The sequence below is a fragment of the Rhizobium sp. CF122 genome (assembly GCF_000282035.1).
Classification (GTDB): Bacteria; Pseudomonadota; Alphaproteobacteria; order Rhizobiales; family Rhizobiaceae; genus Rhizobium.
The window spans coordinates 54568-109427 of sequence record NZ_AKKA01000073.1; the positions used below are offsets into that span (position 1 = coordinate 54568).

The following is a 54860-nucleotide window of genomic DNA, read 5'->3' on the forward strand; positions in this document are numbered from 1 at the left end:
CGATGACCCCGACTGCCGCAAGATCCGGGTCGAGCTGACGAAGCGGCTCGGTGAACTCTCCGCGCTGCAGCGACAGCGCGGCCGCGACTTCGACAAGGCCGAGATGAGCGAGGGCGGCAATATCCGCCGCCTCATCTTGCAACTCGTGAACGGCCCCTGAGTTGGGGCGTTGCATACCGGATGGCCCGGCATGCCTGTCATGGATGGCTTAGCCCAAAGCGGCGCGGGCGACCGGGGCAAGATGCGGCCAGACCTCGAGGGAGCCGCGATAGATCATGCTCAGCGCCACGTAGACGATGATGGCCAGACCGAGGTACGCGATCCAGTGGTAGCGGTTGAGCAGGCGCGCGATGAAGTTCGCCGCGATGCCCATCATGGCGATCGACAGGATCAGGCCGATCACAAGGACCGTCGGATGCTCGCGGGCCGCTCCGGCGACGGCGAGGACGTTGTCGAGCGACATAGACACGTCGGCGATCACGATCTGGCTGGCCGCCTGGTAGAAGGTCTTCTTTGGCGCCGCGCCGCCTTCGGCTCCTTCCGCGTCACTGCCGCTGCCGTTGCGCAGGTCGCGCCACATCTTCCAGCAGACCCAGAGCAGGAGAATACCACCGGCAAGCAGCAGGCCGATGATCTCGAGAAGCTGGACGGTGACGCTGGCAAGCGCGATACGCAGTACAGTGGCGGCAAGAATACCGACGAGGATCGCCTTCTTGCGCTGGTCAGTCGGCAGCCCCGCCGCGGCGAGGCCGATGACAACGGCGTTGTCGCCGGCAAGCACGAGGTCGATGAGGATGACCTGCAGAAGCGCCAGCAAGCCGGCAGATGTGAAAATTTCCATGATGTGACAATCCCTGACATACGAAACGCCTGCCGGCGCGCCGCTAACGCATAAATGATCGTGGATCTCCTTATCAAGAGGCTGAGGGACATTGTGGAAAAGTTCTCAGGCCCGTTGATGTTCCGCCCCGTCGATTGAGCACCCTTCATGCATCGTTGTTAGGGCGCTTTCCGGATGCATCGAACTCTTTGTATGGCCCGGGATTGGCCATGACGTTCTGAACGTGCTAGCGAGAGCCGCAAAAGGCCCCAGCACGCATGACGGAGGGGCACAGCAACGCTTTCGGACTCCACGCAGACATGATTCGTATCGAGAATATCAGCAAGCAGAACAGTCACCGGATCCTCTTTATCGAGGCCTCAGCAGCCCTCAACAAAGGCGAGAAGATCGGTCTCGTCGGCCCGAACGGTGCCGGCAAGACGACGCTCTTTCGTATGATCACCGGGCAGGAACAGCCTGACGAAGGCCAGGTCTCCGCCGAAAAGGGCGTGACGATCGGCTATTTCAATCAGGATGTCGGCGAGATGGCTGGCCGCAGCGCCGTGGCCGAGGTCATGGAAGGCGCCGGGCCCGTCAGTGTCGTCGCGGCTGAACTGCGCGCGCTCGAAGCGGAAATGATCGATCCGGACAAGCTCGACGAGATGGACCGGATCATCGAGCGTTATGGCGAAGTCCAGGCGCGCTACGAGGAGTTGGACGGCTATGCGCTCGAGGGCCGTGCGCGCGAAGTGCTGGCTGGTCTCAGCTTCACCCAGGAGATGATGGACGGCGACGTCGGCGCGCTGTCGGGCGGCTGGAAAATGCGCGTGGCGCTCGCCCGCATTCTCCTCATGCGCCCTGACGTCATGCTGCTCGACGAACCGAGCAACCACCTGGACCTCGAGAGCCTGATCTGGCTGGAAGAATTCCTGAAGACCTACGACGGTGCGCTTTTGATGACCTCGCACGATCGCGAGTTCATGAACCGCATCGTCGGCAAGATCATCGAGATCGACGCCGGCTCGTTGAACAGCTACTCCGGTGATTACGGCTTCTACGAGCAGCAGCGGGCGCAGAACGAGAAACAGCAGCAGGCGCAGTTCGAGCGCCAGCAGGCAATGCTGGCCAAGGAAATCAAGTTCATCGAGCGTTTCAAGGCGCGCGCCTCGCATGCATCGCAGGTGCAGAGCCGCGTCAAGAAGCTGGAGAAGATCGACCGTGTCGAGCCGCCGAAGCGCCGCCAGACAGTCGCCTTTGACTTCCTGCCGGCACCACGGTCCGGCGAAGACGTGATCAACCTGAAGAACGTCCACAAGAAGTACGGCAGCCGTACCATCTATGAAGGCCTGGACTTCATGGTCCGCCGCAAGGAGCGTTGGTGCATCATGGGCATCAACGGCGCCGGCAAGTCGACTCTTTTGAAGCTGGTGGCGGGTTCCACCGAACCGGATCAGGGCAGCGTCGCCCTCGGCGCCAGCGTCAAGATGGGCTACTTTGCCCAGCACGCCATGGATCTGCTCGACGGAGATCGAACGGTGCTGGAATGGCTGGAGGATTCTTTCCCCCAAGCTGGGCAGGCACCGCTGAGAGCGCTCGCGGGATGCTTCGGTTTCTCCGGTGACGACGTCGAGAAGAAGTGCAGGGTTTTGTCGGGTGGCGAGAAAGCCCGGCTCGTGATGGCCAAGATGCTCTTCGATCCACCGAACCTGCTGGTGCTGGACGAGCCGACGAACCATCTGGATCTCGACACCAAGGAAATGCTGATCAAGGCGCTGTCGCAATACGAGGGCACCATGCTGTTCGTCTCGCACGACCGGCATTTCCTCGCAGCCCTTTCCAACCGCGTGCTGGAACTGAAGCCCGACGGTATCCACCAATATGGCGGTGGCTACACCGAATACGTTGCCCGCACCGGCCAGGAAGCGCCCGGCCTGCGCAGCTGACGACACCACAACGAATGCCGGTGGCCGGCCCCTGCTAGCCCCTCGCCCCGGGGTGCTCGGGTTCGCCGGGGCGGCCACCTTCAACGTCAGCATTTCGGTGCGGCCAGCAGGCCAGGAAAGGCGCTGAGCCGTGGCCTGAGTTCCGGCTGGCGCCGTGCCGCCTCCGGAAGGCGTCGTTCCGTCCTCGTCGGCCCGCGTGCAAGGTGGGAAATAGCGGTGATAGCGCGCCTCGGGCTGCATCTGCGCCGCCGTCAGTCTGCCGCGGCATGCCCGGGCGCGACGGCAGGCGGGGATGTGGCAATCCTTCCAGAAACCGCATTCGCTAGCCGCAAGCCGGGTCATCACGCAGCCGCCGGCCACGCCTTTTCCTCATCGCCGACAAGCCCTCCGTCCTCCCAGTTCATGGCTTCGACAACGGCAAGCACCTCGGCCACCGGCAGGGCAAGAAGTCTCTTCAGGAACAGGCCGCTTGCCATGCGTTTCCACGCGGGCTTGCCGCCATGTATTCTCGCGCCAACGACGCTAGGGGTGATGCGCTGCTTTAACGTTTTTTGCGGATAGGGCTTTTCTATGCTCGGCAGTTGGCTCCGCGTGAAATGGCTTACATGGGGTGGAGAAAGACGGTTTGCTCCTTACTTCAGGGAGGAGATGGGAAATGAAGAGCAAAAGGACCCGCGCAATGGCAAAGAACACGATCTGCCTGTGGTACGACAAAGACGCTGAGGCTGCTGCCCGCTTCTACGCTGAAACCTTTCCCGACAGCGCCGTGGGTGCCGTCATTCGTGCACCTGGGGACTATCCGGACGGTAAGCAAGGAGACGTGTTGGTTGTTGAATTCACTGTCGCGGGTATTCCTTGTATCGGCTTGAACGGCGGTTCCACGTTCAAACACAACGAAGCCTTCTCATTTCAGATCGCAACTGACGATCAGGAAGAAACCGACCGCTACTGGAACGCTATTGTCAGCAATGGCGGCCAGGAGAGTGAGTGTGGCTGGTGCAAAGACCGATGGGGTGTGTCCTGGCAGATCACGCCGCGGGTGCTGATGGAAGCGCTTGCGGCAGGCGGGGAGCAAGCAAAGCGCGCTTTCGATGCGATGATGACCATGAGGAAGATCGACGTCGCGGCGATTGAGGCGGCCCGGCGCGGCTAATCCACTGTGTAGTTACGTAGACTTCTGGCTGCTTCGAGACCACTATGACGGATGCAGAGACGATCATCATCGGCGCCGGACCGGCAGGATTGGCTTGCGCCGTGGCGCTGCATGCGCGTGGACGCTCGTTTGTCGTGCTTGAGAAGGGCGATACGCTCGCCGCCGCCTGGCACCGCCACTATGATCGCCTTCGGCTGCATACCCACAAGATGCACTCGGCCCTGCCGGGAATGCCGATGCCGCGGCGGTTCCCAAAGTATCCGTCGCGGCTGCAGGTTATCGAGTATCTCGAAACCTATAGCTCTTCGAACGACATCGAGGTCCGGTTTGGCGTGCGCGCGACGACGATCCGCAAGGACAAGGCGTGGACCGTGGAGAGTTCCGAGGGGACATTCCAGGCGAGCAACGTCATTGTCGCGACCGGCCTCGCAAACGCGCCGATAAGGCCGACCTGGGAAGGACAGGAGCTGTTTGCGGGCAAGCTTCTCCATTCCTCGGAGTTCAGGAATGCCGCGGCGCTTGCGGCTGAGCGCGTCCTCGTCGTCGGCTTCGGCAATTCGGCCGGCGAGATCGCCCTTGAATGCGCCGAGGCCGGCCTTGATGTCGGGATGTCCGTTCGCGGCCCGATCAATGTCGTGCCGCTTGAACTGTTCGGACTGACGAGCGCCAGCATCGCCATAGCCCAGCGGTTCCTTCCCTATCGCCTGGTCGATGCGGTGAATGCGCCGATCCTGCGCCTGCGGTTCGGCGACCTCGGGAAATTCGGACTGGAAAGGGCAAAACGGGGACCACTGACCGGCATCGTCGAAAGGGGCCGCACACCTCTGATCAACATCGGAACGATCGAGCGCATCCGGTCGGGGGATATCAAGGTGTTCCCCGCAGTGACGAAATCCGAGGAGCGGCGTGTGCATTTCGCGGACGGCCGATCCGGCATGTTCGACGCGATCGTCCTGGCGACCGGCTACCGGGCGGGGCTCGATGCGCTTCTGCCCGATTTCGAAGGGAGATTTGGCGGCGCCGACGGCCCCGCCCGCGGCGAGCTTCAACCGGCAAATGACGGCCTCTACTTTTGCGGCTTCACCGCCGTACCGACCGGCCTGCTCCGGGAAATCGGGCTCGAGGCGGAGAAGATCGCTGCGTCTATCGCCAAAGAGTGATTTGCGACCGTGCAACAGTTTAGGTCCTGTCGCAATCCGACTGGAACTGGCGAGACCGCCCACGGCCCCTTGAACTTCGTGATGCTTCGAGCAAGTGCCTGATTGGCAGCCCTCTCCGGAAAAAGGAAATTGCGATGGCGTATCGACTACTGTTGATCGGATTACTTCTAGCTATAGCTAGCCCAGCGTCACTCGCTCGTGCCGACGATTGCGTGAACACCCAGGACCAGGCGACGATGAATGAATGCGCGGATCAGTCGCTGAGAGAATTCGATGCCGAACTCAACTCGGTCTACAAGCAGGACGAACAGCGTCTGAAAAATCCAGATACCATCAAACTACTGGTCTCGGCACAGCGAAGCTGGGTCGCCTTCCGAGACGCCGAGTGCACGTTTTCCAGTTCCCGCGTGGCAGGAGGCAGCGTCTATCCGATGGTCTATTCGACGTGCCTGGATGGGCTGACCCAATCGCGCACCAAAGAGCTGAAGGCCTATCTAAAATGCGAGGAAGGCGACATGAGTTGCCCGGTTCCGGCTGCGGACTGACTTAACCGCTTCTATCACCCCTACGGCTGAAGCATTGGCGCATGATCGGGCGGAACGATTGGCGTTTGCCGGCGTCCTAAGCGCGCCTATGGCAAAGGGCAGCGGTACTTGCCTTCGACCAGCGTCATCATCAGGTCGTCGCTCGCGGCATCGCGGACACCCGGGTTCTCCTCAAGGAATGTGTACAGCATGTCGCTTATGGCTGCGGCCGTGGTCCCGACCGGAATACAGAAATTCGCACCGATGGAGTTGGCAAAATATGCGGAGTTCACCATCGCTTTCGATGTGGGAACGGCATCCACGAAGTTACGGCGGGCCAAGTAATCGTCCCTGTTCCACTTGTCCATCCAACCGCTGACGTAGCCCGCGACGAACTGGCGCGAGCCTCTGCAATCAGAGAGAAGAAGATCGCCATTGGAAAAGCCAGACGGCACTTTCGCCGAAACCGTTGCAAGTATGATCGCGGTCAGGATACCAGACATTGCGCCTCCGTCGTCGTTTGGCGAAGGGAGCTTTGGCTGGGATCGTGTCGAAAATTAGCCTGGCGTGTCGTTCTGTGGCGCTGCAATCAAAAATAGCGATCGCACAGGGAGAGGCAGCTCACGCCGCCTCCTTCTCCTTCGCATAAGGGTCGAAGCGACCGTAGAAGGTTTCGCCCTTGGCGGCCATGTCCTTCAGCAGCGCCGTCGGCTTGAAGTGTGCGCCGTAAGTTGCCGCAAGTTTCTCGCAAAGTTCCACGAAGGCCTTCACGCCCATGCCGTCGATGTAGGAGAGCACGCCACCGGTGTAGGGGGCGAAGCCGAAACCGAGGATGGAGCCGACGTCGGCTTCGCGCGGATCGGTGACGATGCCTTCCTCGATGGTGCGCGCTGCTTCCAGCGCGATGGTGACGAGGAAACGCTGCTTCAACACGTCGACATCGACCTCTTCTGCCTTCTTCTGCGGGTAGAAAGTCCTCAGCTCCGGCCAAAGCGACTTCTTGGCCGGTTTCGCCGGATAGTCGTAGAAGCCCTTGCCGTTCTTGCGGCCGCGGCGGTCGAGTTCGTCGACCATCTTGTTGATCAGTGCCATGTGCTTCGGATCGACGGCGGCCTCGCCGAGATCGGCAGCGGTGGCCTTGAGGATCTTCTGCGAGAGATCGATCGCGACTTCGTCGTTCAGCGACAGCGGACCGACCGGCATGCCGGCCATTTTGGCGGCATTCTCGATCATGACGGGCGGGACGCCCTCGATCAGCATGTCGTAGGCTTCGTGAATGTAGCGGAAGACGCAGCGGTTGACGAAGAAGCCGCGCGTGTCGTTGACGACGATAGGCGTCTTCTTGATGGCGGCGACGTAATCGAGCGCAACGGCGAGCGCCTTGTCGCCGGTCTGCTTGCCGAGGATCACTTCCGTCAGCATCATCTTCTCGACCGGCGAGAAGAAATGCACGCCGATGAAATCGAGCGGACGCTTGGAGTTCTTGGCAAGGCCGGTGATCGGCAGCGTCGAAGTGTTGGAGGCAAAGATGGCGCCTTCCGGCAGCACTGCCTCGACGGCCTCGATTACGGCCTTCTTGACCTCGCGATCCTCGAAGACGGCTTCGATGACGAGATCGGCATCCTTCAGATCGGCATAGTCTGCGGAGGGGACGACGCGCGCCAGCAGCGCCGCGCCCTCGTCCTGCGTAAGGCGTCCCTTACCGATTGCATCCTTCACCAGGCCTTCACCGACGCCCTTGCCCTTGGTCGCCGCTTCCATGTCGCGGTCGATAAGGGTGACGGGGATGCCGGCGGCGGCCGTCACATAGGCGATCGAGGCTCCCATGAAACCGGCGCCGACGACACCCACCTTCTTCAGCTCCGTCTTTGCAACGCCGGCGGGGCGGCGGGCCCCTTTGCCGAGCTCCTGCACGGAGATGAAGAGCGAACGGATCATCGAGAAGGCTTCGTTGGTCTGCAGGATCTCGGTGAAATAGCGCTGCTCGATCTTAAGACCGGTGTCGAAGGGCACCTGCAGGCCTTCATAGACGCATTTCAGGATGGCGAGTGCTGCCGGATAGTTGCCTGATGTCTCGCGGCGCAGGATAGCCGGAGCTGCCGGCCAGAGCTGGGCCGCGGCCGGCGTCCAGATGCCGCCGCCTGGCGCCTTGAAGCCCTTTTCGTCCCAAGGGGCGACCGGCTTCAAGCCATCCTTGATCATCTGTTTCGCGGACGGGATCAGCTGATCCGGCTCGACCACCTGATGGACGAGGTTCATCGCCTTGGCGCGCGCTGCCGTCAGCGACTGGCCTGTCGTCATCATCTGCAGGGCCGACTGGGCGTCCGCCAGGCGCGAGACGCGCTGCGTACCGCCAGCGCCCGGGAAGATGCCGACCTTGACCTCGGGCAGGGCGATCTTCACCGACTTGGCATTGGAGGCGACGCGGCCATGGCAGGCGAGCGACATCTCGAAGGCGCCGCCCATGCAGGTGCCATTGATCGCCGAGACCCACGGCTTGCCCGAGGTTTCGATCTTGCGGAAGAGGCCGGTCATGCGGCCGACGAGATCGAAGAGTTTCTGCGCGGCGCCATCGGGGTTGGCGGCCTTCTCGTGCTGGTAGAGCGAGAACATCGACTTGATCATCGAGAGGTCCGCGCCGCCTGAGAAGCTCGATTTGCCGGAGGTGATGACCGCGCCCTTGACAGCGCTGTCGGCGACGACCGCATCAACGATGGCGTCCATCTCGTCCATCACCTCCTCGGTGAAGACGTTCATGGATTTGCCAGGCATATCCCAGGTGACAAGGGCAATGCCGTCTGCGTCTGTTTCGACGGTGAAATTCTTGTAGGTCATCGTCTCTCTCCCTTAGACGCGTTCGATGATGGTCGCGGTGCCCATGCCGGCACCGATGCAGAGCGTGACGAGCGCGGTGTTCAGGTCGCGGCGCTCCAGTTCGTCCAGCACCGTGCCCAGGATCATCGCGCCGGTGGCGCCGAGCGGGTGGCCCATGGCGATCGCGCCACCGTTGACGTTGATCTTGTCGTGCGGGATCTCGAACGCTTGGCAGTAGCGCAGCACGACGGCGGCGAAGGCCTCGTTGAGTTCGAAGAGATCGATGTCGGCAAGCGTCATGCCCGTGCGCTTCAGAAGCTTTTCGGTGACGTCGACCGGGCCGGTCAGCATCAGCGCCGGGTCGGAGCCGATATTGGCGAAGGCTTTGATGCGGCCACGGGGCTTCACGCCCATGCTTTCGCCGCCGGCCTTGGAGCCGAGCAGCACGGCGGCCGCGCCGTCGACGATGCCAGAGGAGTTGCCGGCGTGGTGGACGTAATTGAGGCGCTCGATCTCCGGATGGGCCTGGATCGCGACGGCTTCGAAGCCACCCATCTCGCCGGGCATCTGGAAGGAGGGGTTCAGGCTTGCCAGCGCCTGCATGTCGGTGCCGGGACGCATGTGCTCGTCATGGGCAAGGATCGTCAGGCCGTTCTGGTCCTTGACCGGGATGACGGAATTCTTGAAGTAGCCCTTCTCCCAGGCGTTTGCCGCCCGCTTCTGGCTTTCGACCGCGTAGGCGTCGACGTCGTCGCGCGAGAAGCCGTATTTGGTGGCAATCAGGTCGGCCGAGACGCCCTGCGGCATGAAGTAGGCCGGGAAGTTCACCGACGGGTCCATGAACCAGGCGCCGCCCGACATGCCGAGACCGACGCGCGACATGCTTTCGACGCCGCCTGCAATGACGATGTCATCGGCGCCTTGCGCGATCTTCGCCGCGCCGAAGTTCACGGCGTCGAGGCCGGAAGCGCAGAAGCGGGATATCTGCATGCCAGGCGCCTTGGTCGAATAGCCGGCCTCGAAGGCCGCCCCGCGCGGGATGACCGCGCCGGCTTCCATGACAGGATCGACGCAGCCCATGATAATGTCGTCGACGGTTGCTGTATCGAGTCCATTGCGGTCTCGGATCGCTTCCAGCGTCTTGGCGGCAAGGCGCACCGACGGCACCTCGTGCAGCGAACCGTCCTTTTTGCCGCGGCCGCGTGGCGTGCGCACGTGGTCGTAAATGAAAACCTTGGTCATTGTCTCATCTCCCTATCGGCGTCGGGCGCCGTTGAACTCAAAAAGCCTCGGCGGCCAAGGTCATCATCGTTTCTGCGCCGGTCTCGATGCGGGCCTTGCGCAGCGCCGTTTCCGGCATGATCCGCTCCATGAAGAAACGGGCCGTGACGAGCTTGTTGCGAAGGTAGCTTTCGCGGGCGTCGTCGCCGCTTGCAAGGCCATCCTCGGCAGCCTTTGCCATCTTCGCCCACATATAGCCAAGGACGACGAGACCGAAGAGGTGCATGTAGTCGGTCGAGCCTGCGCCGGCATTGTCGGGCTTGGCCATGGCGTGCTGCATGAACCACATGGTCGCCGACTGCACGTCGTTCAACCCCTTCTTCAGGTTCTTGGTGAAGAACGTCATCTTCTCGTCGTCGCGGTTCTCTTCACAGAAATCGCCGATCTCCTTGAAGAGCGCCATGACGGCGCGGCCGCCGTTCAAGCCGAGCTTACGGCCCACCAGATCGAGCGCTTGGATGCCGTTGGCGCCTTCGTAGATCATGGCGATGCGGGCATCGCGCACATACTGGCTCATGCCGTGCTCTTCGATGTAGCCGTGGCCGCCGAACACCTGCTGGGCCATGACGGCGTGGTCGAAGCCCTTGTCGGTCAGGACGCCCTTGAGGATCGGGGTGACGAGACCCAGAATGTCATCGGCAGTCTGGCGCTCCTTCTCGTCCGCCGAGCGGTGGGCGATGTCGGATTTCAGCGCCGTCCAGAGCAGGAACGCGCGGCCTGCCTCGTTGAAGGCGCGGATCGTCATCAGCGAACGGCGAATGTCGGGATGCACGATGATCGGGTCAGCCTTTTTATCAGGCGCCTTCGGGCCGGAGAGCGAGCGGCCCTGGATGCGCTCGCGGGCATAGTTGACGGCGTTCTGATAGGCGATTTCGGCGATCGCCAGACCCTGTAGACCGACGCCGAGGCGGGCTTCGTTCATCATCACGAACATGGCGTTGAGGCCCTTGTTCTCCGCGCCGATGAGGAAACCGGTCGCCTCGTCATAGTTCATGACACAGGTGGCGTTGCCATGAATGCCCATCTTGTGCTCGATCGCGCCGCAGGAGACCTGATTGCGCTCGCCCGGTGTGCCATCCGATTTGACGAGATGCTTCGGCACGATGAACAGCGAAATGCCCTTGGTGCCATCAGGCGCGCCTTCGATGCGCGCCAGCACCAGATGCACGATGTTGCCGGTCATGTCGTGCTCGCCGGCGGAGATGAAGATCTTCTGGCCCGAGATCTTGTAGCTGCCGTCACCTTGAGGCACGGCCTTGGTGCGCAGGAGGCCGAGATCGGTCCCGCAATGCGGCTCGGTAAGGTTCATGGTGCCGGACCATTCGCCGGAGACCATCTTCGGCAGATAGGTCTGCTTTTGCTCGTCCGAGCCGTGGACGACAATTGCGGCGATCGCGCCCTGGGTCAGCCCCGGATACATCATCAGCGACATGTTGGCGGCCGACGTATATTCACCGACGGCGGCGTGCAACGTATAGGGGAGGCCCTGGCCGCCGAATTCCTCGGGGACCGCAAGTCCCGTCCAGCCGCCCTGGCAGTAGGCGTCGTAGCCTTCCTTGAAGCCTTTGGGCACGGAGACGGAACCGTCTTCGCGGCGGACGCAGCCTTCCTGGTCGCCGGAATAGTTCAGCGGGAAGAGCACTTCTTCGGCAATCTTCGCAGCCTCGCCGAGAATCGCCTCGATCATGTCAGGCGTCGCATCGGCAAACCCCGGGAGATTGTTGTAGCGTTCCAGGCCGAGCACGTCGTTCAGCACGAAGAGCGTGTCGTTAACCGGGGCCTTGTAGACTGGCATTGTTCGAATTCCTCCAATTCGGCACGCCGGTCGAGGCCGGCATTTGAGAGTCTCTTACAAAATATTGACGTTTGCGTAAACGTCAAATTTCGCAGATCCTCGAATTTGTGATGACACGGTGTCGGGAATGGCGGGCGGGGAACGTCCTAGGGCTGTCGAACATTTCGTCAGAGCAGCTACGAGGAGGACAAATCCATGCTCAAGGTCAGTTCGAATCTCTGGTTCGAGAAGGACGTCCAGCAAGCCGTCGAATTCTATGTGGCGACCATTCCCAATTCGTCCATGGGGCGCACCACCATCCTGCCGGCGGAAACGCCGAGCGGCCCTCCGGGCAGCGTCAAGATCATCGACTTCAAGCTCGGGAAGCAGGATTTTGTCGCGATGGAAGCCGGCCCGCTCGACGCCTTCAACCACGCTTTCTCGATCTCGGTCGAATGCGAAACGCAGGCTGAGATCGACCGGATATGGAACGCCTTCCTGAAAAAAGGCGGCGTCGAAGAGCAGTGCGGCTGGCTGAAGGACCGCTGGGGCCTTTCCTGGCAGATAGTTCCGCGGGCGCTGATCGAGATGATCGCTGATCCGGATCGGGAGCGCGCCAAGCGCGTCACCGAGGTCATGCTCGGCATGGTGAAACTCGATATCGCGAAGCTCGAGCAAGCCTATCTGTAAGACGCGGGTCGCGAGCTGAAAGGCAAATGCGCGGTCACCGCTCTGTCATTCTAGCAATCACCCGCCCTCGTCCTTCGAGGCTCCTGCGGAGCACTTCAGGATGAGGGCTGGTCGTTGGTGCGCCTTTTGAGGGATTAAGGCCGGTCGTTAGTGCGGCGTCAATAAAATCGCCGACGACTTCCTTGCTCTGGGCGTACCGTCTCCAATCCTGCGCCACGGCTGCTCCGCCCTCATCCTGAGGTGCTCCGAAGGAGCCTCCACCGGCCTCCTCGCCACGCAACCGGGTTGCGTCCGAACGAAGACGCGCTAGACTTCGCAGGCAGACCGAGGAAAGAGCTTGGAGGAGCGATTTTATGAGACGGATGTGGCCGGAAGAGTTCAATTCCATCCTGGACGGAGCCGAGGAAGTCACGCTGGAGCTGCCGGCGGTGGAGCATGAGGACGGCACGCACAGCGAAGCGGTCAGCCGCAAGGCACTGAAAGTCCGCATTTCAATGGATGACTATGAGCGCATCTGGCCGCTGGCCGAAATGCGCTTCCGGCTCGACGGCAAGAGGGCCGGCAAGGCGATCACGCTGATCACCACCAGTCCGCACTACCATCGCTGGCACCCTGCCGATGGCGGCAGCGTCGACAATATTTCCGACAGCGGCCGCCACTACACGACGAAATACATCGTCGCGCATTTCCTGCTCGACGATGTGAGGGAAACGGCGGCCGCCTAAGCCGCCGTTAAATTCACGCCGCGTCCAGCGCCTGTTGCAGATCGGCGACGAGATCGTCCGGATGCTCGATGCCGATCGACAGGCGGATGGTTGATTCCAGAACACCGATCCGTTGGCGGACCTCGGCCGGCACGCCGGAATGGGTCATCGTTGCCGGATGGCTGGCGAGCGATTCCGTGCCGCCCAGGCTGACCGCCAGCTTGAATATCTGCAGGGCGTTCAGGAACTTGAAGGATGCCGGCTGGCCGCCCTTGATGTCGAAGGAGAAGGTCGATCCCGCACCGCTGCACTGCGCCGCGAAGGTGCGCCCAACTGGCGAACTGACGTCGTGATAGGGCAAATAGTGAATCCCGTCGACCTTCGGATGCTCGCGCAGGAAGTCGGCAACGACGCGGGCATTGTTGTTGGCCCGCTCCATACGAATCTGCAGCGTTTCCAGCGAACGGCCGAGCATCCAGCAGGAGTGCGGATCAAGCTGCGTGCCGATGGCGCCGCGCAACGCCTTGACCTGCTTCATGACGGCCTTCGGGCCGAGCGCCGCGCCGGCGATCAGATCCGAATGGCCGCCGACATATTTGGTCAGCGAATAGAGCGAGATATCGGCGCCGTGTTCGATCGGCCGCTGGAAGACAGGGCCAAGCAGCGTGTTATCACAGGCGACGATCGGCGTGTGGCCCTGTTTTCTGCCGATCGCGTCGGCGACACGGCGGATCATCGCGACCTCGACGAGGCTGTTCGTCGGATTGGCAGGCGTCTCGACGAGGATCACAGACACCCGGCCCTTGGCCATGGCGTCTTCGGCGGCGGCCTGAACCGACGTTTCGCTGACGCCATCGGCGAAGCCGACAGCCGCGACGCCGAGGTTGAGGAACGTCTTTGCCAGCAGCGTCTCGGTTCCGCCGTAGAGTGGCTGGGAATGCAGGATGGCGTCGCCCGGGCGCACGAAGGCAAGCAGCGTCGTCGCGATGGCCGACATGCCGGATGAGAAGAGCGCGCAACTTTCTGTACGCTCATAGACGGCAAGCCGGTCTTCGACGATTTCGCTGTTGGGATGATTGAATCGGGAATAGACGAGCCCCGCACCCTTGCCGGCAGGTGGCTCCTTGCGGCCGGATACGTAATCGAAGAAATCCCGGCCATCCTCGGCGGATTTGAAGACGAATGTCGATGTCAGGAACACCGGCGGCTTCACCGCCCCTTCCGACAGTTCCGGGTCGTAGCCATAGTTCAGCATCTGCGTTTCGGGATGCAGGGCGTGGTTGCCGATATGAGTCTTGGAAGGGTGTGGTGCGGTCATTGTCGTCTCCTCAAGAGATGCGCGTGATGCTCGCAAATTATATCAGAACGCGAGGACTGTTCTTGCTATTTGCAGCGCTCCTGTGCTCTCTGATGCAACTTATTGCGGAGAATGAAGAGTTGTGACGCAGAAAATTGCTGACGACATGGACCGGAAGATCCTTAGGGAATTGATGGGCGATGCCCGCCTTCCAAACAACGAGCTCGCCGAGCGTGTCGGGCTCTCCGCATCCGCCTGCCTTCGTCGCCTACGCCGGCTGGAGGACGCGGCGATCATCCAGGGTTACACGACGCTCGTCGATCCAGCCGTCGACGGCTGGACGATGACGGCACTGGCTTCCGTCAGGCTCAGCCGCCAGCACGAGGACGAGATTGAGATGTTCGAGAGCGCCGTTCGCGGATGGGACGAGGTGCTCGAGTGCCATCTGGTCACCGGATCGCGTGACTATGTGCTGAAGGTGATGAGTTCGGGGCTCGAGGATTATGAGCGTTTCATCAAGGAAAAGATTGCCCGGCTGAAATGCGTCGATACTATCGAGACCAGCTTCGTGATGAATACGATCAAGGCGCGGCGGGTGTAAAATCCGCTGGCGAGCTTGATGCCGTGTTCTGCGGTTTGGATTTCGGCGACATCGATCCGGAGGACGACAGGCATGACTGAGTTTCCTTACAGTTCGGCTCTCATCGTCGGTGCAGGGCCAGGCCTCAGTACCTCGCTTGCGCGCCAACTGACGGCGCGTGGCGTCAAGGTCGCGCTGGCAGCGCGCAACATCGACAAGCTGAACGAACTGGCCGGTGAGACCGGCGCAAGGACCTTTGCCACGGATGCCGCGCAGCCGGCTTCCGTCGCAGCACTCTTTGACGACGCCGCGTCTGCGATTGGCGATCCTGAGGTCGTCGTCTACAACGCCAGCGGCCGCCTGCGCGGTCCTTTGACCGAGCTCGACCCGGTCGCTGTCGAACAGGCAATTGCAATCAGCGCCTATGGTGGCTTTCTGGTCAGCCAGCAGGCTGCAAAGCGCATGATCCCGCATGGGCATGGCGCGATCCTGTTTACCGGGGCGACGGCGAGCATCAAGGGATATGCCCAGTCCGCCGCGTTTGCCATGGGCAAGTTCGCGCTTCGCGGCCTTGCCCAGAGCGCTGCCCGCGAGCTGGGGCCGAAGGGAATTCACGTCGCCCACTTCATCATCGACGGCGCCATCCGTTCAAGGATGCGTCAGGAAGACCCGGCCAAGCCGGATGCGACGCTCGATCCCGATGCCATTGCGCAAAGCTACATCGATGTCCTGCTGCAGCATAGGAGCGCATGGTCGCAGGAAATCGAGTTGCGGCCATGGACGGAATCGTTCTGATATCGGACTAACATGGCTTTGCCGCCTACGATTGCACGCGGAGCGATGTCGGCCGGTTTCAGCACGGAAACCGGCTCAAAATCCTGAAAAGTTAAAAAAATCTCACGCTGGTTAACGGGTTGTTTACCACGTTTCGTGAAAGGTGCGGTCTGAGCATTGGCGACCTGCATTCCTTTTTCCAGTCTCGCGTTCCATGGAATGCCGCTACGCCGTACAGGTTGCGGAAAGTCTAATGGATTATCCCTTCATGAATGGTGCTCTCGTCCGCATTCCGGTGCGGCGCTGACGGAAAAGCCAATGATCGGCCCTGACGAGGGTTCGGACAGACGAAGCGAGCAAGAAGATGAACGGATCGCGATCAAATTCCCCACGGCATTCCGACAGGGCGTCGCTCGATGCGCTGAACCGCACCATCGAAGGTCTGGAGGCGAGGATCGAGGGGCTGATCGGCACTGGTGCTCGCGACCAGCGCCAGCGTCCAGCGGCGCCGGAGCGCGAGAGCTACGCCGATCTTTATGCCGCCCGCGCGCCTTATGCCGCCGAAGCGCGGCCGGATCCCTTCGCTGAAATTCGCCAGCGCCAGCGCATTCTGGAGGCAAGCCGCGAACGCCCGACGGTGCGCGAGCCCGCACCGTACACGCGGGAGCCGTCGGCCTCTCCCCGTGCGCCGCTCCCGGTTGCCGAACGCGCGCCGCGTTCCGCCGCGCCGCAGCCGGCCGCGCCGCAACCGGCCCACCGCGCTGCCGAAGACACCATGACCGAGATCGCGCAGGCGCTCGTCAATCTTCGCCAGGACCTGAAGCGCGACATCTCCGATGGCGTGACGCGCGAAATGAACGCGCTGCGCGAAGAGATCCGCAGCATCAAGGTCGGGGCGGAAGACCGCCGCTTCGCCGATGACATCCGCGCCGACATGAGCCGCCTTGCGAGTAGCATCGATCAGCTTGCCGGTCGCTCCACTGCGCCCGAGGCGCAAGGGTTGCGCGGCGAGTTCGAAGAGCTGCGCTCGCTCATGGACGGGCTCGCACGCGAAGATTCAATCCGCCACATGGAAACCCGCTGGGACGGTTTCGAGCACCAGTTGCATGCACTCGACACGGCCGGTCTGCAGGAAGAGCTGGTGGCGCTTGCCTACCGGCTCGATGATATCAAGCGCCATATCGGCGGCATGGGCGAAAGCCCCGCCGTTCGGGCGCTGGAAGACAAGCTTATCTCCATCGCGACGGCGATGGAGCAGTTCGGCAGCATGATCCAGCCGCACGATCGGGCGATGGCCGAGCAGTTTGCAGCGGTCGATGGCCGGCTCGATGAAATCAGCCGCGCCATCGCGGCAACCGGTCGCGCCGCCGGCAGCGGCGATCCGGCCATGATGCATCGCCTCGAAGGCCGCCTGAACGCCCTGGGCGAACAGATCGATATGATGGGTCATAGCGTCGCGAGCCGCGCGGCGCCGGCTGATGGCCTGGCCGATCGGCTTGAAATCCTGACGCTGCGCGTCGAGGAACTCGCCAATGCCGAGGCAACCTCGCGCCTCGACGAGCGCCTGGAGCACCTGTCCTACCTGCTCGAGCAGAGCCACAAGGCTGCACCGCAGCCGGAGCTGACGGGTGCGCTTGCCGACATCTCGCGCAAGATCGATGCGCTCGAGGTTGGCTCGGTCAACGACGCGCTTGCGCAGCGCCTGGACTATCTTGCGCGCCGTATTGACGAAATGGATTTCCAGCCGCTCCAGCCTGTCGCCGCTCCGGTGGACGACAGCGCGTTCCGCCGCATCGAAAGCAGGCTCAGCGACATCGTCGCGCGCCTGGAGGAAAGCACCGCTGCACCGGCGGCCGATCCATATGCGCTGAAGAATCTTGAGGACCAGATCGCAAACCTGTCGGCGCTGATGAGCGAGCCGCGGCCCGCGGCCGAGCTGCCGGCGGATTTCGACCGCCGCATGGGCGCGATCGAAGACTATATGGCGACTAGCGACGAATATATCATCGAGGCTGCCCGCCAGGCGGCCGAAGCGGTGGTCGAGGCCTATGCGAGAAGCGGCGCCCTGCAAGGCGGCGCGCCGGCTGCGGCCGATATGTCGGCGCTCAATGCGCTTGCCGAAGATCTGCGCCAACTCGAGGATCTCAGCCGCAGCAGCGACGAGCGCACGCACAAGACCTTCCAGGCCCTGCACGAAACCCTGGTCCAGATCGCCGAGCGATTGGACATGATGGAAGACCGCGCTATCGCAAGGCCGGCGCTGAGAATGCCTGCCGCCGATGTCGATTTCGCAGTCGATACCTACGCAATAATGCAGGCTGGCGCCGAAGAAGCGCAGAAACCGGCGGTGTTCGGAACCCGCGCCCCGGCAAGCCGTCAGCCCGAAGTCGCCGAAGAAGCGCCCGCCGTGCCGGTCATGGCTGCAACCGACACCAGTGCGATCGCGATTGAGGCCGCGACCAAGCCGGCATCTTCCACAGGCCCCTCGAAGGGCAGCCTGCTTTCCAGCCTCGGAAAGCGTCTGCTGCCGAGCAAGAAGGCAAAGGCAGAGACCCCTGCCGCTGAACGCACCCTTATTGATCCCGCTCCTTCCATCGATCCCGTCGACGTGATGCCGCCGGAAGCCGCCAACGAGCCACTGGAGCCGGGCTCGGGTGCGCCTGACATCAAGAAGATCCTGGAGCGTGTACGTGCCAGCCAGAACGCTGCGCGGACGAACGTCAAGCCGGCGACTGAAAACGAGCGCGCCGACTATATTGCGGCTGCCCGCCGCGCCGCGCAGGCTGCAGCGCTGGAAACCGAACCGGCCGCCAAGCCCGTCAAGGCCGAGAAGAAGGCAAAGGACAAGGATGCCGTGAAGGGTAGTGCCTTCTCGCGCTTCCGGCGCCCGATCCTGCTTGCCGTCGGCGCCGTGCTGCTGGCGATCATGGCGTTCCCGCTGGCCCGCACGCTGACGAGCGGCCAACCGGCGCCGTCCGCCAAAGTTGCCCTGCTGACGGATTCGTCCAGCAACGCCCTGCCGCCCGACAGCGAAACGGCACCGGACCAGGCCGAAGCGACCGCTCCGGAAGTCCCGGCCGCAGAAGCCCCGGTCGCGCCGCTTGCAAGCGCCGATCCGGTACGCGCGCCGGCAGCACCCGACCATCTGACCGCAACCGCACCGCTGAGCGGCGACGCGGCCACCCCGCTTGCGCCATCCGGCGCTCTGCAGGACGCGTCCGGATTCGTTGCCAAGGACGCGGCCCCGGTCGCCGCAGGGATGGCGGCTGCGCCCGCCGCCCCGGCCGTGGAAACAGCGGGTATTGCCGTTCCCGATGTCGTGCAGCCGAAGTCGCTCGCCGATGCCGCCAAGAACGGCGATGCGCTGGCGCTCTTTGAGATCGGCGCTCGCTATAGCGAAGGCCGCGCCGGCATCGCCGTCGATCCGAAGGAGGCGGCAAATTGGTATCGGCTCGCTGCGGACAAGGGCTTCGCGCCGGCAGAATACCGTCTCGGCAACATTTACGAGAAGGGCACGGGTGTCGATCGCGATGTCGCCAAGGCGAAGCAGTATTACGAGCAGGCGGCAAACCAGGGCAACGCCAGCGCGATGCACAATCTCGCCGTGCTCTATGCCTCCGGCGCGCTGGGCCAGCAGGACTACAAGACGGCTGCGGACTGGTTCGTCAAGGCAGCCAATCTCGGCATCACCGACAGCCAGTTCAATCTGGCGATCCTTTGCGCCCGCGGCAATGGCGTCGCGCAGGATCTGACCGAGTCCTACAGGTGGTTCGCGATTGCCGCCAAGGGCGGCGACAAGGACGCGTCACAGAAACGTGACGAGGTCGCCAACGCAATGAAGCCGGATCAGCTCGAAAAGGCGCGCGCCAAGGCCGACCTTTGGAAGGCTGCACCGCTCGATAGCAAGGCGAATGGCGTGGACGTCCCGGATGAGTGGGTCGGCAATGCCACCAAGACCTCGACCGTCGACATGAAGAAAGCGATCCGCAACATCCAGGCGATCCTCAACAACAACGGTTTCGACGCCGGCCAGCCGGACGGCGAGATGGGCGCGAAGACGGTCGCGGCGATCAAGAACTTCCAGAAATCGATCGGCCAGGAGCCGAGCGGCAAGATCAACGACGTTACGGTGAAGGCGCTGCTGGAGCGCAACAAGGCGCCCGCCACCAAGGTCTGATTACCGCGCCCTCCGATCTCCCGTGCGCTTACGGGAGATCGATCAAAATGCGCGCCATGGTGTGCAGGTCCGTGCAAGCTTCGCCGAGTATTTGTGAGCAGAGCCTGGATTCAGTTCGTGCAGGCTCAGAGGCGGTGCGGTTGTATCTATCGCAGCTCAAGAAGAAATTTCGCATTCGGCGCGTATTCTTCCGAAAATGTTATTTGCAAAATATTGCAACTATGATTCTTCTTGCTGCGTAAGTGCTCTGCGTATCGTGATTCGGTGAATGTCGTTGATGCTGAATGATTTGGCGGAGATTCCGAATGATAGGTCTTGATATTGAGAGTTGGGCGCTGACGCGAGCTCACCATATAGTCCTCAACGAGGGATTGAATCTTGCGAAGGCGGCGCAGGATCTGGATCGAAAGCGGTCACGCACACTGGTCTATGAGCTTCAGAAAGTCATAGCCGCCGCCATCCTTGAAGCGCATGCAGCCAATGTGAATTCCGACGGGCCGCAGGCTGGCCACGGCGCCTAATCTTGCGTTGCTCTATATACGATAGCCGCCGGCTTAGGGGGGGAACCCGGCGACTGCTCGCGTCCTTTCCGGCAGATATCCATAGGTTAATTGCTTCAGGCCGACTAGGCGCCATAGCCGGCCTGTGCCTTCCCGGTTTCCGCGTCGAGAGTTTCGATCAGTCTGGTCATGACGGCTCGGGCCGCATCGAGTTCGGCTGATGTGAACGACTGCCCGAGCCTATCGGCCCACTCCGCCTGCGCTATGTCGATCGCGGCGAGGCGGGTTTCGCCTTCATCGGTCAATTTAACCAGTTTGGCGCGCTGATGCTGCGGGTTGTCGACGTAGCTGATCAGCCCGTCACCTTCGAGCGTATCCGCCAGCCGTTGCACGCCCTGCCGGGCAATCCCGAGCAGCCGGGCGATCTGCGCCACGGAATGCGCGCCACTTCGCGCGCCTGCAAGCACCTGCCAGCGAGCACTCGTCTGCCCGGTCGGCCTCGCCAAGTCGTCGCCGGCGGCGGTCAGCCGGCCTGCGAGCCGCAATGCGGTGATAGCAAATAGCGAGAAGGCATCGCCTTCGGCAGTCCGCTTTGGGCGATTTTGTTTGACAACATGTTGTCGTTTGTGTATCTCGTCAAGCATGACAACATATTGTCATGATCGGACGCCATTGCAAAGGGCCGGAGGAGGAAATTCCATGAAAAAGACCTACACGGGCAGCTGTCACTGCGGCAAAATCCGCTACGAGGTCGATGCCGATCTCCAGGCCGGCACCGGCCGCTGCAATTGCTCGGTCTGCGGCAAGCGGCGCTATTGGGGCGCGGTCGTGAAGCCCGAGGATTTCCGTCTGCTATGCGAGGAGACGGCGGCCGCCGACTATCAGTTCGCAACGATGAGCGGCCACCACCGCTTCTGCCCGACATGTGGCCTGCATGCCTACGGGCACGGGCATATCCCCGAGATTGGCGGGGACTATGTTTCGATCAATATCGCCTGCCTCGACAACATATCTCCGGAGGAGCTTGCTGCGCTGCCCATCCGCTACATGGATGGGCGCCACGACAACTGGTGGAACGAGCCAGCGGTGACGAGCTACCTCTAGTTCAAGCCGGCAGCCTTGCAGCCCTGCTGCGTTCGGCGCGGAGGCCGAGCAGTCCGGCTCCCGTCACCAGAATGATCGCCGTTGCATAAAGGTCAGTAGTCAGCTGGTAGCCAAGCGATTTGGCCAGAAAGCCGGCGAGGATGGCCGGGAGGCTGAAAGCCAGATAGCTCTGGATGTAGAAAGCGGACAGCAGACCGGCGCGTTCGTCGGCCTTGGCGAGCGGCATGATCGTGCCGATCGAACCAAGGAAGTTTGTGCCGAACCCGGCGCCCGCCAGGAGCGTGCCGACGAGCAGCAGCGGTACGTTGCCGAGGTGGACGCCGGCGACGACGGTCAGAATGCCAAGCGTGGTCGCGGTCGTGCCGAAACCGAGGTTGGCCGCACCGGACTTGCCGCGCCTGAGATAGACCGCAACCGCGCCCGAGACCATCAGCGCCGTTACGATCGCTCCGCCCGTCAGCGGCGCTCGGCTGCCGGTTGTGCTGGCGACCAGCGAGGGGACCAGCGAGAGATAGAAGCCGCCGAGCGTCCAATTTGCGATGTTGATCGGCGTGACCAGGGTGAGCGGGCGCTTGACCTGCGGTGGGATCGAAATCGTCGGCTTCAGGGAGTTCCAGAATCCCGGCCGCCGGCCGCCGGTCTCGCGGGTCGCCCAGATGGCGCTGGCCTGTCCGACGAAGGCAGCGAGCAGGATGGCGTAGACGAGGTGAAGCGGGAAAGGTCCGTATTGGATCAAGGCGCTGGTGCCGATGGCGCCAACGGCCATGCCCGAGAGCGGTGCGATGGAGTTGACGAGCTGTCCCTTCGCGCGGTCGACGTCGACGAGCGCTGCGCCGATCGACGCGCCGGCGATGCCCGTCGCCAGGCCCTGCACAATCCGCGCAGCAATCAACCAGCCTGGGCCGCTTGCAACGACGAACAGCGCCATGGCGATGATCTCCATGACGAGGGCCGTGAAGATCACCGGCTTGCGGCCAAGGTGGTCGGAGATCGAGCCGGCGATGAGCAATGCGGCAAGAAGCGCGAAGGCATAGACCGCGAAGATTACCGTGATCAGCACCGGAGAGAGCGCGAGGTTTTCCTGATAGATCCGGTAGAGTGGTGTAGGCGCTGCCGAAGCGCCGAAGAAGGTCGCGAGCGTGATCGCGTGGAAAGGGATCGGATTGCGCGAGGTCGTTGTGGAATTGGCGGCGCGGAACATATATAAGCCTCTTAAAGCTAATTCGTTGCGTTAGCCATGTAGGTCGATCCGACACTAAAAGCAAATAATTTGCGTTAATGGATCGGTCAAAGATTTTGAACCATGCGCCGGGCGGGAAGACAGGACGTTAGAAATGGCAGCAAAGGAAAATCTCCGGCCGGGTGGCCGCAGTGCCAGGGTGCAGGCTTCGGTGCATCAGGCGGTCCGCGAATTGCTTTCGGGCATGGAGCGCGCGGACGTCACGATCCCGCTGATTGCCGCAAAGGCCGGCGTCACCCCATCGACGATCTACCGTCGCTGGGGCGACCTGCAGGAATTACTGGCTGACGTGGCGGTCGAACGCCTGCGCCCCGATATGCAGCCGATCGACACCGGCAGCGGCAGGGGAGACCTCGAGGCCTGGGCGGAACAATATGCCGAAGAAATGTCCTCCGACGTCGGACGCGAGATGATCCGCGACGTGTTGGCCGCGCAAGACAATGCCAACGCCTGCAAGTGCTGCGCCTTCACGCGAGAACAGATGGAACTGCTGAGCGAGCGGGCGCTTGCACGCGGCGAAAGCTTTCCGCCGGTCGACGCCGTGATGGATCAGGTCGTTGCGCCGATTATCTACCGCATTCTGTTCGGCGACGTGCCGAGCGCAGAACGGGTGCGCAGCCTCGTGACCGACATGATGACGAAGGACATGGACGTCACTCCGCCGCCGTACGCTTCTGAGCGGAAATCTGCGTGATATAGGCCCTCAGCGCTGCCGGGCGCACGGGCTTGTGCTGGATGCCGATACCGTGCCGCTCGGCTTCGGCACGAACCTCGGGTGTGCGGTCTGCCGTCACGATGAGGGCCGGAATGAACGCCGTGAACCGTTCCCGGAGCGTGACGATGGCCGAAATCCCGGTGCCGTCGCCAAGGTGATAATCGGCGATAATCACATCGGGCGGTGCTTGGCGCGTATCAAGCGCGCGGACCGCCCGTAGCGAGTCCAGGCATCGAACCTCGCAGCCCCAGCCGCTGATCAGGAGCTGCATGCCTTCCAGAATATGCGGCTCGTTGTCGACGCACAGGACCTTCAGTCCCTTGAGGCTCTGCGCCGAATGCTCCATCGGTTGGGCAGCGCCGACGCGCTCGGCAAGCCGCGAGGCATCACGCGGCATGACGATCCGGAAATCCGTGCCCTTGCCGTGTGTTGACTGCAGTTCCACCGGATGGTTGAGGACGCGCGCGATACGATCGACAATCGAGAGGCCGAGCCCCAAGCCGGAGGCCGTTTTGGCGCCTTCGTCGAGCCGGGCGAATTCCTTGAAGACGGTCCGGAACTTCGACGGCGGAATGCCGATCCCAGAATCCATGACCTGGATGACGACCTGACTTCCGCGCCGGCGCGCGCCGACCAGCACCTTGCCGTCGATCGTGTATTTGATCGCGTTGGAGACGAGGTTCTGCACCAGGCGGCGAAGCAGGTTGGGGTCGGAGCGAACCCGCAGCGAGGTGGGCATCACCACCAGCTTCAGCTTCTTCTCGCGGGCGATCGGCGCGAAGTCGGTCTGGATTCGCTCCAGCAGATCGGAAAGCGGCACGGAGGCGAGGCGCGGCCGCATCGCTCCGGTGTCAAGGCGCGAAATGTCAAGCACGGCGCCAAGGATGGTCTCGACCGATTCCAGCGCGGAATCGATGTTGCGAACGATCGCACTGCTTTCGGATTGGCCCATGCGCTCGACCAGCGCCGAGGAATAGAGCCGGGCGGCATTGAGCGGCTGCAGGATGTCGTGGCCGGCGGCGGCGAAGAAGCGGGTCTTCCCGAGGCTGGCTTCATCCGCCGCGGCCCGCGCCTCGCCGAGTTCGTGGTTGACGCGGGTGAGCTCTGCCGTGCGTTCGGCGACGCGCTGTTCCAGGGTTTCGTTCGCCTGCTTCAGGGCCCGGTCGGCGGCGACCCGCTGGCTGATGTCGGTGAAGGTTGCGACGATGCCCTTATCCGGCATGGCATTGGAGCGGACTTCGATGATGCGCTCGCCGCCGCCAAGCACCAGTGCGAACGGCTTGTCCAGCGTCAGGAAGTGGCGAACGGTCTGGTTGACCTCGCCGGCCGGAACATCGCCGCGCTGGCTGAGGATTGCCACGATGTCGGCAAGCGGGAAACCCACTTGTCCGGCATTCTCCGGCAGGTCGAGCAACTGCCGGAAACGCCGGTTCCAGATCGTCAGGTTGTTCGAGCTGTCGAAGACCGCGATGCCCTGGTCCATCTGCGACAGTGCGGTCTGCAGCATGTCTTGGTTATATTGCAGCGCCTCGCTTGCCTGGTCGAGCAGCCAGGCGGTATCGGCGGAGGCGTCTTCCACCTTCTGAAGGATCAGCGACAGCACGAGTCGGGCCGACGAGGAGCCGATGGCGCTGCCGAGCAGCTGTTCGGTAAAGTGAATGAGCGCCATGTCGGCCGGCTGGTCATCCTCAAGATCGCGGCCCGAATTTTGCTGGTAGGTCTGGAACGACCGCTTCATGCGCTCCTCGCCAAGATAGCGCGAGACCGTTGCCTTCAGATCGCCGACGCTGATGCGGGTCTTCCAGCCGCGCGTCGCAAACTGCGTACGGGACTGCCGCTTGACGAAGATTCCGGCCTGGATGCGTTCGAGCGGTCGCGCATTGCGGGTCACCGAACCGATGACGAAGAAGGCCGTATTGACGAGCAGGCTCATCACCGTGGCGTTGACCAGCGGATCAGCAGCGTTACCCGTGAAGATCGTCGTGCCGGGAAAGATGAAGCCGAGCACCGCGCTTGCAACGCCCGAATAGTCCGGTCCGCCAAGCGAGGGCAGGAACAGCAGGTAGACCCAGATCACGAAGCCCGATGTCAGCCCGAGGATGGCGCCACGCGCGTTGGCCCGCCGCCAGACAAGGCCGCCGAAAAGGGCCGGCGCCATCTGCGCAATTGCGGCGAAGGAAAGGAGGCCGATCGAAGCTAGTCCCGTTGTGCTGTCGGTCGAGCGGTAATAGGCGTAGCCGAGCAGCAGCACCGCGAAGATCGCGCTGCGCCTGACGTTGAGCAGCGTCTTGGCGAAATCGTTGCGCTGTCCTGTACGGTCGGTCAGCTTTCGGTGCAGGAAGATCGGCATGATGATGTCGTTCGACACCATGATTGACAGCGCGACCGACGCGACGATCACCATCGCCGTCGCGGCTGAAAAGCCGCCGATGAACGTGATCAGCGAGACGACCGGCATCTGCCCGGCAAGCGGCAGCGAGAGCATGTAGAGGTCTGCGTTGCCGTTGCCGCCGAACGTCAGCAGGCCACCGATCGCCACTGGCAGCACGAAGAGATTGATGGCGACGAGATAAAGCGGGAACAGCAAGCCGGCGAGTCGAAGCTCACGCGCCGTTCTATTCTCGACAACCGTGACGTGGAATTGCCTTGGTAGCATGATGATGGCGAAGGCCGACAGCAGAATCAGCGTGACCCAGCGGCTGATCGGCGTCTGGTAGTGTAGCGCTGCGAGCACGAGCTGGTTCTCGGCCGCCTTCTCCCAGAGATCGGAGGGCCCATCGAACAGGAACCAGATGACGCAGACGCCGGCTGTGAGGAAGGCGAAAAGCTTGACGACGGACTCCATGGCGATGGCGAGGATCAATCCGTCCTGGTGCTCCGTCGCATCCGTGTGGCGTGTGCCGAACATGATCGCGAAGCAGGCGAGTACGAGCGTTACGAGCAGCGGCAGGTCAAGAAAATAGAGATTGCCGCTGCCGATGCCGTAATCCGACGGGTTGAGCATCGCCGTTACCGTACTCGATACCGATTTAAGCTGCAGCGCGATGTAGGGAATGGCGCCGACGAGCGAAATCAGTGCCACGATGGTCGCGACGGTCGGGTTCTTGCCATAGCGCGCGGAAATGAAGTCGGCGACCGATGTCAGCTTCTCGGCCTTGGCAAGCTCGATGATCCGTCGCAGCAGCGGCATGCCGAGCGTGAAGACGAGGATTGGCCCGATATAAATGCCAAGGAATTCTAGTCCGCGCTGCGATGCCAACCCGACGCCGCCGAAATAGGTCCAGGACGTGCAGTAGATCGCAAGACTGAATGCATAGACGACCGGTCGCCCGCCTGGTGGCGTGCCGAACATCCGGCGCCTGCGATCGCCATGGCTCGCCACTGCAAAGAGCAACAGCAGATAGCCGAAAGCAGATGCGACTATGACCCAGCCTGGCAGCATTGAACCTCCACCAGCGCATCGGCGCCGGTCTCCTGAAGTTCCAAGATTAGGGTAATTTCAAAGCTTTGAACATCGGGTGGGCCCTAGGCCTTAAGTCAAAGACCGCTGAGGGCGGTGATAAATTGTAATTGGCAATTGAATAATTGCATCGAAGATGTAGCTAATGAAAACAATGACCTGTCAGTGCGACTGCATCAGAGGGAGACGGATCGAATGCTCAATGAGTTCAAAGCATTTATCGCCCGCGGCAATGTCATGGACCTTGCTGTCGGCGTTATCATCGGCGGTGCCTTTGGCGGCATCGTCAAGTCGCTGGTGGACGATGTCATCATGCCGATCGTCGGTGCCGTGTTTGGTGGGTTCGACTTCTCGAACTACTTCATCGGCCTGTCTTCCAATGTGAACGCACAGACCCTGGGCGCCGCGCGCCAGCAGGGTGCGGTTCTGGCCTATGGCAGCTTCATCACGGTGCTGATCAACTTTCTCATCCTTGCATGGATCATCTTCCTGATGGTCAAGGGCGTGAATACGCTGCAGAAGCAGGTGGACAAGCAGCTGAAGATCAAGGAGGCCAACGAAGAGGCGGCCGCACCGCCGGCCGATGTGGCGCTGCTGACGGAAATCCGCGACCTGCTGGCCAAGCGTCCCGCGTGAGTTTAAGAATTGGTCCTGCCGTTGCGGCGGGACCAATCATCACGAAAATCGATACCGCATCACCGATTGTCATGGGATTTGCCGCCGCGTTTGCTTTATGTAGGCGAAAACCGGAGTGATGCATGTCGATTGTCAGCAGCCTTAGCCCGCGTGCCGTTCTGGCGCCCGAAAGTGGAATCGTCGAAGTCGTCAATTATGCCCGTGGCCGCGATGGCCTTCTGCCGCTTTGGGTCGGCGAGGGAGATCTCTCGACGCCTGATTTCATCAACAAGGCGGCGATTGACGCGCTGTCAGGCGGTGAGACCTTCTACACCTATCAGCGCGGCATTCCGGAGCTGCGCCAGGCGCTGTCGGACTACTACGCCAGGCATTTCGACATCACCCTGCCTGTAGAGCATTTCTACGTCACCGGTTCCGGCATGCAGGCGATCCAGATTGCCGTGCAGGCTATGACGTCGCCTGGGGACGAACTCGTTTACCTGACGCCCGCCTGGCCGAACATTGCGGCCGCCTTGGAAATTGCCGGCGCCCGTTCGGTCGGCGTCCAACTGACTTTCGAGGGCGGCAGGTGGGCGGTCGATCTCGACCGTATCGCGGCTGCAATCACGCCGAAGACGAAGGGGCTGTTTATCAACACGCCGTCCAATCCGACTGGCTGGACCGCAACCAGGGACGACCTCGTGGCCATCCTGGCGCTGGCGCGCAAGCATGATCTCTGGATCATGGCCGACGAGATTTATGCGCGCTATTACTTTGCCGGCGGCCGCGCACCGTCCTTCCTCGATGTCATGGAGCCGGACGACAAGGTGATGTTCGTCAACTCCTTCTCGAAGAACTGGTCGATGACCGGCTGGCGTGTCGGCTGGATCGTTGCCCCGCCGCAAACCGGCCAGGTTCTCGAAAACCTCATCCAGTATTCGACCTCCGGCGTGGCGCAGTTCATGCAGCGAGGGGCGGTTGCCGCCCTGAACGATGGCGACGCATTCGTGCGGTCCAACATCGACAAGGCCAAGCGCTCCCGCGACATCCTTTGCGACGCGCTGATTGCCACGAACCGTGTCGAGACGCTGAAGCCGGACGGCGCGCTCTATGCATTTCTGAAGGTCGACGGGGTGAAAGACAGCCGCAAGGCAGCCATCGACATCGTCGACAAAACCGGCGTCGGATTGGCACCGGGAACGGCCTTCGGGCCGGGCGGCGAGCTCTTCCTGCGCGCCTGCTTCCTGCGCGATCCGGCGCAGATCCAGATGGCGGCCGACAGACTGTGCGATTACATCCTGAAGCTTTGATAGAATCTGCGGCTGGGTTGCCCGCGCCTACGCGGCAGCTCATGAGCCGCGGGCGGCCTCGTTTTACGAGGCTTTGTCGCGGCCTGCCGCGTTAAGCGCCTGCACGCTGGCAGCGGCGACCAAGCCGGTCAGGACGATGCCGGAAAGTCCGATCAGTAGGGCGAGCATCCGCGCTACGGTATGCTTGGGTGCAAGGTCGCCGTAGCCGATCGTGAGACCCGTGATGAAGGTGAAGTAAAAGGTTTCGCCGATCCGCCAACCCTCGATCTGTCCGATGACAATGCCGGATCCGACCATGATGACAAGGATTCCGGAGAAGATAGGCCAGAGTATGGAAACCTGCTGGAATAGCGTGGCAAAGAACAGTCGTCTCATTCGTTTTGCTTGGGACCTGGAGCTTACCGCCATGGCCATTTGCCTTCCGAGTCGTGCGATATGCTTGCCGTGCCTGCAAGCAAGTACGTCCAGCTGCACAGGGCTGCGTTATGGAAAGCGTGCCCGAGAAGGTTTTCAGTCACCAGGACCCCCGTCGCGGCAACGGACCGCCCCTGCCAAATCTCAAGCTCCTGCGGCGACGATTCCCATAGCCGTATCTGCGAAACGCCGTCCCAAAGCGAGCGGCCCTGGTTTTGCAGCACGCGGAGATCTCGCAGGAGTGTCCTGTCGGTGAGCCGGGTTACCGCGTCGACATCGTTCGCCGCTTCGAAGGCGACGATACCGCGCTCCGAGATTTCGGCCACATAAACGGTCATTTTCGGTCCTTTCGCGAGACTATCGGACGGCATGCGAAGACGGGCAGTGAACGACGACGCGCTCGTAAACCCGCTTGCTGAGGTGATTGCCGCTTTCGGAAGGCAGTGGCATCACGACGGATTCGTGGGAGGCAAGACAAACAACGTGAACGCGAAAATTGCATAAAGCGCCAGAGCCATGACGCCGGCATACCAGGCTCCACGGCCGCCATTGGACAAGAGGGTGGCGGCCAAGGTGGCGACGATCATCATCGTTACTGCGCCCCGCCAAAACTGCAAAGTCATGGGTTCCGGACCGATGAAATAGCTGACGAGCACCAATATCGGCGCGACAAACAAGGCAATTTGGGCCGCGCTGCCCAGCGCAATGCCGACACTGAGGTCCAGGCGATTTGCACGGGCAGCCGAAAACGCGGTGGTCATCTCGGCGGCTGCACCTACCAAGGCTACGACAATGAAACCTACAAATGCCGGCGTCATCCCGAGGTGCTCGGCGGCGGCCTGAACTGAACCGACGAATATCTCGCTGACCAGCGCAACTAGCAGCGTCACGATAACCAATAGCACGATGCTCAGGCCAAGCGGCCAGGGTTTTTCGTCTTCGCCCGCGTGGCTCACGCTTGCGAAAAGCTCGCGGTGTGTCCGCAACGAAAACAACATACCCAGCGCATAGACGGCAATGAGAAGGATTGCCAATCCAAGGCTCAGCTTTTGGGATACGTCGAGTGCGGGAGGCTGGTCCACCTCGCTGATCAGCGATGGGACCAGGATCGCAATCGTCGCAAGGAACAGGAGGCAGGCCTGAAAGCGGGCGTTGACCCTATTGAATTCCTGAACATGATGCTTGAGCCCCCCGAGTAGGAAGGCACCTCCCAGCATGAACAGGGTATTGGTGACGATCGCTCCGGCGAGCGACGCCTTGACCAACAGATATTGACCGGCCTGCAAGGCCGCGAGCGAGATCACCAGTTCGGTCAGGTTCCCGAGAGTAGCATTGAGTAAGCCGCCGACTGCGTCTCCGGTCCTGGCCGCAACCGCTTCGGTTGCGCGGCTCAGGAGTGCGGCCAAAGGTACGATCGCGACGACCGAAGCAAGGAACAACAGGGTGTGGCGATCGGGAAAAATCCGTTCCAGAAGAATGACGACAGGCACGAAAACGATCAGCCCGAGAACCGGTGCATGATGGATTTCGTCGATGATGGCCCGTCCCACCGAAGACGGCGCGATGGAAGGTCTTTCCCCAAGAGTGCCCATGTCTTTTCTCCGGAATCGGAGCGACGACCTGTGACGAAGGCTACCACCTTTTATAATTGTTGTCGCGGCAGTCCTGAACTTGCTGGTGCACGCTAATTCAGCTTTACGACGTCATCCGGCTTCGGGATTGTCAGATCAGTTTTGTCGAGCCAGTTGAGGTGCAGGTCTCTCAACCCGTATCCGCCGGCTCGCAGCGCGGGTCCGCCGCCCCGTCCGAGGCCAAGAACGAGACCAGTATCTTGGGGCGACGCGATTTCCTAGGGAAGAAGGTGCCATTCGCGTGTTGGGGTTCGTCTCCTTGCTCGGGCCTCCGAACCACGGTCGGATCATAGACGTGCCGGCTATACAGCTTGGGCATGTTTGGTGTAGCAATTCCCTTAGGGGTTTAGCTCGGGGGTGGGTCTTGGTCAGGAAGATAATTTCCCTCGTTCTGGGAACGGTTCTCGTAATCTCAGGGGTCTACGGCCTCCTGTACCTGCTGTTCTTCACCGTCAATCCCGTCAGAATCCTGTATTTCCTGATTCCCGGTGGATTGCTCGCCATTGGGATAGTGATCCTGTGGGAAGACCTTGCGGAATTGCTTCGACGGCGCTGAAGCTCCCCGAAATGGCACATCGATAAAATTCTAGCGGATGTAGAAATCGGCCTCTAACCACGCCATCAAACTTACCGGCGCGGATGCCCCCGAGGGCGCATTCGATAGGAGATTCTGAAAGGAAAAACGGCGTCAGATGCACCCGCGTGTATGAAAACGGGGATGCAGGACATGGCAATTTTGGTCACGGGCGGCGCGGGCTACATCGGCAGCCACATGGTCTGGACATTGCTGGATGCAGGCGAGGACGTCGTCGTCCTGGACAATCTTTCGACCGGCTTTCGCTGGGCGGTCTCTCCGCGCGCGCGCTTCTATCTCGGCGATGTGTCCGATACCCAGGTGTTGAAGACAATCTTCATCGAGAACGACATCGAAGCCATCATCCATTTTGCCGGTTCGGCGATCGTGCCCGTATCCGTTGCCGATCCACTTGCCTATTATGACAATAACTCCGGCAAGACGCGGGCGCTGTTGAGCGCCGCGATCACCGCCGGCATTCGCCATTTCGTCTTCTCCTCCACTGCCGCCGTCTACGGGCCGCAGAAGACATCCGAACCGGTGAAGGAAACCGCGCCTCTCAACCCGGAAAATCCCTACGGTCAGTCCAAGCTGATGACGGAATTCATGCTGCGGGACGCCGCGGCAGCCTACGATTTCGATTACGTCGCGCTGCGCTACTTCAATGTCGCCGGCGCCGATCCGCTCCGACGCAGCGGCCAATCCACGTCAGGAGCGACACACCTGATCAAGGTCGCTTGCGAGGCCGCGCTTGGCAAACGCGGCGGCGTTCATGTCTACGGCATCGACTATCCGACCCATGACGGCACCGGCGTGCGCGACTACATCCATGTCAGCGATCTCACGGAGGCTCACCTGAGTGCGCTGCAGCATTTGCGCCGTGGCAGCGGCTCGCTGGTCGCCAATTGCGGCTACGGCACCGGCTATTCGGTGCTCGACGTCCTCAACATGGTCACGCGCCTGCACGGGCACTCCTTCAAGGTACAGATTGCGCCGAGACGCCCGGGCGATGCCGCAAGCGTCGTCGCGGACTCCGGCCTTGCCCAGCGCGTTCTGGACTGGAAGCCGAAGCACGATTCGCTGGAGACGATCGTTCAAAGCGCGCTCGACTGGGAACAGTTTCTGCTCAACCGCAACGCCGACGACCTCCAGAGTCTCCACCGGGCGCTCGCCGCCGCGTCGTTCTGAGACCCAAAGCAATCCTTGACCTCCGCCGGCGGCCATCGACTATGCCGCCGAGTGCGGTAAGGTGACGTCACGCAGCAATGCCGGTTCGCTCCAAGCGAGGTTCCGGATTGCGGCGAAGCGATGTCTGTGGCAGCGAGGAGGTCAGCATGCGGGACGAGGTTCAGCACAGTGAGGTGATTGTCGAACGGCGCGCATCGGCCGGCATCATCCGCCTCAATCGGCCGCGTGCGCTAAACAGCCTTACACTCGACATGGTCCGCGCCTTTGCCGCTGCAATGGACGACTTCGCGGCGGACGCCAATATCGCCACCGTGATCGTATCGGGCGAAGGAGGGCGTGGCTTCTGCGCCGGTGGCGACATCCGCGCGCTGCACGAAAGCGGCAGCACGGGCGCCGATCTGGCCATGACCTTCTGGCGCGAAGAGTTTCGCCTGAACCACCGCATCGCGACCTTTCCGAAGCCCTATGTGGCGCTGATGGACGGCATCACCATGGGCGGCGGCGTCGGTCTGTCATCGCATGGCCGCCACCGCGTCGTGACCGAACGAACCAAGCTTGCCATGCCGGAAACCGGGATCGGCTATTTTCCGGATGTCGGGGCGACGTGGCTGCTGCCGCGCGCGCCGGGTGAGGCCGGCACCTGGATGGGGCTGACGGGACTGACCATCGACGCGGCTGATATCATCTATACCGGTCTGGCCGACCACCACGTCGCCTCCTTCCGGCTGCCTGACATCGTCGATACGCTGGCAGAGCTGCCGCGAAACGTGGGGCCGCGCGATGTCGAGGCGGTGTTGAAGAACCTCTCTAGCGATCCGGGAACGAGCGCCGTCAAAAGCAACAGAGACCTTATCGAGCGCAGCTTTCATTTCGGCACCGTCGAGGAAATCACCCATGCACTGCAAAAGGAGCCCGGCGACTTTGCAGCCGAAACGCTGCGGATCATCCAGACGCGCTCCCCGACCAGCCTGAAGCTTGCGCTTCGTCTCCTGCGCCAGGGCCGGCAAAGCAGGACCCTTGCCGAATGCCTGAACCGCGAACTCGGCGCCTGCCAGCAGATATTGAAAAGCCCGGATTTCTACGAGGGCATACGCGCCGCCATTATCGACAAGGATCGTAATCCACACTGGACGCCGGCGACACCAGAGGCGGTCGATCAGGCCGCCATCGATGCCTTCTTCCGGCCTCCGGAGCCGCCGCTCGCTCTCTAATACAAGCCTTAGCGCCACATGCCGCGCATGCGTGCACCAACATCGACACGTACCTGTCGCGCCTGATGCGACGCGCCGCCATCGGTTCTGGCCTGCGGCCAGCCGACCACCTCGAAGAACTGCAGCAGTGTCGCCGGGATGAAGCGGGTGCGCGACGCATAGACATGCCGGTCGCCCTGGGCGTTCTGGCCGTGCGTGAAGAAGCGCTGCGGCACGACAAGATCGAGATTGTCCTTGGCGCGGGTCATGGCGACGTAGAGCAGTCGCCGCTCCTCCTCGATCTCGGCGCGGGTTCCAACGGCGAGGTCGGATGGGATGCAGCCATCGACGACGTTCAGCATGAACACTCGCGTCCATTCCTGCCCCTTGGCGGAATGGATCGTGGAGAGGATTAGATAGTCGTCATCGAGCAGTGGCACGCCGGCCTGATCGCTGGTCGCATCCGGCGGGTCGAGCGTCAGTTCGGTCAGGAAGCGCTCGCGGGAAGGATAACCGCCGGCGATCTGCTCGAGTTGCAGAAGGTCGGCCTGGCGGGTCGAGGCATCCTCGTGTAGGCGTTCTAGATGCGGCGAATACCACTCGCGCACGAGGCCGATCTCCGCCGGCCAACCGGCCTTGCCTGTCTTCACCTCCTGCAGCATCGCAACGAAGGCCGTCCAATCCTCGCCGGAACGGGGCGGAGCCGGCAGTTCGGCAAGCACCTGAATCGGGCTCGCATTCGCTGCCATCTGGTCGACGACGCGCTGCGCGGTCGAAGGGCCGACGCCCGGAAGCAGTTGCATCAGCCTGAAGCCGGCGACGCGGTCGCGCGGATTCTGTGCGAAGCGCAGGGCGGCCAGCATGTCCTTCACATGCGCGCTGTCGAGGAACTTCAGCCCGCCGAATTTCACGAAAGGAATGTTGCGGCGGGTAAGCTCCACTTCGAGCGCGCCGCTATGATGGGAGGCGCGGAAAAGCACCGACTGCTGCTTGAGCTTCACGCCTTCTTCGCGATTCTCCAGCACCTTGTCCGCAACATATCGCGCTTGGTCGGCTTCGTCGCGCACGGTGACGAGCCTTGGACGTTGGGCCGACTGGCGCTCCGTCCAGAGGTTCTTGGTGAAGCGTTCCGAGGCAAGATCGATGACTGCGTTGGCCGCTGCGAGGATCGTCTGGGTCGAGCGGTAGTTACGATCGAGCGTGATGATATTGGCCGACGGGCTGAACGCCGAGGGGAAGTCGAGGATGTTGCGCACGGTGGCTGCGCGAAAGGAATAGATCGACTGCGCATCGTCGCCGACGACGGTCAGGCCTTGCCCGCCGGGCTTCAATGCGAGCAGGATCGATGCCTGCAGGCGGTTCGTATCCTGGTACTCGTCGACCAGTACATGATCGAAACGGCTGCCGATATCGTCCGCGATGATCGGCTCGCTGACCATCTGCGCCCAGTAGAGGAGCAGATCGTCATAATCGAGAATGTTCTGGTTCTGCTTGGCTTCGACATAGGCGCCGAAGAGCTCCCGCAACTGATTTTCCCAAGCCGAACACCAGGGAAAGGCGTCGCGCAGCACTAGGCTGAGCTCGCTTTCCGAATTGACCACGCGCGAATAGATCGCAAGGCAGGTGCCCTTCGTCGGAAATCGGCTCTCCATCTTCGAGAAACCCAGCTCGTGCCGGATGAGGTTCATAAGATCGGCGCTGTCTTCGCGATCGTGGATGGTGAAGGCGGGGTCGATGCCGATCTGCTCGGCATACTCACGCAGGAGCCGAGCCCCAATCCCGTGAAACGTCCCGCTCCAGGCAAGCGCATCCGCCATGATGCCGGAATTGCTGCCCAGCACCTGGGCGCAGATGCGCTCGACGCGGCGCGCCATCTCGGCGGCTGCACGCCGGGAAAACGTCATCAGCAGGATCCGGCGCGGATCGGCGCCCTTGACGATCAGGTGGGCAACGCGGTGCGCCAGCGTGTTCGTCTTTCCCGATCCGGCACCGGCCATGACGAGCAGCGGCCCGGCAACATGGGTGCCATCAGTGAGCGTGCCGTATTCGACGGCCGCGCGCTGCTGGGGATTGAGCTTTTCAAGATACATTCAGCCGTCCGGTTGCTTCGGCGGAGAATCGCACCGCGGAAATATTCGACGTTCCTTGAATGTTCTCGAAGGGCGCCGCTGTCAAGAACCGTTTCGTGAGGGGAAATCGGGCACGATAACACGTCGGGTCAGCTTCAGGGTGCGATCCGGCTGGAGGATATAGGTTTCCTTAACCCTGCTGCCGGTCGAGTCGTAGAAGGAATTGTAGATGACACTGCCGGGCGGCGATTTCGTCAGCTTCGTGCGCGGTTGTCCGCCATAGGTGATGCTGCCCGGGATCGGCTGTACCTCGGTCGAACTGTCCGTGGTGCAGCCCGATAGCATCGCGACCGATAGAATTGTCGGAAGCAGAACTTTCATCGTTGCAACCCCTACCCTAAACCGTTGGTATATATGGCCCTCTAAGTCGAGACGCCAAGTAGCGTGCGATGGCCTCTGCGAGATTCGTCAAAGTATAGCTTGATGCAGTGCAACTAAAACTCCCCTGTGGCGTTAGTCAGTAACTGGTTTCGCCACACGGAGGCGATCATGGTGCTTCGATTTCAGGCGACGGAAGATCACGGTGACGCCTGCGGGCAAGGCCACAGCGTCGCATCAACCCGCGCCTCGGTCGAAAGCGCCCTCAGCGCCGCCGATGACATTGATAGCAGCGAAATCGTCGTGTCGATCCTCGGACCTTACGTCGTTCTTGAGGGATTCGTCCGGCACAAAGGCCATGTCGAGCGGGCCGTTGAGATAGCTGAAGACGTCGTGGGGAAGGGCTATGTCCGCAGCCGGATGTTGCGACGTTAGCCGGGCTACCCAAATATAATACTTAAAACTCATCAGTTTTGGCGCACACATACAGCATGCAGCTGTGCACATGGAAGCGTTCACCTACCGCCATGTAAAATCATACAATTTAGCTAAATCGAAAATACGACGAGTTAACTGTGCGAAAGTAGTAGCGGCGGCACTGGAACTAAAAACGCTTTTCATTAGTTAATGCTTGTAATCAAAACACGGGAGAAGCGCATGCAAAGACTTCTTCGACTGGGAGTGCCGGCGTTCGCGCTGGCAATAGGGACCTTTATCACGCCAGCTTCGGCTTCGCTCGAGATCACGAGCGACTATTCCGCTCTGCCGCAGGATGAGATGGCGATGAACGAATATACTGGGCCGGTGTCCTGCACCGCGCCGACAACGCATTATGTTCCATCCTTCATTCGGTCTTTTGACGGCACCATTATCGGCGTCGGCTACCTCGAAGTGCAGAGTGACGGTCGCTGTTGATCGTCCCCGTTTCGTTTGGAATTCTATGAAATAGGGTAGCCAAGATCGCGCTCGCCCAGGCAGGGCCGATCAACTTTTCTGGTTGTGCGTTGTGCGTTGCAGCACATTGCGTTAGCTTCCGCGAAGCTGAGCCTCAACCAGAAGGATACCCGATGATCATTGAGAGCAAGCGGATCGGATGCCTCGACGGGCTGCGTGGTCTAGCCGCCCTTTGGGTGCTCGTGGGCCACAGCCTGCAACTGACAGGCTGGCACCTTCCGATCCTTTCGTCGCCGGATTTGGGCGTTGACCTCTTCATTATGCTGTCCGGCTTCCTGATGGTCTTTCACTATCAGCTGCGCGAGACAGCCAATCCCTGGGAGAAACCGTCCACCTGGTTCGGCTTCTGGATGAAGCGCTTCTTCCGCATCGCGCCGCTCTATTATGTGATGCTGTGCATCGCGCTGCTGTTGGGCCCGCAGCTCTATGAGAGCCGCATGGTCATTGACACCTTCCTCGCGCATGGTCCGCAGTTGCCTGAGCGCTATCTGGATGGCAGCCTGCGCAATCTCCTTATCCATGCAAGCTTTCTATTTGGGCTGCATCCGGCCTACGCGTTCCGCACGCCGTTGCCGGATTGGAGCCTTGGCCTGGAGATGCAGTTTTATGCGGCCTTTCCGATTGTGATGCTGCTTTTGCGGAAAACCAGATGGCTGCCGGGCGCCGCCGTCATTGCGCTTGCTGCCTTTTTCATCGCCAAGGCTATCCAGGCCGCGCATGTCGATTTTCCGATGCCGTCTTTCCTACCGCTGAAAATGCACGTCTTCCTGTGCGGTATGTTGATCGCCAACGGCTTGTTCGTGTCGCAGCGGCAAACCATCATGAATGGCTTGCTTGCTGTCATTCTGGTGATGCTTCCGATTGGCGGGGACATGACCTCGACGAAGGTCGCTATCCGCGTGCTTCTCGTGATCGGCTTCTTCGCGCTGGTGCACTACCATCTGTTGCCTGGTCTTATTGGAAGGCTCGGCGACCGCGTTTCGTCAGTCATGGGAAACCGCTTCTGCCATTGGCTGGGCGAGCTTTCGTTCGGTGTCTACCTGATCCATCTGCTGCTGCTGCAGCCGATTGCCGCATTCATGATTAGGCATTTCGGGGCTGAGATTTCGGCGCCGGTGCGCTTTGCGATCGTCGTGGCCGCCCTCCTGCCGCTGGCCTATGCACTGGCTTACCTCGGTTTCACTCGCATCGAAGGGCCGGGCCAGAAGCTCGGGCGCAAAGTGTTGGACAAGATCGGGAAAAGACGTCTGAAGCCGGCGTGAGACGGCTTATTGCAATCGAGGCTCGTCTGCTTTCGCAGAGGGTGACGAGCCTCTGACCATCATCATGATGGCTGCCGATGTTCTATTGAGAGACGTGCCTGAATGGCAATCAGCTTCCTCGCGGTGGTAACAGCAAGTGCGGCCAAGGGTTAACCAAAAATAAACTATCGCCCTATTCTGAGACAGGTTGTCGACAATCTGCCGGGGATCGGAGGAGGAACGCCCGATCAATGGACCTTCAGTTTTGCTTCCTCTGCCGCCGCGACGAACTCCGCGCGAGCCTCCTCGACCGTCTTGCGGCCATCAAGAGCGGCTCTGCATGTGCTTCTTGCCTTCAGGTAACGCAATCCGCGAGCACTTGGCCAAAGGTCTGCCAGGCATTTCAGCGCGTCTAGAGGACCAAGGATCGTGCGCGCGCCCGTATTTTCAAATCCCACATGAATAGGATCATTCCATTTCTCTGCGGCCATCGGCGTGCTCCTCCATTGCTTAGGCCAAAAACGTATAGATCAGCCTCCGTGTTCCTCCCGAAGGCCTCATACTGAAGGCATTTTAGCGATATTTTCAGACCCCGCAAATGGGAAAACTCGTGCGCCGTGTGCCGGTCGACCGCTGTGTTCATGGGCCTCCCGTGTCTTCCGATCTTTCGCCCGCAAGGCGTTATCTCCCCTTGAGCGGTGACAGATCAGATGCCTGCACTTTTAACTGGCCGAATGCGGCGCTTTGTGCAACCATGGAGGCTCAACGTCAGTTAGCCCTATCAGCGTTGGAGATCGGAGATGCAGGACCTCAAGCATGTGCTGAATGCGGAATGCCAGAAGTATGTGTCTCTGGTCGTATCCATGCGAAGTGGTCAGCATCGATGGCTCGAAGTCGACGACGCCACGGGCAAGAAAGTGGACGTTACCGATGCGAAGCTTGCGACATTTGAGGAGACTGTCCGAACGCTGAGGCAGATGATCCAGGATCTCGATGCGTCGGACTATCTGTCATGCCGTCCGACGAAGGACTGGCACTTCGACGCCTGATGCAGGCATTACGTCTTCAAGCCAACGACTTCGCGGGGTCCGCGAACCCTAGCGGAAGTTATAAAGCGATTCCGGATCTTAGCCGCCTGTTGATGTGAGTCCGCGCAGCGCGCGCGACGCAAGCTTCACGATGTGCGGTGTTCGCCCTACCGGTTCTGAAGAGCGGTTTCAGCGACTTTCCGGAGTTCGACATCCGCGTTGCTTTCGAGGGCATACGTGACCTCTTGATTGCTGAGCTTGGTATCAGAGCGGATCTTCAACCATGTGATCGCCGTCGTATCGACGTAGTCGGGGATCGGCTCCAATAGGTCTGGCTGTGTCAGAATACGCTTCAAAAGAATAGGACCCTTTGATGCGAGTTTCGGGGTGGCTTGCCAAATAGCGAGCGCTTTGCGGTCAGTCCTTATGATGTACTCAAAAAGGTACATAACCCAAGAGTAATGACGGAGCTTGCCGCGCTTTGAATAGTATTTCACCATCAACTGGAACCACTTGCTCACAAGGTAATTTTGCGGCTCCGCAGCAAGAAAAGAAATGCCCATTGTCCGGCCGGGGTAACTGTCAGGAAATGCGAAAAATCCACTCTCCATCAACGGTGGCAGCCATTCGTCCAACGGTTTGACGCAAAAAGTCGTCGCGTCCACCCAAACCCCGCCATAGTCCCTCAGCAGTGCGACCCTGATTAAGTCCGCCCGCCACTGAATTTTGCGGTTGCTTTTGGGAGGTGGCACGTTGACGAATTCGGCCGCGTTTGCGTCGCTCAGGATTCTCACATCCCAAGATGGATTTTTCCTAATCCAGGTATCCACGGCATAGCGGACAATTGGCGGCGCTTGCTCTAGCGGCTTGTCCCAATACATCCACACTATGCGAGGTAGTTTTTAGGCATCGTTTCGATTGCATAGCGGGCATTCGCGGAATGGAACTTCTTCTTTCCAACAAAACTGCGCCGTATCGAATGGGCTACTTTCTTCCAGATCAGAAATGCGTCAAATAAAAGCATGGATAATCCCGGGGTCTCCTACAAAGGCAGGCTGCCCAGCAAAGCCGGAAAAGGTCGCGCTCTATGATTTCTTTAAGGAAAACTGGTGCTGCCGAGTGGGATTGAACCACCGACCTCACCCTTACCAAGGGTGTGCTCTACCACTGAGCTACGGCAGCGAGGACCAGACGCGCAACCGATGCGGCTGCATTGCGTGAACGGGGGGCCTATTGCCACAGCTTCATGATAAGCGCAAGCCGCAATTTCCATCTTTGTAGAGATTGAGGCCCGGCCACTTTTGAATTGTCGCAAATTCGGGTAAGCCTGCGGCATGACCGAGAACACCAAAAAAGGCCAGCACAGCCGCAAAGCGGAGATCGAGCGCCAGGCCAACCTGCGCCGCGAGCGCGCCGCCGAAAAGCTTCGTGAAAATTTGTCCCGCCGCAAACAGCAGACCCGTGCGCGCCGATCGGGGCAAGCGGATGAGACGAATGGGCTGCCTGCCGCAAAAATGGACGAATCGTAATGTTCCGTTCACGGCGAATTGAAGCCCCCGCTAATTTCGTCTAAACACCCGCATCTTTTTACAGACAGCCTTTCAGAAAGGCGGGCATCGCCCGTAAGCGCACATGGATCGTATTAGAATTGTCGGCGGTAATGAGCTTAACGGCATCATTCCGATTTCCGGCGCCAAGAATGCCGCCCTGCCGCTGATGATCGCCTCGCTGCTTACCAGCGATACACTGACGCTCGAGAACGTGCCGCATCTGGCTGATGTCGAGCTTCTGATGCGCATCCTCGGCAATCACGGCGTCGACGTTGCCGTCAACGGCCGCCGCGAGCGCCAGGAAGACGCCTACTCGCGCACCATTCACTTTACCTGCCGCACCATCGTCGATACCACCGCTCCCTACGAGCTGGTATCCAAGATGCGCGCTTCCTTCTGGGTCATCGGCCCGCTTCTGGCGCGCGAAGGCCAGTGCCGCGTCTCGTTGCCGGGTGGCTGCGCCATCGGCACGCGCCCCGTCGATCTGTTCCTCGATGGCCTTGCGGCGCTGGGCGCGAACCTCGAGATCGACAGCGGCTACATCAACGCGACCGCACCGAAGGGTGGCCTGATCGGCGCACGCTACACCTTCCCGAAGGTTTCGGTCGGCGCGACGCACGTGATGATGATGGCAGCGACGCTTGCCCGCGGCACAACGGTGATTGGCAACGCTGCCCGCGAGCCTGAGGTCGTCGATCTCGCCAACTGCCTGAACGCCATGGGCGCCAAGATCACGGGCGCCGGCACGAGTACGATCACGATCGAAGGCGTCACTTCGCTCTCCGGCGCGCGCCACCGCGTCCTGCCGGATCGCATCGAGACCGGCACCTACGCCATGGCGGTTGCGATGACCGGCGGCGATGTCACGCTCGAGAACACTGATGCCGCGCTCCTCGACACGGCACTGGAAACGCTCCGCCGCGCCGGCGCTGAGATTTCGCCGACCAACAACGGCATGCGCATCCGCCGCAATGGTGCCGGCATCAAGCCGGTCGATATCGTCACCGACCCGTTCCCGGGCTTCCCGACCGACCTGCAGGCGCAGTTCATGGCGCTGATGACGCGCTCGACCGGCATCTCGCATGTCACCGAGACAATCTTCGAAAACCGCTTCATGCACGTGCAGGAACTGGCGCGTCTCGGCGCGAAGATCTCGCTGTCGGGTCAGACGGCGAAGATCGAGGGCGTGCCGCGGCTGAAGGGTGCGCCCGTCATGGCGACCGATCTGCGCGCTTCCGTTTCGCTCGTGATTGCCGGCCTTGCCGCTGAAGGCGAGACGATGGTTTCCCGCGTCTACCACCTCGATCGCGGCTTCGAGCGCCTGGAAGAAAAGCTCACCCGCTGCGGCGCCATCGTCGAGCGCGTCAGCGAGTAGCTAAAAGGGCGTCACTCACCCTTTGTCCCGGTTGCGCATTGCGTTGCCGCGCCTTATGTCCGTTGTCAGACGCATCGCCATTCCGGCGATGCATTGGCGATGGGGTTTTGCCTGAATGACTGATCTGAGGCTCGTTGCACTTGATAGCGAGGATCTTGCCGTCGTCTCCGCGCATTTGCAGGATAGCGTCTTCAAGGTCGCCGATATCGCCTGGTCGCCGCGCGAGGGTCAGTTCTCGGCTGCGGTCAACCGCTTCGTGTGGGAGGAAGCCGGCAAGAAGCGCAAGGGTTTCGAACGCCGCCGCGCGGCTGTCGTCTTCAAGCGCGTGCTTGCGGTGCGTTCGACTGGCATTGACCGCGAGGACCGCGACGAAGTCCTGTCGCTGCTTGCCATCCGCTTCGAGCAGAAAGGCGAGGGGCCGGAAGGCACGGTCGAGCTGGCGCTGTCAGGCGCGGCAACGATTGCGCTGGATGTCGAATGCATCGAGGTTCAGCTTGCGGATATCGGCGGGGCGTGGGAAACCGCATCCAAGCCGCGTCATCCCGGCGCTTGAGATCTGGTTCGTCTGTTATCAAAGAGGAATATCGCATTGGCAATCTGGCTGGATCAGGCATCGGAAGGCTTCGAGCAACGGTTTGCCGCCTTCCTGACGACCAAGCGCGAAGTCTCCGAGGACGTGAACACGGCAGTCCGCGCCATCATCGATGATGTCAGGGCCCGCGGCGACGTGGCGCTTGCCGAATATTCGAAGAAGTTCGACGGGGTCGATTTTGCCGTAACGCCGATGCGCGTGACCGAAGCCGAGATCGACGCGGCTGTCGAAGCGGTTCCGGCCGAGGTTCTCGGCGCGCTGAAGGTTGCGGCCCTGCGTATCGAATCGCATCACCGCCGCCAGCTGCCGAAGGACGATATCTACGAGGACGACATGGGCGTCGGCCTCGGTTCCCGATGGACCGCGATCGAGGCGGTCGGCCTTTATGTCCCGGGCGGCACCGCGAGCTATCCGAGTTCGGTGCTGATGAATGCCGTGCCGGCGAAGGTCGCCGGCGTCGATCGCATCGTCATTGCCGTTCCTGCAACAGGAGGTGCCGTCAACCCGGCCGTGCTTGCAGCCGCCAAGCTCGCGGGCGTCACCGAAATCTACCGGGTCGGAGGCGCGCAGGCCATCGCGGCACTTGCCTATGGCACCGAGACCATCGCGCCCGTTGCCAAGATTACCGGCCCCGGCAATGCCTATGTTGCCGCCGCCAAGCGGCAGGTCTTCGGCACTGTCGGTATCGACATGATCGCCGGTCCCTCGGAAGTGCTTGTTATCGCCGACAAGGACAACAATCCGGACTGGATCGCCGCCGATCTGCTTGCGCAGGCCGAGCATGATGCGAGCGCGCAGGCGATCCTCGCGACGGATGATGCCGAGTTCGCGAAGTTGGTGGAAGCAGCCGTCGAGCGGCAGCTGAAGACGCTCAATCGCGCCGAGACCGCTGCCGCAAGCTGGCGGGACTTTGGCGCGATCATTCTCGTGAAGTCCCTGGAGGACGCTATTCCGTTGGCAAACCGGATCGCGCCCGAACACCTAGAACTTGCCGTTGCCGATCCGGATGCGCTGTTGCCTCGTATCCGCAATGCCGGCGCGATCTTCCTCGGCGCACATACGCCTGAAGTCATCGGCGACTATGTCGGCGGCTCGAACCACGTTCTGCCGACGGCCCGTTCGGCCCGGTTTTCCTCCGGTCTTTCCGTGCTCGATTTCGTCAAGCGCACTTCGATCCTGCGGCTTGGTCGCGAGCAACTGCGCACGCTCGGTCCTGCTGCCATCGCGCTCGCCGTGTCCGAAGGGCTGGACGCGCATGCGCGATCGGTTGCGATCCGCCTCAATCTGGAAAAGTGAGAGATGGCAGCGGGCGACTTCCGGCTTTGCGACGTCGTCCTTGACGACACCATCGGCCGAGCGACGCCCGACGTCGAGCACGAGCGCGCGGTCGCCATTTTCGATCTTGTCGAGGAAAACAGCTTCACGCCCATCGGTCATTCCGGCGGTCCGTACCGGCTGAATATCTCGCTGGTCGATTCAAAGCTGGTTTTCGCGATCACGACGGAGGACGGAGGTGCCGTCGCGACCCACATCCTGTCGCTGACCCCGTTTCGCCGCATCGTGAAGGATTATTTCCTGATCTGCGAAAGCTACTACGAGGCAATCCGCTCGGCTTCTCCAAGCCGCATCGAGGCGATCGACATGGGCCGGCGCGGCATTCACAACGAGGGCTCGCAGACGTTGAAGGATCGCTTGAACGGCAAGATCGAGGTCGATTTTGATACGGCCCGCCGGCTGTTCACGCTGGTCTGCGTGCTCTACTGGCGCGGCTGACGGCGATGGAACCGGCGGTCGGGGCAGGCGAGGGGGCACGGCCGGGCGCCATCCTGTTCATGTGTGGAATGAATGCCATCCGCTCTCCCATGGCCGAGGTGATCGCCCGTAGCATGTTGCCGGCGAATGTCTATATCAGGTCCGCGGGCGTCCGTGCTGGGGAGCGGGATCCCTTCGTCGACGTCGCACTGGAGGAGATCGGTCTTTCTCTCGGCCGGCATCATCCACACACGCTGGAGGAGCTCGAGGACGACTACTTCGACCTGATCATCTCGCTCTCGCCGCCGGCGCACCATGCCGCGCTGGAGCTGACCCGGTCAAATGCCATCGAAGTCGTCTATTGGCCGACCATGGATCCGACTGTCGTTCAGGGCACACGAGAGCAGATTCTGGATAGCTACCGGGAGGTCCGTGATCATCTGACCGAACTGATCGAGAGCCGGCTGGTTAGAAGAAACACCATCGCCGCGCAATCGGCGTGAAACAAATGACGGAAACGCGATCAATTAGGTTCACAAACCCCCGTTGATTGTGTAGTTTCCGCGCAAATTTGGGGCGGCTACCGCCGTCATCTCAACCGACAGGAAGAAAACCGCTATATGCCTAAAGAAGAAGTCCTCGAATTTCCGGGTATCGTGACCGAGCTTCTGCCGAACGCGACGTTCCGCGTGAAGCTCGAAAACGAACACGAGATCATCGCCCACACGGCCGGCCGCATGCGCAAGAACCGTATCCGCGTTCTGGCAGGCGACAAGGTTCTCGTCGAAATGACTCCCTACGACCTGACTAAGGGCCGCATCACCTACCGCTTCAAGTAGGCCGTTCAAGGCTCGAAAGCTTTAGCTCCCGTCTTCCGGTGGTCGAGGTTCCATGGCGCTGAAATACAAGCTCATTCTGGCTTCCGGCTCGCCCCGCCGTGTCGATCTGCTCAATCAGGCAGGGATCGAGCCCTCGCGCCTGATGCCGATGGATATCGACGAGACGCCGAAGAAGTCGGAACACCCGCGCTCGCTGGCGCGGCGCCTGTCGACGGAAAAGGCAGAGGCAGCACTTGCCGCCATCAAGGGCGACATGACCTGGAAGGGCAGCTACATTCTGTCCGCCGATACCGTCGTCGCCGTCGGCCGCCGTATCCTTGGAAAGGCCGAATTCGCGGACGAGGCATCGGCTGCGCTGTATCTGCTTTCCGGCCGCAGCCACTGGGTCTATACCGGCGTCTGCCTGGTGACGCCAGACCGCAAGATCCGCCAGAAGATCGTCGAGACCAAGGTCCGCTTCAAGCGCCTTTCCGGTTTCGAGATCGAGAACTATCTCGCCTCCGGTCAATGGCGCGGTAAGGCGGGCGCCTACGGCATCCAGGGGCTGGCCGGGACTTTTGTGCAGAAGATGGTCGGTTCCTATTCCAATGTCGTCGGTCTGCCGCTTTATGAAACCATCCTTCTGCTGACCGGTGAAGGCTTTGACGTGCATAGCCGGTGGCCCGAGGGCTGATCCTCGAAGGGACCGCTCCATGTCTGACGAAAAGAAAACAGCCGCCAAGGTCGAACCGCTGCGCAAGACACACCCTTGCCCGGAATGCGGCAAGCCATCCCACCGCGAACACTATCCCTTTTGCTCGAACCGCTGCCGCGAAGTCGATCTTTCGCGCTGGCTCTCCGGCTCCTATGCCATCCCCGTTGCCGACGACGAGGCGAAGGCCGATTACGAAGATGAGGAATAGGCTCGTTTTCCACGGGCGAAGCCCTTAAATTCGTTGATGAATCCGGAAAATTCAAAGGCTTCTCAAAAAACTGTCATTTGGCGCTTGCCATGTCCGGACAAGATGCTATAACCCCGCTCGCTTCCGGGGCGAACCAAGGCCCTCGGTTCTTTCTCAGGAAGGAACATCTGCGAAGCGGGTTAGCCCAGATAGCTCAGTTGGTAGAGCAGCGGATTGAAAATCCGCGTGTCGCTGGTTCGATTCCGGCTCTGGGCACCAAACAACCATTGATTTTGTTGTGTTTTATCTTGCTAAGTGTCCAGAGCTCCTGTTTGGCTGGATACCACTAATCTCACGATGACCGTTCTCGGCCCTAAGCGGCCTTCGCTCCCCGTCGACTTCCATCGGCTAATATTTATTCGTTCAAGGCGGCTCACCTTCGGAAGTACGGTTCTCGAACCGTTCTGAGACAACCCTTACCACCGTCCCAAAGTTGAGTTTTCAGCCGTTTGTCGGTTCCTGTGCTTTGGTCGACAGCTGCTTCAACACATCTACGAAGTCATCGAAGCGCTCCTTTCCAACCTCTTTGGACCATTGCTCATGCAACTGCCGAAGGCATCCGAAAATGGCTGCGACGACTTCATGCCCCCGTGGCGTTAAATAGACCAGTCGGCGATCGCTGCCGGTGGCTGCGCGCCGCTCGACATAGCCCAGGTCTTCGAGCTGGCTGAGCAGATAGTTCACAGCTTGTCGCGACATCCGCTTCTGACGCGCGAGATCGGACGGTCTCATGCCATCCGGTAGCGGAAACGAGAACACGGCAAAATGCGCCTCCTGGAAGTCAGTAAATCCCGCCTCGTGAATGGCTTGCAGCATGCGGTCTCGCACATGCTGCCAGACAACGCGCAGCAGCGCGCCGAAGAACGGCGGGCCGGGCAACGCGTCGGGAATTGAATTCTGGGGCGATAGGATTGACATATATGTAAAGTCACTTTACTTGTTGATGTAAAGTGACTTTACATTGTTGAGGCCCTATATGGAAGCGGTACGAAACGACATTGTGCGGATCGGGCAACTCGAACTGCGTTTTCTCATCAGTGAAGTCGGCGCAACGGTGTTCGAATTCACAGTGCCATCTCGGGCACGCGTTCCCGCTCCGCATCATCATCGCGATGCCGACGAATTCCTCTACGGCCTCGAAGGCACGCTCACAGTCATCGTCGATGGGCTAACGCACGAGATTCGCGCCGGCGACGCCATATTCATTCCGCGAGGGGCGGTGCACCATCACGAGAACCTGCATGATGGCACAGCCAAGGTCTTGGCGACCATCACGCCGGGTACAATTGGACGGCGTTATTTCGAGGAAATTGCCGAGGTGGTGAACGTGCCTGGCAAACCGGACCTCGCTAAGGCCAATGAGATCATGCTCCGCCACGGACTGGTCCCGGTCTGATCAGTTCACCTAAGCCTCGCAATTCTCCAGTTGATTGCGCAAGGAGATAAAAGCGTGACTAAGGCCGCTAATGGCGCGAAGCGGAAGACGGCCTTTGGCCCAAGCGGGTCGTCACGACCGGCCATATCAACTCCCCCGGTATTTTCATGGCTCAGTCTTGTGATAGTTTGCTTTGAGCATTTTAACCGAGGCGACATCGCTTGGACCAGTCAACAATAATGCCGCCCCTATTCGCTATGACCCTAATATTTACGTTGAATGTTTCGGTGCTGACGATGGCAGTGGTCGCGTCACGGCGCCAAAAGAAATTCAAATGGCTACCTCACACGATTTCAACGGCTTGGCTGCTATTTTCCATATTCCTCCTTGCTTACCTTGGGCTAGCTGAAATTCCTGCCGAACAAAATGGGCCGCTTGCGCAGGAGGTCATCCTTTTACCCGTAGCGGCTCAGATCTTAGTGACGATCCTATTCTATGGGGCTGCTATGTTTTGGGCGGGAGCAAAGCGAATGATGACGTTCGTCCGAACACGATAACACCAGCTAACAAAATGCCGCTTCTGGCGCAAAGCTGCCAAAGAGGGCTGGACACTTTTCGAAAAAGCATAATGATTGCGTAGCACTTTTTGGTGTCCAGCCGCAGCCTAACCATATTGTTTTTGTTGATTTTCCGTGCCTCGGCTCTGGGCACCACTTTTTCAGACTCGTACCAAACTAGTTTCAGATCGATCGCAGGGCATCTTTTTCGCCGACGCGTCGTTTAGCCGAGCGACACGATAACCATCGTACAGAATTTGTGTTGATTGCTGCTTAAGCCATCCGTCGCAGCACATCCAGCAGCGTCTGCATGTCGTCATTGGCGCCGATCCGCCTGAGGCCGTCGTCCGCAAGCGTGATGATGGCTTCGAGCGCTTCGTGCTCGCTCCAGCCCGCTTCGACCGATGCGGCGACGAGGTCGCGGAAGGCGAACTGCAGCGCGTCCTGGCAGCGGATGTCCCGATCGGGGTCGTCGCTGGCGACGAAGGGTTTGTAGATGTCTCTCATCTCGCTCTCCGCGAATGTGCCGACAAGGCAGTATATTCGAGATGAGTTTAAGGAAGTGCTTAAAAATGCGCTACCGTTCAGAGGCTGTGCTGCCTCCGCAACGAACCGGCAATACCGCTCCGCGGTTGGAGTTGCCGGATGGTAACATGATAGTTTGTCGAAGGTTAAATCTTCGAAGGCCGGCCGTTCTCAATTCTATTGAGCAATGATAATACTATCGACGCAAACGGAGGGGGTACTCTATGCCACGCATCTCGCAGCTATACTTTAAGACTGCAGTCATATTTCTGATCGTCGGCATCGTCATGGGTCTGAACATGGCGATTTCGCAGGATCATAGCGTCATCGGCGCGCATGCGCACTGTAATCTCCTGGGGTGGGTGACCATGGCGATCTTTGGCGGTTACCATGCGCTCAATCCCCAGAAGGCCGAGAAGCGCATCGCCATGATCCAGTACTACGTGTATACGGCTGGCATCGCCCTGATGGTGCCGGCGCTCTACCTGATGCTTCAGGGCAATACGGCCATGGAGCCGCTTGTCGCTCTAGCGTCGATTATCACCCTTGTCGGCGTACTGCTTTTCGCCTTCATCATTTTCTCCAACGGGAAGGTGGTCGTCACACCATCGGCGCCGTCTTACCGCTGATACCGCCCAATGCAACGTTTGGCAGGGCGTGATCGCCTTGCCGGACGGTCTGTTAGCGCAGATTTCCGTGCTGGGTGCGCTGTCGTCTTCGTGTCGCCCGCCCGCGTCACCGTTGCGCGGACATCGCGCAGAGTTTCAGTGGATGATCTGTATGCGGATCTGTTCCTTGGCCGCATAACTGTGGCAATCGCTGGGCGCATCGCCGACGAAGATCACGTCGCCATCTGAGTCGAACAAGCCCCAGCAGGGCTGGTCGTCGACGTAGACCTTTCTGACATAACCGAAGGGCTCGGCATCGATGATCACGCTGGGTGCAACAGGAACAGCCGCAAGTGCTCGCATGGATAACTCCAATGAGTCGTTTCTGTTTTAGTGCGCCCTTATATTGCCCTTTGAAGCTGACGCGGGGCTATCCTCAGAAATCGGGATGGGAAACTGAGGTTGACGAGCGGGCAGATTGGAGCCGGCCGAATCACTTGGGACGGTCTGTTTTCCTCGCGCCGCCAGACCAGAAGCGCGTTGCTGCGGCCATTCAAAATGCCTATCTAGAACGGGCTATCATCACCAAAGGATTTCCCCATGGCCGACCTCAAGGCCCGTCCCCGTCCCGTTGGCGCAACCGCCGTTCTTGGTCGTACCGGTTTTCCGCATATCACCTCGGCCACCAAGGGTGAGCTCGATATCGTCACCGGCGCGTCGCAACCGGGCTTCAATCCGCTGGATCTCCTCTATGCGTCGCTGTCGGCCTGCCTTGTGCTGAGCGCGCGCATCGCTGCGAGCCAGATGGGCCTTCTCGACCGGATCACCGAGATTACGGCCGACGTCACCGGCGAGAAGGCGAGCGAGGGTCCGTCGCGCGTCCAGACATTCAACATCGCGTTCTCGATCAAGGGCGACCTCGACGAGGAAACGCGCGTGAAGATCGCGCATGCGGCGGAAGAGATCTGCACGGTCAGCAACACCATCCGCGGGACGCCTGAATTCTCGACCGTCATCTCAGGCTGACTTGTGCGGTGCTGCAAATTCGCATCGGCAGGCATTTAAAATTGCGCGTTTGTCTGCCCTTGCCGTTCCCCGGCTATCCGCTCGCCACAGCTTCTGATAGGTCCGTTGCTCGCCGCCAGTCTTGAGGCGGTTAGAAAGCATTCGAGAGACATGTGTCGCAAGCCGCTGCCAGTATTGCTGAAACCCCCGCATCCAACCGGTTTGCCCTTGCCGCCCTGATCCTCGGCGGTGCGGCGATCGGCGGCTCGCCGATCTTCGTGCGGCTGTCGGAAGTCGGGCCGATGGCAACGGCCTTCTGGCGGGTGGCGCTGGCCCTGATCCCGATCTTCATCTTCTCGCTTGCCAAGGGCAAGGATGCCGGGCCGAAGCCAGAAAAGCTGTCGGATTATGCCCTGCTGATCCTGCCTGGCGTCGTCCTTGCCATGGATCTAGCCGCCTGGCACCTCTCCATCACCATGACGTCGGTCGCCAACGCAACGCTGCTCGCCAATCTTGCCCCCGTCTTCGTCACGGTGATCGGCTTTCTGTTTTTCGGCGCAGTCGTTACCCGCGTCTTCGTTCTCGGCCTCATGTTGGCGCTGGCCGGCGTGGTTATCCTAAAGGGCGGCCCCGCAGCGCTTGGCAATGGCGATCTGCGCGGCGATGGCGTGGCGGTGATCGCCGCCGTGTTCTATGCGGGTTACATCCTGGCGATCGGCAAGCTCCGCAGCCGCTTCGATACGGTCCGGATCATGCTCTGGAGCACCGCATCGGCCGCTGTCTGCATCTTTCCGTTAGGCTTCTTCTACGAAGGCCATATGCTGCCGCCCACGGCCTATGGTTGGGCAATCGTCTTCGGTCTCGCCTTTGTCAGTCATGCCGGCGGGCAGGTGGCCATCGCTTACGCGCTTGCCTATCTTCCGGCAGCTTTCTCCTCGCTGACACTGCTGCTGCAGCCGGTCGTGGCGGCGATCCTCGCCTGGGTGCTGCTCAGCGAGCCGATCGGCCCAACGCAGGCGATCGGCGGCATTGTGGTGCTCGCCGGGATTTTGGTTGCCCGGCGAGGCTGATTTCAATCAGGCGACCGCGGCCGGGGCGACCCGACGCGCATCGAGAATGGCAAGCGCCTCGTCGACCGTCGAGGCAAGCTCTGCCTTGTCGCTGTTGCAGGTACCCCACGCCTCGATGAAGCTGCTCGTCTTGCCGTAGCTATTGTCGAGAACGCAATGGTCGGCACCCAGAAGCACGCACATGATATGGCCGTGCATGCGGTCGGTGATGACTTGGCGCGCGGAGCTCAGCAGGGCCACGCCGCGGTCGAAGCGCTGTTGCGCCCGCTCGCGATAGGCAAGCTCGGTCATCCGCGCGCGACCGCCGATACGACCGGTCAGCAGCCCCTTCAAGATTGCGGCATGCTTTGTCTGGCGCTGGAAATCGGCAGGCTCATCGGGCCAGTCCGATTTCACCGTGCCCGGACGCAATGTTGCAGCGGTCAGGTCTTGTGCGGCGCCGACCTCCTGGTCTTCACGGAGATTGAGCAGCAGCTCATGCTGCGGCGCCGGGCGAGTGACCGGACCGATGCAGAAAGCCATATCAGGGCAAAGGCGTGTTTCGCATGGGAACCAGCGCTGGGCGAATTCCAGGCTTCGCTGGTCGCGGACGAGAAGCGTGAACTGGCCGTGGCGCTCGATCGCCCGCGCAGTGCTGTCGATGTTGGCCTGCTCCTTGAAGTGGATGGTCTGCGGCATCTGCACGATCGGTCGGCCCTTGTGCTTGTTGAGCAGACCTTCGCGGAACTGGCGGTAGCCGGCCCAGATGTCGCCGAAATTGCCGCCACCGTGGAGAAAGATGCGGCCGCTACCGATTGCGCCAAGCATCCGGCCTTCGTCGTAGGTCGGGATTTCGGTCACATAGGTTGGCCGCGTGCGTTTGCGGTCGAAATAGGCAAGTTCACCGAGCCAGATGGCGCTGTCGCCGATGTTGTAATGATTCGGAAAGTCGAGAAGCGCAAAACGCTCCGACGGATCAAAGAGATCGGAAAGGCAATTGGCGATCACGCCCTGAAGGCGGTTGATGATCGTAATATTGGATTCCATTAAATGCTCCTTGTTTACGGACAAGAGGTCCATGCAAGCGGCTATGCTTCGGCCTGTTTGCGGAATGGGTTGAGGGACATGGCAAGCGCGATGTAGGGGCGGATGACCGAGCGGCCGAAGATCGGCAGGAAGGCAAGGTAAATCGCTCCGCCGAGACCGATGCTAAGGCCGAGCGCCAGCCAGCGGTTGTGAACGTGCGCCAGGATGACGGGATGCGCAAACCAGACGCAGACGGCCATGAGCGCCGCGCCGCAGAAGGGCAGGGCGACGGCCTTCAGCGTGCTCTTTGCGTCGATATGCGCGTATCGCGCCAGCACATATTGCTGATAGGGCATCGTCAGCCAGGCACGCAATGTGTAGCCCGCCGCAACAGCGACAACGCCATAGGGGACGAGCAGCCAGGTGAGGATCAGCGTCGTCACCAGCTGTAGGGCTGCGACGGAAAGGATCGATTCCGCCCGGTTGACCGCAGAAAGCGCCGACGAGGCAAAGAAGTTCATGACGAAGGGAACCGACATCAGCACGAGCACGGTGGCGATATCGCCCGCATTGCCCCACTTGTCGCCGAAGAGCAGGGCGATCATGTCGTTCGACAGAGCGCCGAAGCCGAGCAACAGCGGGATGGTTCCGAGCGCCGCTGCGCCGACGATCTTGTTATAGGCGCTGCGGAAGGCGGTGTGATCGTTCTGCAGGCGCGACAGCGTGACGAGCGATACGCTGCCGATCGGCGCAAGCACCGCCTGGCCGATCAGCTCGATCAGCCGCCAGGCAATGCGATAGCGGCCGACTTCAACCGGGCCGAACCAGCGCGAAATGAAGATATCCTGCACGCGGGCAAGCAGCATCCACATCAGCTGGGTGACGACGAGGCTGATGCTGAAGAGGAAGACGGAGCGGAACATCGAGACGTTGAAGCGGAACTTCGGCATCCAGGGATAGTAGAACCACCCGAGCAGGACGGTCACGGCGGCGTTGACCGCGGTCTGCGCGACGAGCGCCCAGACACCCCAGCCGAGAAAGGCGCAGACGACGGCGGTGACGCCGGAGAGCAGGCTGGCGGCGATCGCCTGACCGGCGAGGCTCTTGTGGCCGAATTCACGGGCGAGGCGGGCATTGTGGATGACCGCCAGAGAGGAAATCGGAAGCAGCGGCGCGAGCCAGCGAAGGATGCCTGATACCGACGGGTCGCGCACTAGATCGCCGTAGTAGGGCGCAAAGAAGAACACCAGCGAAGCAACGATGCCGCTGAATGCGATCGTCGCCCAGAAGGCCGTGTCGGCTAGCTCCTCGTCGAGATCGAGCTGGCGCGTGACTGCATCGCCGAGGCCCGCATAGGCAAGCACGCGGCCGATTTCCACAAACAGACTTGCAAGCGCAAAGGTACCGAAGTCGCCGGGGCCGAGAATGCGCGCAAGGATGACGAAGATCACAAAGGTTGCGATCGTGCTCCAGGCCACGCGGATGACCGACCACAGGACGGAGAGCGCGGTTTTCTTCTTAAGCTCGGCGTGGGCAATTGCCGTATCGGCCATGCATTATCCAATCGAATTTGGCTCGCGAAGGTTCGCGCGTTGATTCTGCTGGCGGCGAGGCGAGCGCCTCAGGCGGGCTGCTTTGCCTTTGGAGCCCGCCAGTAGGCGAGCATGCCGGTAAGGTTGTCACGAAGCTGGCTGCGGTAAGTCAGGCCAAGTTCCTCGTTGAGTTTTCGGCGCCCCATGGCTTCCATGACCGCCTGGCGGATTTCCCAGCGCAGCATGCCGCGCATGTTTGAGCGGCGATCGAAGAGATATTTGGCGTATAGCGCTCCGTTGCCGAAGGCATAGCCGGTTTGGAGGCGCTTGATGTCCGCGAGCTCGCGACGCCCATGGAAGTGTTTGACGGCAAAATCCGGCAGATATTCGACACGCACACCGGCATTGAAGGCTCGATGCACATAATCGGTGTCCTCGCCGGAGCGGAACGGCGACCCAGCCCCGAAGCGAGTATCGAAGAGGCCGATCTTCTCGACCAGCGCATAGGGAAACGCCATGTTGGCGCCATGAACGAAGCCGCCGGCATGCAGGTCGCTGGTCAGTACCGCAGGTTCCATTTCAGGCTTGATCGTCACCGGCAGGTCGCGTGTATCGCCAAGCTCGATCCGCCCGCCGCGCATGACCATCTCCGTATCCGAGCTGAAAAGCGCCGCAAGCGTGCTGAAATAGTCGGGGAAGATCTCGCAATCGTCGTCGGTAAAGGCGAGGATGCGGCCTCTCGCGGCGTTCAGGCCCGTGTTGCGGGCGACAGCAAGGCCCGGCTTCGCTTCATAGATCAAGTTGGTCTTGATTGGAGCGGTCGACGCCCACC

The 54860-nt window shown here is 61.0% G+C and carries 58 protein-coding genes and 2 tRNA genes (2 of these 60 only partly in view); 36 read left to right on the forward strand and 24 right to left on the reverse strand.

The window, feature by feature from the left end:
- Positions 1–160: the final stretch of a DUF922 domain-containing Zn-dependent protease gene (locus tag PMI09_RS16375; RefSeq protein ID WP_007796344.1), read on the forward strand. The gene continues 452 nt to the left of window position 1, outside the view; the window shows 160 of its 612 coding nt (coding positions 453–612); the start codon falls outside the window, past its left edge; it ends in the stop codon at positions 158–160.
- Positions 161–208: 48 nt separating this feature from the next.
- On the opposite strand, the gene PMI09_RS16380 is transcribed toward PMI09_RS16375, so the two are convergent.
- Positions 209–841 carry a TerC family protein gene (locus PMI09_RS16380; protein WP_007796345.1) on the reverse strand — a complete coding sequence of 211 codons (633 nt, stop codon included), beginning with the start codon at positions 839–841 and terminating at the stop codon, positions 209–211.
- 299 nt (positions 842–1140) lie between these two features.
- On the opposite strand from PMI09_RS16380, the gene abc-f reads away from it, so the two are divergent.
- On the forward strand, positions 1141–2763 hold the full coding sequence (abc-f, locus tag PMI09_RS16385) for a ribosomal protection-like ABC-F family protein (protein ID WP_037083356.1): 1623 nt from the start codon (positions 1141–1143) through the stop codon (positions 2761–2763).
- A 341-nt stretch (positions 2764–3104) separates the two neighbouring features.
- Here the strand turns inward: abc-f and PMI09_RS32545 are convergent, their stop codons facing one another.
- A complete protein-coding gene (locus PMI09_RS32545) occupies positions 3105–3239 on the reverse strand; it encodes a hypothetical protein (RefSeq protein ID WP_007796350.1) in 135 nt (44 codons plus the stop codon).
- A gap of 203 nt (positions 3240–3442) precedes the next feature.
- Here PMI09_RS32545 and PMI09_RS16390 point away from each other — a divergent pair, with 203 nt between their 5' ends.
- The 3 genes from PMI09_RS16390 (at position 3443) to PMI09_RS16400 (ending at position 5621) form a co-directional block, all read left to right on the forward strand.
- Complete coding sequence (locus PMI09_RS16390) at positions 3443–3916, forward strand: VOC family protein (protein ID WP_037083359.1); 474 nt, start codon at positions 3443–3445, stop codon at positions 3914–3916.
- A 44-nt stretch (positions 3917–3960) separates the two neighbouring features.
- Positions 3961–5076 (forward strand): flavin-containing monooxygenase, encoded by a 1116-nt coding sequence (locus PMI09_RS16395; protein WP_007796355.1) that lies wholly within the window; start codon positions 3961–3963, stop codon positions 5074–5076.
- Between the two features lie 212 nt (positions 5077–5288).
- The gene (locus tag PMI09_RS16400) at positions 5289–5621 is read left to right on the forward strand and encodes a lysozyme inhibitor LprI family protein (RefSeq protein WP_244423780.1); all 333 of its coding nucleotides are present in this window, start codon (positions 5289–5291) and stop codon (positions 5619–5621) included.
- Between the two features lie 86 nt (positions 5622–5707).
- On the opposite strand, the gene PMI09_RS16405 is transcribed toward PMI09_RS16400, so the two are convergent.
- The 4 genes from PMI09_RS16405 to PMI09_RS16420 all read right to left on the reverse strand — a co-directional run bounded on the left by PMI09_RS16405 (position 5708) and on the right by PMI09_RS16420 (position 11490).
- Complete coding sequence (locus PMI09_RS16405) at positions 5708–6103, reverse strand: Rap1a/Tai family immunity protein (protein ID WP_007796357.1); 396 nt, start codon at positions 6101–6103, stop codon at positions 5708–5710.
- Between the two features lie 118 nt (positions 6104–6221).
- Entirely contained in the window at positions 6222–8435 is a 2214-nt protein-coding gene (locus PMI09_RS16410; protein ID WP_007796358.1) for a 3-hydroxyacyl-CoA dehydrogenase NAD-binding domain-containing protein, read from the reverse strand.
- Positions 8436–8447: 12 nt separating this feature from the next.
- On the reverse strand, positions 8448–9656 hold the full coding sequence (locus PMI09_RS16415; protein ID WP_007796359.1) for an acetyl-CoA C-acetyltransferase: 1209 nt from the start codon (positions 9654–9656) through the stop codon (positions 8448–8450).
- A gap of 37 nt (positions 9657–9693) precedes the next feature.
- Positions 9694–11490, reverse strand: a complete 1797-nt coding sequence (locus PMI09_RS16420; RefSeq protein ID WP_007796360.1) for an acyl-CoA dehydrogenase C-terminal domain-containing protein — start codon at positions 11488–11490, stop codon at positions 9694–9696.
- Between the two features lie 195 nt (positions 11491–11685).
- On the opposite strand from PMI09_RS16420, the gene PMI09_RS16425 reads away from it, so the two are divergent.
- Positions 11686–12159, forward strand: a complete 474-nt coding sequence (locus PMI09_RS16425; protein ID WP_007796364.1) for a VOC family protein — start codon at positions 11686–11688, stop codon at positions 12157–12159.
- 353 nt (positions 12160–12512) lie between these two features.
- Positions 12513–12884, forward strand: coding sequence for a hypothetical protein (locus PMI09_RS16430; protein WP_007796366.1), 372 nt, complete (start codon positions 12513–12515; stop codon positions 12882–12884).
- 13 nt (positions 12885–12897) lie between these two features.
- On the opposite strand, the gene PMI09_RS16435 is transcribed toward PMI09_RS16430, so the two are convergent.
- Positions 12898–14181, reverse strand: coding sequence for a cystathionine gamma-synthase family protein (locus tag PMI09_RS16435; RefSeq protein ID WP_007796368.1), 1284 nt, complete (start codon positions 14179–14181; stop codon positions 12898–12900).
- Between the two features lie 121 nt (positions 14182–14302).
- Between PMI09_RS16435 and PMI09_RS16440 the strand changes: the two genes are divergently transcribed.
- The 4 genes from PMI09_RS16440 (at position 14303) to PMI09_RS16455 (ending at position 20212) form a co-directional block, all read left to right on the forward strand.
- Complete coding sequence (locus tag PMI09_RS16440) at positions 14303–14761, forward strand: Lrp/AsnC family transcriptional regulator (RefSeq protein ID WP_007796371.1); 459 nt, start codon at positions 14303–14305, stop codon at positions 14759–14761.
- A 72-nt stretch (positions 14762–14833) separates the two neighbouring features.
- Positions 14834–15535 carry an SDR family NAD(P)-dependent oxidoreductase gene (locus PMI09_RS16445; RefSeq protein ID WP_007796374.1) on the forward strand — a complete coding sequence of 234 codons (702 nt, stop codon included), beginning with the start codon at positions 14834–14836 and terminating at the stop codon, positions 15533–15535.
- Between the two features lie 343 nt (positions 15536–15878).
- A complete protein-coding gene (locus PMI09_RS16450; RefSeq protein ID WP_007796379.1) occupies positions 15879–19691 on the forward strand; it encodes an SEL1-like repeat protein in 3813 nt (1270 codons plus the stop codon).
- A 305-nt stretch (positions 19692–19996) separates the two neighbouring features.
- Positions 19997–20212 carry a hypothetical protein gene (locus tag PMI09_RS16455; protein ID WP_007796382.1) on the forward strand — a complete coding sequence of 72 codons (216 nt, stop codon included), beginning with the start codon at positions 19997–19999 and terminating at the stop codon, positions 20210–20212.
- A 104-nt stretch (positions 20213–20316) separates the two neighbouring features.
- On the opposite strand, the gene PMI09_RS16460 is transcribed toward PMI09_RS16455, so the two are convergent.
- Positions 20317–20835 carry a MarR family winged helix-turn-helix transcriptional regulator gene (locus tag PMI09_RS16460; RefSeq protein ID WP_007796387.1) on the reverse strand — a complete coding sequence of 173 codons (519 nt, stop codon included), beginning with the start codon at positions 20833–20835 and terminating at the stop codon, positions 20317–20319.
- 55 nt (positions 20836–20890) lie between these two features.
- On the opposite strand from PMI09_RS16460, the gene PMI09_RS16465 reads away from it, so the two are divergent.
- The gene (locus PMI09_RS16465; protein ID WP_007796389.1) at positions 20891–21295 is read left to right on the forward strand and encodes a GFA family protein; all 405 of its coding nucleotides are present in this window, start codon (positions 20891–20893) and stop codon (positions 21293–21295) included.
- Position 21296: 1 nt separating this feature from the next.
- Here PMI09_RS16465 and PMI09_RS16470 read toward each other — a convergent pair whose 3' ends face one another.
- Positions 21297–22496 (reverse strand): MFS transporter, encoded by a 1200-nt coding sequence (locus PMI09_RS16470; RefSeq protein WP_007796391.1) that lies wholly within the window; start codon positions 22494–22496, stop codon positions 21297–21299.
- Between the two features lie 133 nt (positions 22497–22629).
- Between PMI09_RS16470 and PMI09_RS16475 the strand changes: the two genes are divergently transcribed.
- On the forward strand, positions 22630–23229 hold the full coding sequence (locus PMI09_RS16475; protein WP_007796393.1) for a TetR/AcrR family transcriptional regulator: 600 nt from the start codon (positions 22630–22632) through the stop codon (positions 23227–23229).
- On the opposite strand, the gene PMI09_RS16480 is transcribed toward PMI09_RS16475, so the two are convergent.
- Entirely contained in the window at positions 23189–26692 is a 3504-nt protein-coding gene (locus PMI09_RS16480) for a PAS domain-containing hybrid sensor histidine kinase/response regulator (RefSeq protein WP_007796396.1), read from the reverse strand. The two genes, PMI09_RS16475 and PMI09_RS16480, sit on opposite strands and share 41 nt — an antisense overlap.
- Before the next feature lie 213 nt (positions 26693–26905).
- Here PMI09_RS16480 and mscL point away from each other — a divergent pair, with 213 nt between their 5' ends.
- Both mscL and PMI09_RS16490 read left to right on the forward strand, forming a co-directional pair.
- Positions 26906–27346, forward strand: a complete 441-nt coding sequence (mscL, locus tag PMI09_RS16485) for a large conductance mechanosensitive channel protein MscL (protein WP_007796399.1) — start codon at positions 26906–26908, stop codon at positions 27344–27346.
- A 122-nt stretch (positions 27347–27468) separates the two neighbouring features.
- On the forward strand, positions 27469–28635 hold the full coding sequence (locus PMI09_RS16490; RefSeq protein ID WP_007796402.1) for a pyridoxal phosphate-dependent aminotransferase: 1167 nt from the start codon (positions 27469–27471) through the stop codon (positions 28633–28635).
- Positions 28636–28698: 63 nt separating this feature from the next.
- Here the strand turns inward: PMI09_RS16490 and PMI09_RS16495 are convergent, their stop codons facing one another.
- From PMI09_RS16495 to cax, 3 genes are all read right to left on the reverse strand, one after another.
- Positions 28699–29010, reverse strand: coding sequence for a potassium channel family protein (locus PMI09_RS16495; protein ID WP_037083318.1), 312 nt, complete (start codon positions 29008–29010; stop codon positions 28699–28701).
- Between the two features lie 23 nt (positions 29011–29033).
- Positions 29034–29387, reverse strand: coding sequence for a hypothetical protein (locus PMI09_RS31755; RefSeq protein WP_007796409.1), 354 nt, complete (start codon positions 29385–29387; stop codon positions 29034–29036).
- A 111-nt stretch (positions 29388–29498) separates the two neighbouring features.
- Positions 29499–30641, reverse strand: coding sequence for a calcium/proton exchanger (cax, locus tag PMI09_RS16505; RefSeq protein WP_007796411.1), 1143 nt, complete (start codon positions 30639–30641; stop codon positions 29499–29501).
- Between the two features lie 403 nt (positions 30642–31044).
- Here cax and PMI09_RS16510 point away from each other — a divergent pair, with 403 nt between their 5' ends.
- The 3 genes from PMI09_RS16510 (at position 31045) to PMI09_RS16520 (ending at position 33653) form a co-directional block, all read left to right on the forward strand.
- Positions 31045–31236: a hypothetical protein gene (locus PMI09_RS16510; RefSeq protein ID WP_037083363.1), complete on the forward strand. Its 192-nt coding sequence runs from the start codon at positions 31045–31047 to the stop codon at positions 31234–31236.
- 171 nt (positions 31237–31407) lie between these two features.
- Positions 31408–32442 carry a UDP-glucose 4-epimerase GalE gene (gene galE / locus PMI09_RS16515; RefSeq protein ID WP_007796414.1) on the forward strand — a complete coding sequence of 345 codons (1035 nt, stop codon included), beginning with the start codon at positions 31408–31410 and terminating at the stop codon, positions 32440–32442.
- A gap of 146 nt (positions 32443–32588) precedes the next feature.
- A complete protein-coding gene (locus tag PMI09_RS16520; RefSeq protein WP_007796427.1) occupies positions 32589–33653 on the forward strand; it encodes an enoyl-CoA hydratase/isomerase family protein in 1065 nt (354 codons plus the stop codon).
- Positions 33654–33661: 8 nt separating this feature from the next.
- Here the strand turns inward: PMI09_RS16520 and PMI09_RS16525 are convergent, their stop codons facing one another.
- Together PMI09_RS16525 and PMI09_RS16530 are read right to left on the reverse strand one after the other, a co-directional pair.
- Positions 33662–35722 (reverse strand): ATP-dependent helicase, encoded by a 2061-nt coding sequence (locus PMI09_RS16525; RefSeq protein ID WP_007796430.1) that lies wholly within the window; start codon positions 35720–35722, stop codon positions 33662–33664.
- Positions 35723–35803: 81 nt separating this feature from the next.
- Positions 35804–36082: a hypothetical protein gene (locus PMI09_RS16530; RefSeq protein ID WP_007796432.1), complete on the reverse strand. Its 279-nt coding sequence runs from the start codon at positions 36080–36082 to the stop codon at positions 35804–35806.
- Between the two features lie 168 nt (positions 36083–36250).
- Here PMI09_RS16530 and PMI09_RS16535 point away from each other — a divergent pair, with 168 nt between their 5' ends.
- The 3 genes from PMI09_RS16535 to PMI09_RS16545 all read left to right on the forward strand — a co-directional run bounded on the left by PMI09_RS16535 (position 36251) and on the right by PMI09_RS16545 (position 38295).
- Positions 36251–36514 (forward strand): BON domain-containing protein, encoded by a 264-nt coding sequence (locus PMI09_RS16535; RefSeq protein WP_007796435.1) that lies wholly within the window; start codon positions 36251–36253, stop codon positions 36512–36514.
- Positions 36515–36736: 222 nt separating this feature from the next.
- Complete coding sequence (locus PMI09_RS16540; protein ID WP_007796438.1) at positions 36737–36994, forward strand: hypothetical protein; 258 nt, start codon at positions 36737–36739, stop codon at positions 36992–36994.
- Between the two features lie 152 nt (positions 36995–37146).
- A complete protein-coding gene (locus PMI09_RS16545; RefSeq protein ID WP_007796440.1) occupies positions 37147–38295 on the forward strand; it encodes an acyltransferase family protein in 1149 nt (382 codons plus the stop codon).
- A 227-nt stretch (positions 38296–38522) separates the two neighbouring features.
- On the opposite strand, the gene PMI09_RS16550 is transcribed toward PMI09_RS16545, so the two are convergent.
- Complete coding sequence (locus PMI09_RS16550; RefSeq protein ID WP_007796443.1) at positions 38523–38765, reverse strand: DUF982 domain-containing protein; 243 nt, start codon at positions 38763–38765, stop codon at positions 38523–38525.
- A gap of 309 nt (positions 38766–39074) precedes the next feature.
- Here PMI09_RS16550 and PMI09_RS16555 point away from each other — a divergent pair, with 309 nt between their 5' ends.
- The gene (locus tag PMI09_RS16555) at positions 39075–39323 is read left to right on the forward strand and encodes a hypothetical protein (RefSeq protein WP_007796446.1); all 249 of its coding nucleotides are present in this window, start codon (positions 39075–39077) and stop codon (positions 39321–39323) included.
- Positions 39324–39469: 146 nt separating this feature from the next.
- Here the strand turns inward: PMI09_RS16555 and PMI09_RS16560 are convergent, their stop codons facing one another.
- The gene (locus PMI09_RS16560) at positions 39470–40183 is read right to left on the reverse strand and encodes a capsular polysaccharide synthesis protein (RefSeq protein ID WP_007796448.1); all 714 of its coding nucleotides are present in this window, start codon (positions 40181–40183) and stop codon (positions 39470–39472) included.
- Positions 40184–40409: 226 nt separating this feature from the next.
- Positions 40410–40484 (reverse strand) — tRNA-Thr (locus PMI09_RS16565).
- 152 nt (positions 40485–40636) lie between these two features.
- On the opposite strand from PMI09_RS16565, the gene PMI09_RS16570 reads away from it, so the two are divergent.
- The 10 genes from PMI09_RS16570 to PMI09_RS16615 all read left to right on the forward strand — a co-directional run bounded on the left by PMI09_RS16570 (position 40637) and on the right by PMI09_RS16615 (position 46570).
- Positions 40637–40831, forward strand: a complete 195-nt coding sequence (locus PMI09_RS16570) for a hypothetical protein (protein WP_037083322.1) — start codon at positions 40637–40639, stop codon at positions 40829–40831.
- A 103-nt stretch (positions 40832–40934) separates the two neighbouring features.
- A complete protein-coding gene (gene murA, locus PMI09_RS16575) occupies positions 40935–42227 on the forward strand; it encodes a UDP-N-acetylglucosamine 1-carboxyvinyltransferase (RefSeq protein ID WP_007796453.1) in 1293 nt (430 codons plus the stop codon).
- 115 nt (positions 42228–42342) lie between these two features.
- The gene (locus PMI09_RS16580; protein WP_007796456.1) at positions 42343–42780 is read left to right on the forward strand and encodes a DUF2948 family protein; all 438 of its coding nucleotides are present in this window, start codon (positions 42343–42345) and stop codon (positions 42778–42780) included.
- A 36-nt stretch (positions 42781–42816) separates the two neighbouring features.
- Positions 42817–44115, forward strand: coding sequence for a histidinol dehydrogenase (gene hisD / locus PMI09_RS16585; protein ID WP_007796463.1), 1299 nt, complete (start codon positions 42817–42819; stop codon positions 44113–44115).
- A 3-nt stretch (positions 44116–44118) separates the two neighbouring features.
- A complete protein-coding gene (locus PMI09_RS16590) occupies positions 44119–44592 on the forward strand; it encodes a UPF0262 family protein (RefSeq protein WP_007796467.1) in 474 nt (157 codons plus the stop codon).
- A 5-nt stretch (positions 44593–44597) separates the two neighbouring features.
- A complete protein-coding gene (locus tag PMI09_RS16595; protein ID WP_007796470.1) occupies positions 44598–45074 on the forward strand; it encodes an arsenate-mycothiol transferase ArsC in 477 nt (158 codons plus the stop codon).
- Positions 45075–45191: 117 nt separating this feature from the next.
- Positions 45192–45410 carry a translation initiation factor IF-1 gene (infA, locus tag PMI09_RS16600; protein ID WP_003545338.1) on the forward strand — a complete coding sequence of 73 codons (219 nt, stop codon included), beginning with the start codon at positions 45192–45194 and terminating at the stop codon, positions 45408–45410.
- Positions 45411–45462: 52 nt separating this feature from the next.
- Complete coding sequence (locus PMI09_RS16605; protein ID WP_007796473.1) at positions 45463–46083, forward strand: Maf-like protein; 621 nt, start codon at positions 45463–45465, stop codon at positions 46081–46083.
- Positions 46084–46102: 19 nt separating this feature from the next.
- Complete coding sequence (gene yacG, locus PMI09_RS16610) at positions 46103–46312, forward strand: DNA gyrase inhibitor YacG (RefSeq protein WP_007796476.1); 210 nt, start codon at positions 46103–46105, stop codon at positions 46310–46312.
- 182 nt (positions 46313–46494) lie between these two features.
- A tRNA-Phe gene (locus tag PMI09_RS16615) sits at positions 46495–46570 on the forward strand.
- Positions 46571–46792: 222 nt separating this feature from the next.
- On the opposite strand, the gene PMI09_RS16620 is transcribed toward PMI09_RS16615, so the two are convergent.
- On the reverse strand, positions 46793–47269 hold the full coding sequence (locus tag PMI09_RS16620; protein ID WP_007796479.1) for a MarR family winged helix-turn-helix transcriptional regulator: 477 nt from the start codon (positions 47267–47269) through the stop codon (positions 46793–46795).
- Between the two features lie 58 nt (positions 47270–47327).
- Here PMI09_RS16620 and PMI09_RS16625 point away from each other — a divergent pair, with 58 nt between their 5' ends.
- The gene (locus PMI09_RS16625) at positions 47328–47747 is read left to right on the forward strand and encodes a cupin domain-containing protein (RefSeq protein WP_007796481.1); all 420 of its coding nucleotides are present in this window, start codon (positions 47328–47330) and stop codon (positions 47745–47747) included.
- A gap of 809 nt (positions 47748–48556) precedes the next feature.
- Here PMI09_RS16625 and PMI09_RS16635 read toward each other — a convergent pair.
- Complete coding sequence (locus PMI09_RS16635; protein ID WP_007796484.1) at positions 48557–48790, reverse strand: hypothetical protein; 234 nt, start codon at positions 48788–48790, stop codon at positions 48557–48559.
- 242 nt (positions 48791–49032) lie between these two features.
- On the opposite strand from PMI09_RS16635, the gene PMI09_RS16640 reads away from it, so the two are divergent.
- The gene (locus PMI09_RS16640; RefSeq protein WP_007796487.1) at positions 49033–49437 is read left to right on the forward strand and encodes a hypothetical protein; all 405 of its coding nucleotides are present in this window, start codon (positions 49033–49035) and stop codon (positions 49435–49437) included.
- 135 nt (positions 49438–49572) lie between these two features.
- On the opposite strand, the gene PMI09_RS16645 is transcribed toward PMI09_RS16640, so the two are convergent.
- Positions 49573–49779, reverse strand: a complete 207-nt coding sequence (locus PMI09_RS16645; protein WP_007796490.1) for a hypothetical protein — start codon at positions 49777–49779, stop codon at positions 49573–49575.
- 237 nt (positions 49780–50016) lie between these two features.
- Between PMI09_RS16645 and PMI09_RS16650 the strand changes: the two genes are divergently transcribed.
- On the forward strand, positions 50017–50442 hold the full coding sequence (locus tag PMI09_RS16650; protein ID WP_007796493.1) for an OsmC family protein: 426 nt from the start codon (positions 50017–50019) through the stop codon (positions 50440–50442).
- Between the two features lie 152 nt (positions 50443–50594).
- Positions 50595–51491, forward strand: coding sequence for a DMT family transporter (locus PMI09_RS16655; protein WP_007796496.1), 897 nt, complete (start codon positions 50595–50597; stop codon positions 51489–51491).
- A 6-nt stretch (positions 51492–51497) separates the two neighbouring features.
- On the opposite strand, the gene PMI09_RS16660 is transcribed toward PMI09_RS16655, so the two are convergent.
- The 3 genes from PMI09_RS16660 to PMI09_RS16670 all read right to left on the reverse strand — a co-directional run.
- Entirely contained in the window at positions 51498–52517 is a 1020-nt protein-coding gene (locus PMI09_RS16660) for a polysaccharide pyruvyl transferase family protein (protein WP_007796500.1), read from the reverse strand.
- A 41-nt stretch (positions 52518–52558) separates the two neighbouring features.
- Positions 52559–54049, reverse strand: a complete 1491-nt coding sequence (locus PMI09_RS16665; RefSeq protein WP_007796503.1) for a lipopolysaccharide biosynthesis protein — start codon at positions 54047–54049, stop codon at positions 52559–52561.
- 68 nt (positions 54050–54117) lie between these two features.
- On the reverse strand, positions 54118–54860 hold the 3' portion of the coding sequence (locus PMI09_RS16670; RefSeq protein WP_007796505.1) for a glycosyltransferase family 2 protein. The gene runs 175 nt beyond the window's last position; only the last 743 of its 918 coding nucleotides appear in the window; its start codon lies beyond the right edge, outside the window; the stop codon is at positions 54118–54120.

Coding starts and splice junctions, on each gene's coding strand:
- PMI09_RS16380 (WP_007796345.1), bottom strand. CDS start 841: ATGGAAATTTTCACATCTGCCGGCTTGCTGGCGCTTCTGCAGGTCATC.
- abc-f (WP_037083356.1), top strand. CDS start 1,141: ATGATTCGTATCGAGAATATCAGCAAGCAGAACAGTCACCGGATCCTC.
- PMI09_RS32545 (WP_007796350.1), bottom strand. CDS start 3,239: ATGGCAAGCGGCCTGTTCCTGAAGAGACTTCTTGCCCTGCCGGTGGCC.
- PMI09_RS16390 (WP_037083359.1), top strand. CDS start 3,443: ATGGCAAAGAACACGATCTGCCTGTGGTACGACAAAGACGCTGAGGCT.
- PMI09_RS16395 (WP_007796355.1), top strand. CDS start 3,961: ATGACGGATGCAGAGACGATCATCATCGGCGCCGGACCGGCAGGATTG.
- PMI09_RS16405 (WP_007796357.1), bottom strand. CDS start 6,103: ATGTCTGGTATCCTGACCGCGATCATACTTGCAACGGTTTCGGCGAAA.
- PMI09_RS16410 (WP_007796358.1), bottom strand. CDS start 8,435: ATGACCTACAAGAATTTCACCGTCGAAACAGACGCAGACGGCATTGCC.
- PMI09_RS16415 (WP_007796359.1), bottom strand. CDS start 9,656: ATGACCAAGGTTTTCATTTACGACCACGTGCGCACGCCACGCGGCCGC.
- PMI09_RS16420 (WP_007796360.1), bottom strand. CDS start 11,490: ATGCCAGTCTACAAGGCCCCGGTTAACGACACGCTCTTCGTGCTGAAC.
- PMI09_RS16425 (WP_007796364.1), top strand. CDS start 11,686: ATGCTCAAGGTCAGTTCGAATCTCTGGTTCGAGAAGGACGTCCAGCAA.
- PMI09_RS16430 (WP_007796366.1), top strand. CDS start 12,513: ATGAGACGGATGTGGCCGGAAGAGTTCAATTCCATCCTGGACGGAGCC.
- PMI09_RS16435 (WP_007796368.1), bottom strand. CDS start 14,181: ATGACCGCACCACACCCTTCCAAGACTCATATCGGCAACCACGCCCTG.
- PMI09_RS16445 (WP_007796374.1), top strand. CDS start 14,834: ATGACTGAGTTTCCTTACAGTTCGGCTCTCATCGTCGGTGCAGGGCCA.
- PMI09_RS16450 (WP_007796379.1), top strand. CDS start 15,879: ATGAACGGATCGCGATCAAATTCCCCACGGCATTCCGACAGGGCGTCG.
- PMI09_RS16455 (WP_007796382.1), top strand. CDS start 19,997: ATGATAGGTCTTGATATTGAGAGTTGGGCGCTGACGCGAGCTCACCAT.
- PMI09_RS16460 (WP_007796387.1), bottom strand. CDS start 20,835: ATGCTTGACGAGATACACAAACGACAACATGTTGTCAAACAAAATCGC.
- PMI09_RS16465 (WP_007796389.1), top strand. CDS start 20,891: ATGAAAAAGACCTACACGGGCAGCTGTCACTGCGGCAAAATCCGCTAC.
- PMI09_RS16470 (WP_007796391.1), bottom strand. CDS start 22,496: ATGTTCCGCGCCGCCAATTCCACAACGACCTCGCGCAATCCGATCCCT.
- PMI09_RS16475 (WP_007796393.1), top strand. CDS start 22,630: ATGGCAGCAAAGGAAAATCTCCGGCCGGGTGGCCGCAGTGCCAGGGTG.
- PMI09_RS16480 (WP_007796396.1), bottom strand. CDS start 26,692: ATGCTGCCAGGCTGGGTCATAGTCGCATCTGCTTTCGGCTATCTGCTG.
- mscL (WP_007796399.1), top strand. CDS start 26,906: ATGCTCAATGAGTTCAAAGCATTTATCGCCCGCGGCAATGTCATGGAC.
- PMI09_RS16490 (WP_007796402.1), top strand. CDS start 27,469: ATGTCGATTGTCAGCAGCCTTAGCCCGCGTGCCGTTCTGGCGCCCGAA.
- PMI09_RS16495 (WP_037083318.1), bottom strand. CDS start 29,010: ATGAGACGACTGTTCTTTGCCACGCTATTCCAGCAGGTTTCCATACTC.
- PMI09_RS31755 (WP_007796409.1), bottom strand. CDS start 29,387: ATGACCGTTTATGTGGCCGAAATCTCGGAGCGCGGTATCGTCGCCTTC.
- cax (WP_007796411.1), bottom strand. CDS start 30,641: ATGGGCACTCTTGGGGAAAGACCTTCCATCGCGCCGTCTTCGGTGGGA.
- galE (WP_007796414.1), top strand. CDS start 31,408: ATGGCAATTTTGGTCACGGGCGGCGCGGGCTACATCGGCAGCCACATG.
- PMI09_RS16520 (WP_007796427.1), top strand. CDS start 32,589: ATGCGGGACGAGGTTCAGCACAGTGAGGTGATTGTCGAACGGCGCGCA.
- PMI09_RS16525 (WP_007796430.1), bottom strand. CDS start 35,722: ATGTATCTTGAAAAGCTCAATCCCCAGCAGCGCGCGGCCGTCGAATAC.
- PMI09_RS16530 (WP_007796432.1), bottom strand. CDS start 36,082: ATGAAAGTTCTGCTTCCGACAATTCTATCGGTCGCGATGCTATCGGGC.
- PMI09_RS16535 (WP_007796435.1), top strand. CDS start 36,251: ATGGTGCTTCGATTTCAGGCGACGGAAGATCACGGTGACGCCTGCGGG.
- PMI09_RS16540 (WP_007796438.1), top strand. CDS start 36,737: ATGCAAAGACTTCTTCGACTGGGAGTGCCGGCGTTCGCGCTGGCAATA.
- PMI09_RS16545 (WP_007796440.1), top strand. CDS start 37,147: ATGATCATTGAGAGCAAGCGGATCGGATGCCTCGACGGGCTGCGTGGT.
- PMI09_RS16550 (WP_007796443.1), bottom strand. CDS start 38,765: ATGGCCGCAGAGAAATGGAATGATCCTATTCATGTGGGATTTGAAAAT.
- PMI09_RS16555 (WP_007796446.1), top strand. CDS start 39,075: ATGCAGGACCTCAAGCATGTGCTGAATGCGGAATGCCAGAAGTATGTG.
- PMI09_RS16560 (WP_007796448.1), bottom strand. CDS start 40,183: ATGTATTGGGACAAGCCGCTAGAGCAAGCGCCGCCAATTGTCCGCTAT.
- PMI09_RS16570 (WP_037083322.1), top strand. CDS start 40,637: ATGACCGAGAACACCAAAAAAGGCCAGCACAGCCGCAAAGCGGAGATC.
- murA (WP_007796453.1), top strand. CDS start 40,935: ATGGATCGTATTAGAATTGTCGGCGGTAATGAGCTTAACGGCATCATT.
- PMI09_RS16580 (WP_007796456.1), top strand. CDS start 42,343: ATGACTGATCTGAGGCTCGTTGCACTTGATAGCGAGGATCTTGCCGTC.
- PMI09_RS16590 (WP_007796467.1), top strand. CDS start 44,119: ATGGCAGCGGGCGACTTCCGGCTTTGCGACGTCGTCCTTGACGACACC.
- PMI09_RS16595 (WP_007796470.1), top strand. CDS start 44,598: ATGGAACCGGCGGTCGGGGCAGGCGAGGGGGCACGGCCGGGCGCCATC.
- infA (WP_003545338.1), top strand. CDS start 45,192: ATGCCTAAAGAAGAAGTCCTCGAATTTCCGGGTATCGTGACCGAGCTT.
- PMI09_RS16605 (WP_007796473.1), top strand. CDS start 45,463: ATGGCGCTGAAATACAAGCTCATTCTGGCTTCCGGCTCGCCCCGCCGT.
- yacG (WP_007796476.1), top strand. CDS start 46,103: ATGTCTGACGAAAAGAAAACAGCCGCCAAGGTCGAACCGCTGCGCAAG.
- PMI09_RS16620 (WP_007796479.1), bottom strand. CDS start 47,269: ATGTCAATCCTATCGCCCCAGAATTCAATTCCCGACGCGTTGCCCGGC.
- PMI09_RS16625 (WP_007796481.1), top strand. CDS start 47,328: ATGGAAGCGGTACGAAACGACATTGTGCGGATCGGGCAACTCGAACTG.
- PMI09_RS16635 (WP_007796484.1), bottom strand. CDS start 48,790: ATGAGAGACATCTACAAACCCTTCGTCGCCAGCGACGACCCCGATCGG.
- PMI09_RS16640 (WP_007796487.1), top strand. CDS start 49,033: ATGCCACGCATCTCGCAGCTATACTTTAAGACTGCAGTCATATTTCTG.
- PMI09_RS16645 (WP_007796490.1), bottom strand. CDS start 49,779: ATGCGAGCACTTGCGGCTGTTCCTGTTGCACCCAGCGTGATCATCGAT.
- PMI09_RS16650 (WP_007796493.1), top strand. CDS start 50,017: ATGGCCGACCTCAAGGCCCGTCCCCGTCCCGTTGGCGCAACCGCCGTT.
- PMI09_RS16660 (WP_007796500.1), bottom strand. CDS start 52,517: ATGGAATCCAATATTACGATCATCAACCGCCTTCAGGGCGTGATCGCC.
- PMI09_RS16665 (WP_007796503.1), bottom strand. CDS start 54,049: ATGGCCGATACGGCAATTGCCCACGCCGAGCTTAAGAAGAAAACCGCG.